Here is a 52,321-nt window from a genome sequence, read left to right on the forward strand (position 1 = left end):
TGGGCCAGCTCGGCCTGCAGGCGCTGCACACGCGCTGCCGGGCTCTCGGCCTCGGGGGCGTGATGGTGATGGTGCTCGGCCCCGCGTGCGTGGTCCAGCCAGTGCAGCCAATCCTCCATGCCCTGCCCCGTGGTGGCCGAGAGCTGCAGGATTTCGATGCGCGGGTTGACGCGCCGCGCCAGCTCGATGCAGCGCGCCACATCGAACTGCACATGGGGCAGCAAGTCGATTTTGTTGAGGATCATGAGGCGCGAGGCCTCGAACATATCGGGGTACTTCAGCGGCTTGTCTTCGCCCTCGGTGACGGAGAGGATGGCCACCTTGGCCAGCTCGCCCAAGTCCCACATGGCCGGGCAGACGAGGTTGCCCACGTTCTCGATGAAGAGCAGGCCCGGCGCGTGGTCGTGGTCGTGTTCGTGAGAGTGTTCGTGAGGCCCCGCGTGGGCATGCAGCCGCGCAAAGGCCTCGGCCACCATGGGGGCATCCAGATGGCAGCCCTTGCCGGTGTTGACCTGGATGGCCGGGGCCCCGGTGGCGCGTATGCGCTGGGCGTCGAAGCTGGTTTGCTGGTCGCCCTCAATCACGGCCAGCTGCAGCGAGGGGTGGCGCGCTTGCAGGGCTTTGATGGTGGCGCACAGCAAGGTGGTTTTGCCCGAGCCGGGGCTGGAGACCAGGTTCAGCGCCGTCACGCCATGGGCGGCAAAGTGGGCGCGGTTTTGCGCCGCCACGGCGTTGTTGGCACCCAGGATGTCGGCCTCGATCTTGATGGCGCGCTGCGCGCTCATGCCCGGCACCGACACCCGCGCCGCGCCCGCACCGAAGTGCAGCTCTGCGCCCTGGGCCGCATCAGCGCCCCCCTGAACCTGGGCGGCACCGCCGCCGCTGCAACCACACACCACACACATAGCCTGCCTCTTTCTCAATGTTGTTGGGCTTCAGTCGTCGCTCACGCGCATGTCCAGCACGCGCAATTCCATGCCACCACAGGGCTGCAGCTGGTAGCCGCCGCAGCCTGGGCAGGGCTGGCCGCGCTGCGCCAGCTCCATGGTTTTGGCGCAGTGCATGCACCAGGCCTGGCCGACGGGCTGCTCGATGTGCAGCTGCGCGTCTTGCAGCAGCGTGCCTGGCGCCAGGCCCTCCAGCGCGTAGCGCAGCGCGCGCGCGTCCACGCCGCTGAGCTGGCCCACCTCCAGGCGCAGCGCCAGCAGGCGCGCAAAGCCCTCGCGCCGCGCCGCGTCTTCCACCAGCTGCAAAACACCACCGGCCAGGCTGGCTTCATGCATCAAAGCGCTCCTTGCTGCTGGATCGCGCGCCCTGCGCCTCGAGCAGGTGGTAGGGCACGCAGGGGTCCAGAGCGGCCATGAGCAGTGCCACGCGCGGGCGCAGTTCGGGGCCGCTGGCGGGCATCTCGGCCAGGGCCTGCGCGGCCACGCCTGCGGGGTGGAAGTTCCATTCGGTGGGAGCCAGCACCTGGCACTCCAACACATAGGGATCGCGGCCACGCGACGCGCTTTCGGGCTCCAGCCGCACTTGGTGGATGAGCAGGCCGCGCGCCATCTCCACCCAGCCCAAGCCGCATTGCGGCGCTGTCTGCACAGCCCCCCAGCGCAGCACGCCCGCACCGTTTTGGCCGGGCCAATCGGGCAGGCACAGGGCCACCAGCTCTGCCAGGCGGCTGCCCAGCAAGCCCCAGGCGCTCAGGGGTGGTGGCGTGAGCGCACCCAGGCGCGCCCAGGGCCCGGTGCAGGCAGTTTGGCCCTGCCACAGCGGGTACAGGGCCAAGCCCGGGTCTTGCGCCAGCGCCTGGCCCAGGGCCTGCAGGCTGCTGGGCTGGGCATGCACGCGCAGCACCTTCGCACCGAGCTGGGGCAAGGCGCAGTCCCAGGCGCGGGCAGCTTGCAGGGTTTGGGGCAACCAGCCTGGCTGGCTGCGGCTCCATTGCTGCAGCCAATCGGCGCCGCCTTGCTGCCAGGCCTGCCACCAGTCTTGTGCGGGCATGTGCAGCCACTGTGTGTGCAGCCACTGGCGCATGGCACCCCAGGTTGCCGCGCCCTGCCCCGGCGTTGTGGTGGTGAGGGGGCAGCTGAGCAAGCTTCGCAGGGCCTGTTCAGCAAAGGCTTCGCGCTGGGCCGGTGGGGCCAGTTCCCGTGGCCAGTCCAGCACCATGCGGCGCAAGTGCTCCAGCGCGGTTTCACGCTGCAGGCTTTGCGCCAGCCCCGGTTCCACGGCAAAACGGCTAGGCTGCGCGGCGGCGAGGGCCAGTTGGCTGGCTGCGCGGTGGGCCTGCGCACACAGGCTGAACACCCCGGCCAGCAGCCCCGGCAAAGCGGTGGCGCTGTGCCCCGGTGCCAGGCGCTGGGCCCAGGCCTGGCGCGTGCTGCGCAGGGTGCGCGTCAGGGGCTGGCCCGGCTTCAGATAGAGGGCGCCAGAAAACTCACTCATGCCTGCTCCCCGGCCGCGCGGCCCAGCAAGGCTGGCAGGCACACATGCCGCAGCGCGGCATGTTGGGTGGTGGGAGTGGGCTCGGCAGGCATGGGCAGGACGGGGCTCACTCGAGCATGAGGAACTGCTGCGCGTCGCCATCGCAGTTGGGGCAGCGCCAGTGCGCGGGCAGCTCGGCAAAGGGCGTGCCCGGTGGGATTTGCCACTGCGCATCGCCCAGGGCGGGGTCGTACACCCACCAGCAAATCTTGCACTCCAGGCGCGAGTGCGGCTGCAGGGCCTCGCGCTTGCCCAGGTAGGAGCCCTCAAAGCCAGGGCGGGCGGTGGCATCCGCGCCGCTCATGCCAGCTCCAAGTAGCGGGCCACGTCCAGCAGGCGCTGGTGCGCGTCGTACAAGTCTTCCGGCGCGGCCAAGGCCACTTCGGGCATGTCCACCACTTCCACGCTGTTGAGCAGCACCGTGTCGGCGGAGTTGTAGTAGACGACGCGCCAGCAATGCGGCAGCGTGGTGTTGCTGATGCGGCAGCTGCCATAGCCGCGCGAGAGCAGCAGCACGCGGCCGGTGCCGAGCTGGTGGTCCAGGTAGGCGATGTCTTCGGGGCTGACGGGCAGCAGCGTGAGGTTGACCACATGCGCGGGCTCGCCCGGCCGCCAGTGCGCGGCGCGGTCGCGAATTTCCTCCACCAGCGCCGGGGCGTTTTGCACCTGGGGCGGCAGCGGCCCCTCCCAGGCGCGGTAGGGGCGCTGCGCGTCTTCACGCGCCACGGCGTAGAGCTGTGCGGGCACGGCGCCGACTTCAATGGCATCGTCCACCGACACGCCCTGCTCCCAGCGCATGAGCCGCCACACCCCGGCAAACACCGACTCCTGCACGCGCAGCTCAGCCGCAGCCTCGGGGCTGCGCACCAGCGCGCTGGTTTCACCCTCACCCAGCAGCTGGTTGATGAGCTGCAAGTCTGCCGCCTGCAGCCCGCGCAGGCAGACCTGCCCGCCGCCCTGCCCGCGCGCCGCTTGCGCCAGCAGGGCCAGCACCTGGCGCAGCACCCCGCGCACGGCCACGCGCGATGCCACCTCTTCGGGCAGGGGCAAGGCGGGCGGGCGGTAGGTGTCCATGTCTTTGGGCATGGGCAGGTAGTCCAGGGACTCTTCCTGGCTGTGCGCACCGGGCCCCAGGGCCAGGACGGGAATGGGAAAGGGTTTCATGGCGGCTCCGCGGCGGTGGCTGGCTGCGCTCACTGGCAGCCTTTGTCGCCCGCGCTGTGCTGGCTGACAAGAGGGATTCCGATGGTGGGCGCCCGGGTGGGGGGGAGGGTCAAGGCTTGGGCCACGCGGCGCAGATAGACCTCCCAGTCCTGCATGCCCGCAATGGCCGTGATGTACTGGCCTTGGCGCAGAAACAGCAGCGTGGGCCAGCGCTGCGAGCCGTAGCGCTGCGCCACGGCCTCTTCGCTGCGGCGTGGCACCACGGCCACATGCAAGCGAGCTGGGAAGGCGCGCATCAGCTCGGGCAGCACGGCGGCCACGTCCAGGCCTTCGGGAAAGCGCAGCGGGTCGCCCGCCAGCAGCAGCACGCGCTCGCCCGCACCGCGGCTCCAGTCCTGCACGGTGTGTTCATCCACCCAGGTGGCGCCAAAGTCGCGCACCAGGCGCTCCACCAGAGGGGCATGCTGCGGGAGGGTCTCAATCATGGGGAGGGTTCCTTGCGGCTCAAGTGCCGGTGAGTGCGCGCAGTTGCTCGGGCGTCAGGTGCGAGGGCAGCGCAAAGTCCACCGCTGCTGCGGCCGCAGCGCCCTGGCCCTGCAGGGCGCCCAGCACCAGGTCCAGCGCCGCGTTGACTTCGGCCGCGCGCTGCGGGCTGATGGCTTCGCGCGCGTCGTTCAAAAACACCAGCAGCCAGTCGCCCGGCTGCACGCGGCCCACCAAGGCGGTGTTGACGCGGCGCTGCTCGCCCCGCCCTTCACACAGCGCGTGCAGGCCTTCGGGGTGCAGCACCCGCATGGGCAGGGCCATGCACATGCTCAGCCCTCCTGCGGGAAGAAGCGCGCATCGCCCATGCGGCAGGCCTGCTCGGGCGCGGGGCGCTGGGCCTCGTAGGCGCCCAGCGCCAGGGCGTCCAGCGTGACGGCCTCGCGCGTGCTCAAGGGGCTGCGGCGCGGCTGGGGGGCGCCGCCCCAGCGCTGCAGCTGCGCCACGCCCAGGGCCAGGGCCTCTTGCATGGCGGCCTTGACGATGGGGCGCAGGCTGCCGCCGTAGTCCTCCAGCTCCTGGGGCTGGCAGCCGATGAGCAGCACCTGCGCCGGGTATTTGCCCGTGAGCAAGGCCAGCGACAGCACCTCCTGAAAGCCGGTCTGGTGCAGGCTCATCTTTTTGGCGCCCATGAAGCGCGGCACCTCTTCGTCGCGCACTTCTTTGAGCGTGCCCGGCGCCAGGCCGTAGTCGATGGCGTCAAAGATGAGCAGCGCATCGGCCTCTTGCACGTGCTGGATGAGGTAGAGCCCCTGGGTGCCGCCATCGATCAGGCTGACATGCGGCGCAAACTCGTAGCGCTGCTGCAAGGCCTCGATGCAGCGCACGCCAAAGCCCTCGTCGGCCCAGAGCAGATTGCCAATGCCCAGCACCACAATGCGCTGCGGTCTGGCTCGGGAGCTGGCGGGGTTGGCTTCACTCATGGCTAAAACCTCGGGTCGGCACGGTCTGGTGTGCGCTCAGTCTTTGAAGGTGCGGCGGCCGGAAATCATGGTCGAGACAATGCTTTGGCGACCCATGATGTCCTCGCGGATGGCGGCGTAGACGTGCAAGGTGATGAACATCACCAAGCCCCACATGCCCATGCGGTGCCAGGTGTGCACGTCCTGGCTTTGGCCCATGAGCGGAATGACCCAGCCGAACAGGCGTGACTGCCAGGACGCGGGCCCGGCCCCTTCGCCATACAAGGCCATGCCCGTGACCACCATGAACACGGTCAGCATCAAAAAGCCCGAGAACATGGCCAGGCGTGCCAGCGGGTTGTGGCCCACATAGCGCCCGGGCCGGGGGATCAAAAAGCCATACCAGCGCAGCATGGTGCGCACCTCGGCCCAGTAGGCTTTTTGCAGCACGGGCAGCCAGAAGAGTTCGCGCGCGTGGTGGTTGCCCACCACCGCCCAATAGGCCCGGCCCAGCAAACCCACGGCCAGGATGTAGCCCGCCGTGAAGTGGGCAAAGCGGATATAGCCCATGAGGAAGTGCGCGCTGGCCTCGCCCGGCAGGGTGGGCAGGGGCTTGCCGATGAAGTAGCCCGTCAGGCACAGCACGGTGATGGCCGCGGCATTCACCCAGTGCCAGATGCGCACGGGGGCCTCGTAGACATAGACCGACTTGGTGCTGCGGCCGTGCGCGACGGCGCGATCGTCAATGCCGGTGACATCGGCCAGCGCTTGGGCCTGGGGTTCGGGTGCAGGCAAGGTGGACATGGTGTGCTCCTGAAGGCCTGAGCGGCCTCGAACTCAGGCGGCCAGCTGGCCGACCAGATACAAGCCGGCGGCGCCCATGGCCGCGCCCAACACGCGCAGCACGCTGCGGCTGTGGGCCGCAAAGCCGCGCTGCAGGACCAAGCCCAGGCCCAGGCCGCCCAGGTGCAAAACCGCCGTGCTGCACACAAAGCCCAGGGCATACGCGCCCCAGGCCGTGGCCGGCGCCTCGGCCCCGTGGGCCATGCCGTGCAGCAGCGCAGCGCTGGCCACCAGGCCCAGGCCCAGCGCCGGTGGCAGGGCGCGGTCGGGCTGCATGAGCATGGCGCCCAGCATCAGCACCGTCAGCGCCAGCAACGCTTCGAGCTGCGGCAGCATCAGGCCCTGCAGCCCCAGCGCCGCACCCAGCACCAGGCTCAGCAGAAATACGGCAGGCCCTTGCCAGGCGCGCTGCGCACCCAGGCCGCGCAGCGACCACAGGCCCACGGCGAGCATGACCAGCAGGTGGTCCAGGCCCAAGGGGTGCAGCAGGCCCTGCGCCAGGCTGTGCGTGCCATGCCCGGTGTGGGCCTCAGCAGCCGCAGCCAGAGTCAGCAGGGCCACAGCGCAGCTCATGCGGCGGGAGTTGTTGGGGGTCATCGGCGTCTCCTCAGCGTCGTGCCAGTGGGTGGGTGTTTTTCAGCGCACTTTCACGCGGGCCATTTCCTGCCCGTCGGGGCTCATGACGTGCGTGGAGCAGGCCAGGCAGGGGTCAAAGCTGTGCAGCGTGCGCAGGATTTCGAGCGGCTGCTCGGGGTTGACCATGGGCGTGTTCATGAGCGAGGCCTCGAAGGCGCCGATCTGCCCCTTGGCATCGCGCGGGCTGCCGTTCCAGGTGGTGGGCACCACGCACTGGTAGTTCTCGATCTTGCCGTCCTTGATCTTGATCCAGTGCCCCAACATGCCGCGCGGCGCGGCCACCGTGCCCACGCCCTTGGCCTCCTTGGGCCAGGTGGCGGGGTCCCACTTCTCGGTGTTGGCGGTGTGGGTGTCTCCGGCCTTGATATTGGCCACGAGCTGCTTGAAGTCGTCCATCATCATCTCGCCCGCGTACTGGCCTTCGAGGGCGCGCGCCAGGGTGCGCCCGATGGTGGTGGGCAGCAGCTGCTTGACGCTGTACTGCGTCTCGGGCAAGCCCAGGGCTTTGGGGATGGCGCTGTTGATGGCCTGCGCGGCGCCATCGACTTGCTGCTTGACGCGCTGGCACCACTTGTTGCCCTTGGTGGCATGGGCGTAGCCCAGGATGTAGCGCGACAGCGGGCCCACCTCCACCGCGTGGCCGCGCCAGCGCGGGGCCTTGATCCAGCTGTACTTGGCCGATTCGTCGAGCTGCTCGATGCGCGTGCGCGTGCCCTTGAAAGCCGGGCCTTCGGGCTTGTAGTTGGGCTCGGTCACGCCGTCCCAGGGGTGCAGGCCGCGGGTTTCGTCGCCGTACTTGTACCAGCTGTGAGTCACGAACTCCTGCACCTGCTCGGGGTCGCGCGGGTCTATGGCTTCGATCCGGTCCCAGTTGCCGTTGAGGATGACGCCACCGGGCAGCTGGTGGGTGCTGTGGTCGTAAGGCACTTTCTCGTAGGTGCCGTAGTCGGCCACATTGCTGGCCGACAGCCCACCGCCATAGAGCCAGCCCGCTTGCTTGTAGAGCGTGCCGATGGCCAGCACATCGGGGATGTAGACGTTGTTGTTGAACTCGATCATCTCCTTGATGCGCGCCTCAACAAAGTTCAGCCGCTCCATATTGATGGGCGCCCCGGCGGCCATGTCGCCGTCCAGATTGATGGCGCAAGGCACGCCGCCCACCATGTAGTTGGGGTGCGGGTTCTTGCCGCCGAAGATGGTGTGCACCTTCACCCATTCCTTTTGCAAGTCCAGCGCTTCCAGGTAGTGGGTGACGGCCATGAGGTTGGCCTCGGGCGGCAGCACATAGGCTTTGGAACCCCAGTAGCCATTGGAGAAGGGCCCGAGCTGGCCGCTTTCGACAAACTTCTTGAGACGGTTTTGCACGTCGCGGAAATAGCCCGGCGAGGACATGGGGTGCGAGGGCGAGACCAGCTGCTGCAGCTCCGAGGTCTTCTTCGGGTCGGCCTTCAGGGCCGAGACCACATCCACCCAGTCCAGCGCGTGCAGGTGGTAGAAGTGAACGGCGTGGTCGTGCACCTGCAGGGTCTTGGCCATCATCTCGCGGATGAGGTGGGCGTTGAGCGGGATCTTGATGCCCAGCGCGTCCTCCACCGCCCGCACGCTGGTCAGCGCATGGCAGCCCGTGCACACGCCGCAGATGCGCTCCACAAAAGCCCAGGCGTCGCGCGGGTCGCGGCCCTTCAAGATCACCTCCAGCCCGCGCCACATGGTGCCGGTGGAGACGGCGTTGCGGATCACGTTATTGCTGTCGAGGTTGACCTCGCAGCGCATATGGCCCTCGATGCGCGTGACCGGGTCGACCACCACGCGGCGGCCCGTGTTGTCCATCAAAAAGCCCTGCGTTTCGTATGCACCCATGGTTCAGTCCTCTTGGCTTCAGGCGTTGTTGCTCGGTGCTTGATCAGCGGTGTCGCGGGTGCGCTTGGCCACCGAGACGGCGGCATGCGCCGCAGCGGCTGCCCCCACCACAGCCGCGGCCGTGCCGCCAATCTGGTCGGCCGTGCCCTCCACGCCGAACTGGTGGATGGTGGTGAGGCGCTCGTAGAACGAGCCCTTGTCCCAGAAGCCGTCTTCCGAGCAGCCAATGCAGCCATGGCCGGCCTTGATGGGGAAGCTGGTGCCCTCGTTCCACTGCACGGTGGAGCAGGCGTTGTAGGTGGTGGGGCCTTTGCAGCCCATCTTGTAGAGGCAGTAGCCCTTGCGCGCGGAGTCGTCGTCCCAGGCCTCGACAAACTGGCCCGCATCAAAGTGCGGGCGGCGGTAGCACTTGTCGTGAATGCGCTGGCTGTAGAACATCTTGGGGCGGCCTTGGCGGTCGAGCTCGGGCACGCGGTCAAAAGTCAGCATGTAGGTGATCACGCCCGTCATGACCTCGGCAATGGGCGGGCAGCCGGGCACTTTGATGATGGGCTTGTCGTGGATGACCTTGTGAATGGGCGTGGCCTGCGTGGGGTTGGGCTTGGCGGCCTGCACGCAGCCCCAGCTGGCGCATGAACCCCAGGCAATCACGGCCTTGCAGTCCTTGGCCACGCGCTGGAGTTTTTCAATAAAGGGCTTGCCCGACTGGATGCAGAACATGCCGTCTTCGTTCAGCGGCGGGTTGCCCTCCACGGCCAGGATGTACTGACCCTTGTACTTGGTCATGATCTCTTCGAGGATGGCCTCGGCCTGGTGACCGGCAGCGGCCATCAGCGTGTCGTCATAGTCCAGCGAGATCATGGACAGCACCACATCCTTGGCCAGCGGGTGGGCCGAGCGGATGAAGGATTCGGTGCAGCAGGTGCACTCCAGCCCATGCAGCCACAGCACCGGCGTGCGCGGCTTGCTCTCCATGGCGTGAGCGATCTGTGGAATGAAAGACGGCGCCAAGCCCAGCGAGGTGGCAGTGAGCGAGCAGTACGTCATGAAACTGCGACGCGAAATGCCCTTGCGGCGCATGACCTCGTAGAAGGTGTCCATCGTGGCGGTCTCCATGCTGTGTTGTCGTGACGGTGTCAGGTCACCGCACACACGCAAGCTGCAGGCCACTTTTTGCCGCGCCCGGGCAAACACCGATCCACCCTTGCATCTGTTTGATTTGCAAAGGTTTTTTTGGCGTCTCTCGCCCGCCTGCGGCGCCGCCCCAAAAGCACTGACAAGATGGTGTTCGCCGCCACGACCACACTGGAAGCGCAGCTTCCAGTCCCCCCTCTAGGGTGCCTCGCCGTGCAAGGCGGGGCTGCGCTAGAGTGCAGGCGCGGACTGTCTCCCGCGTGACGCAACCTAGGAAGCCCATTCCCATGCCACAGCCTCCCACGCCGCCCGCACTGGGCAACCGTAGTTTTGTGCTGTTGTTGGTTTTGGTAACGGTGGCTTTTGGCTGGATTCTCTGGCCGCTGGCGGGCTCGGTACTGTGGGCCATGGCCCTGGCCATTGTGTTTCGGCCGCTGTATCTGCTGGCCCTGCGCCGCAGCGGGAGGCGCCCCAACACGGCGGCTTTGCTGACGGTATTGGCCATTGTGCTGCTGGTCATCCTGCCCCTGAGCCTGGTGCTGGGCACGCTGCTGCGCGAGGGTTCCGTTTTGGTGCAAAAAGTGCAGAGCGGCCAAATCAGCTTCAGCGTCTATTTGGTGCAAATCTACGATGCCCTACCGAGCTCGGTGCGTGAGATGCTCACCCGGCTGGACGCCGACAGCATCGCCACGCTCAAACTCAAGCTCGGTGCCGCGCTCAACCAGGGCAGCCAGGTGGTGGCAGGCAAGCTGCTGGGCATAGGCCAGGATGCTTTTGACTTTCTCGTCAGCTTTGGCGTGATGCTGTATTTGCTCTACTTCCTGCTGCGCGATGGCGAGCGGCTGAGCACCCGCATCCGGCTGGCCATTCCCCTGCCCGACCGCGACAAGCGCCAGCTGGCGCAGAAGTTCCGCACCGTCATTCGCGCCACCGTCAAGGGCAATATCGCCGTGGCCATGCTGCAAGGCGCGCTGGGCGGGCTGGCGTTTTGGGTGCTGGGCATCAACGCCCCCGTGCTGTGGGCGGTGCTGATGGCGTTCTTGTCCCTGCTGCCTGCCGTGGGGGCGGGTCTGGTGTGGCTGCCCGTGGCGCTGTATTTGCTGGCCACCGGCCACACGGGTGCGGGCGTGGGCCTCATCGCCTACGGTGCCCTGGTCATTGGCATGGTGGATAACGTGCTGCGCCCTTTGCTGGTGGGTAAAGACACCAAGATGCCCGACTACGTGGTACTGCTGTCCACCCTGGGCGGCATGGCCGTGTTCGGCCTCAATGGTTTTGTGATTGGCCCGCTCATTGCCGCCATGTTCCTGGCGGTGTGGGACATCGTGGCCCAGCAGCAAAAGCACAGCCCCGCAGAAGCCCCGCCTACCGAGTCCCAGCAACAGCCCTAAATTGCCAGGCCGTATTTTGCAAACGCCCCTGATCACCCTAGACCTGTTGACCGTGGCGCATGCGCCCGCACTCTTCCCGGTACTGGGCGATCCGGCCATGTACCGCCACATCGACCGCCCCATCCCCGCAGACCTCTCGGCCCTGCGCCAAACCTTGCAGCGTTGGTGCACCGGCGGCACGGCCGATGGGCGCGAGCGCTGGTTCAACTGGGTGGTGCAGCTGCACCAGGAAGGTGAGACACCGCGCAGCGTGGGTCTGATGCAGGCCACCTTGGACACCCAGGGCGTGTGCTGGATTGGCTACATGATTGGCGTGCCCGATCAGGGCCGCGGCCTGGGCCGCCAGGCCGTGCTGGCCATGCTGCAGGAGCTGGACCAGCACTGCGCGCCGCGCCAGGTGCTGGCTTGTGTAGAAGAGGAAAACCGCCGCTCCATCGCCCTGATCGAGCACCTGGGCTTTGAGCGCGCCGACGCCGCCTGGCACGCCCAGCACGGCCTCTCGGCCACCGAGCGGCTCTACCACCGCCCCACAAAAAAATAAGCCCCGGCCGGGGCACCCACGGCCCTTGCGGGCGGGGGTGTCGGCGCGGGGCTGGCCTCAGCCGCTGGCTGCGGCTTAGCTGCGCTGCATATTGGCCTTGAGCATGGCCGTCAGCAGGTCCAGGCTCTCGGCCAGGTGGGCACGCGTTTCCACCGAGTGGCCGCCCTTGCCCAGGGCCGCGCGCAAGTCGCTCTGCAGCTGGGTGGCGTGCAGGCGCAGCAGCGCGTAGGCGTCAGCAAACTGCGCGGGGCCGGTGCTGCCCTTGGTCAGATTGCCTTGCACACGGCGCAGGTATTCGCGCTGCAGATTGCGGCGCAGGCGGTCAATCTCCGCACCCGTCTTGAGCTCGCTCCAGATGCTGCCTTGCAGCGTGCCATAGACCTCGTTGAGCGAAATCAGGCCCTTGCGCTGCGCCGCAGGCACGAAGGACGGCAGGTCCATCAGGCGCTGTGCGGTGGCGGCGTTGAGCAGGCGGTCCAGCGCCGCGTTTTGCACCCGCGCCACGGCCGCGGGCACATCCACCGGGCCGCTGCGGCCCCACTCGTTGTAGTCAGTCTGCAGCGTGGTCAGGAATTCCGGCTTGAAGCGGAAGCTGTCGGCGCTGAAGAGACCACGAGCCAGGAACTGCAGAGCATCGCGCTGCTTGGCTGGGTCCACCGGGCGGTAGGCCGCATGGCCAGGCTTGCCCGGGTTTTCACGGCTGAGGTGCATGCCGCCCACGTACTTGCCCACCAGATCTGCCGAACGGCCCAGCTGGTTGAAGCTGCCCAGCAGCACACGGCGCTGGCGCTGGGGGTCGTCGGTGGTCGAGGGCGTGCGGTCTTGCAGGCGGGTCCAGAGCTCTTGCGAGAGCTTGAGGCGGCGCTTGTAGTAGGCCAGCGGGTCGTCACCCAGGTCGAAGCGGTTGGCCAGCGGGTCGATGCCGCCGTGCGCGTCAGCGTCGGCGTCGTCGGCGTAGGCCAGCGCGGGCTCAGTGCTGCGTGCAGCAATCTTGGCCAGCTCAGCGGCTTCACGCTCCTTCGGGAATTGGCTGTAGGCGTACTCGATGGCCCAGTAGTCGTAAGCGCCCAGCGTGGTGTTGGTCAGGGCACCGCGCGCCTCACCTTGCAGCGGCAGGTTGTAGGCGTTGTAGTCCATCACCGAGCCAGAAATGCCATGGGCATTGGTGTAGGCCAGGTCTTGCAGCTGCTTTTGCGTGACGGTGGTGGAAGCCTTGAAGTTGTGCTTCAGGCCCAGGGTGTGACCCACCTCGTGCATGATCACGTCGCGAATCACGGCGTTGGCAAAGGCCTCGGCTTCGGGGCTGTCAGGGGCGATGTCGCCGCGCGCTTCGAGCACGTCCAGCGCAAAGTCCATCTCGGCTGCAGCTTCGTGGGCGTAGTTGCAGTGCGCGTGCTCGTCGTGGCTGTGGGCCGCAGCGGTGGCCGTACGGGCGGGCGCCACGTCGTCCACCAGCAGGCGCCGTGCGCCGCGGGCAAACACATCGCTCATGCCGATGTCGGCGTCCATGATTTCGCCCGTGCGGGGGTCTGCGTGGCTGGGGCCAATGGCAAAGCCCACGTCCGCGCCCACAAACCAGCGCACCGAGGCGTGGCCTGCGTCCATATTGTCCCAATTGGCGTCGTCAGGCTGCTGCTGCACCACCAGGGCATTTTTGAAGCCAATCTTCTCGAAGGCTTTGTTCCACTCCAGCACGCCTTCGGCCACGGCCTTGCGGTACTTGGGCGGAATGTTCTTGTCCAGCCAGAAGGTGATGGGCTGCACAGGCTCGCTCAGCGCCGCGTTGGGGTCTTTCTTCTCCAGGCGCCAGCGCTTGACCAAATGCACGCGGGCATTGGGCTTGGAGTCATCCGACATGTCGGTGTAGGACTCCATGAAGTGGCCCAAGCGGGGGTCCAGCGTGCGTGTGGCCATGGGCACTTCAGGCAGTGCCTTGAAGCTGTAGACATGGCTCACAAAGAGGCTGCGCGGATCGGGCGTGGCCTGCGGCGGCGTGGGCATGGGCACGGGCGCGGGCATGAGCGGCGGCGCAGGAATGCGCGCCGTGGCGTAGTGCATGCGCGTGGTCAGCGTGGTGAGCTGGGCCTCGGCACGAGCGCTCTCCACGAAGGAGTTGGCACGGTCCGGTGAGAACGGCAGGCGATACATGAACTCCAGGCGTGTGGACAGGCCCGGCAGGTCGGTCAGGAACAGGGCCGAGGCGTCCACCAGCACGGACTTGCGCTCAGGATGCTCGGCACTGGCCACAGGCGCTGAAGCCAGCAGGGAGGGCGAGAAGGCCTGATCCACCGCGAACTTGTTGCCGCCTTGCGCGCGGAACAGGGTGTTGAGCGCGACGAGCTGGATCTGGTTGCCCACGCGGCGCCATTCGGCCATGTGGTCCGTGCCCATCTGGCTGGCGTAGAGACCGCGCTCGCCCACGGCGTTGGCGGTGTTGAGCGTGAACAGGAAAGGCTTGTTGAGGCTGGACTTGGGAATCTCGATCCAGACCTTTTCGTCCTTGCGCCAGATGGGGAAGAGGCCGTCCTGGCTCTTGGCGTCGCGCGCCACTTCCACAAAAGGCTTGGGCGCGCTGGGGTCAGCCGGGGGGCGCGGCGCGGTGGCCGCTGCAGCCGGTGCGCCACCGCTGGGTGCTGCCGATGCGGCAGCACCCGCAGCCGCGGGCTTGGCGGCGGTGCCATTGCCCGCAGCATTGGGAGGCGTGGTGGAGGCGCAAGCGCTCAGCAGCACAGCGGCAGCCAGCGCGACGGCAGACAGATGCAAGGTATTGCTCATCAGATCTCTCATGGGTCGCAGGTAACGACCGCGTTGCCAAGACAAGGGCCGCACTGTCTCGCGCGGCGCCTTGCGCGTCAACGCCCCCAACTGCGCTTGGCACCACAGCAAACGCCGCCTGTCGCAAACAAGCCCCAGGACTCAAGCCAAACGCTCACCTATCGCCCAAGCAAGGGGGCGTCACAGGGTCACACCCCCTGCACCACACCACTAGACTGACTCTCATGACGCGCTGTACCCATCTTCTATACCTGCACGGATTTCGCTCCTCCCCCCTGTCGGCCAAGGCTCAGCAAATGGCGAGCTGGGTGCGCACGCATCGCCCCGATCTGGTGTGGTGCTGCCCGCAGCTGCCGCCCTCGCCGCGCGACGCCATGGCGTTGGTGCAGCGGCTCACCCAAGACTGGCCCGAGCACGGCGTGGCCGTGATGGGCAGTTCGCTGGGCGGCTACTACGCCACCCATGTGGCCCAGCAGCGGCCCTGCCGCGCGGTGCTCATCAACCCCGCCGTGAACCCCGCGCGTGACCTGGCGGCCTACATCGGTGAGCAGCGCTGCTGGCAAGACCCTGAGCAGCGCCTCTACTTCCGCGCCGAATACATCGACGAGCTGCTGGCTCTGCACGCAGGCGCGCTGCAGCGGCCCCAGCAGCTGCTGGCCCTTATTGCCCAAGGCGACGAGCTGCTGGACTGGCGCGAAATGCGCGCACGCTACCAAGACTGCGTGCTGCATGTGCTGCCCGGCGGCGACCACGCCCTGAGCGACTTTGCCCACCACCTTCCCCTCGTGACGGAGTTTTTACAGCTATGACTTTGAGACTCAAAGGCAAGACCGCCATCATCACCGGCGCAGCCCAGGGCATTGGCCTGGCCACGGCACTGAAGTTCGCTGACGAAGGCGCGCAACTGGTGTTGTGCGATGTGCGCCAAGAAGGCGTGGACGCCGCCGTGCAGGCCTGCCAGGCACGCGGCGCGCGCGCACTGGGCGTGGTGCTGTCGGTGACGGAGCGCGCGCAGCTCGACGCCATGGTGCAGGCCACGCTGGCCGAGTTCGGGCGCATCGATGTGCTGGTGAACAACGCGGGCATCACCCGCGATGCGCGGCTGCAAAAAATGAGCCTGGAGCAGTTCGACGCCGTCATCGACGTCAATCTGCGCGGCATCTTCCACGCCACGCAGGCGGTGCTGGCCACCATGAGCGAGCAAGGCAGTGGCGTCGTCCTCAACGCCAGCTCCGTGGTGGCGCAGCGCGGCAATTTCGGCCAGACCAACTACGTGGCCACCAAGGCCGCGGTGGAAGGCATCACCAAAACCTGGGCCCGCGAACTGGGTCCGCAAGGCATTCGCGTCAACGCCGTGAGCCCCGGCTTTGTGGCCACCTCCATCATCGACACCGTGCCCGAGAAAGTCCTCAACGGGCTGCGCGAGCAAGTGCCGCTCAAGCGCATCGGCAAGCCCGAAGAAGTGGCCAATGCCTACGCCTTTTTGGCCAGCGACGAGGCCAGCTACATCAACGGCGCGGTGCTGGAAGTCTCGGGCGGACTGAGCTTTTAAGCCGCCGACTTGCCCCTGTGGACTGTGGATAAGTCACGGGACAAGCCGTGCCCTCCCGAGCTAAGTGCTTGTCCCGTAAGGCGCCCGCTCAAACTGCCGCAAATTGAGGCAGTTTGAGTACTTGTGCGCCATGCGCCCGTTTTCAGGGCTTAGGCTGGAAGGCCGGGTCGCCAAACTGGCGCAGGAAGAAGCTCCAGACATCGGCGGTTTCATCCAGGCGCTGCGACACGCCCGAGCCCATGCCATGGCCAGCCTCGTAGTCCACGCGCAGCAGCACGGGGCGCTCGCGGTAGCTCTCGGGGTTGGCGGCCTGCAAGCGCGCGGCCATCTTGCCCGGCATCCAGGCTTCCACGCGCGGGTCGTTGGCGCCGGTGGTGGCAATCACCGCCGGGTAGCGCGTGCCGTCCTTGACGCGGTGGTAGGGGCTGATGGCATACATGGATTTGAAGTGCTCGGGGTTGGTCACCGTGCCGAACTCCGCAATATTGGGCGGGCCGTTGGGCGTGAACTCCATGCGCAGCATGTCCGACACGCTCACCGCGGTTTGTGCCGCCGCAAAGAGTTCCGGCCGCTGGGTGATGGCCCCACCGATGGTGATGCCCCCGGCGCTGCCGCCCGTGCCCGCCAGCTGCGCGCTGTTGGTGTAGCCCTGTGCAATCAGGTACTGCGCGCAGGCGATGAAGTCCGACACCGTGTTTTGCTTGGTGGCGATATAGCCGCCGCGGTGCCAGTCCGCGCCGAGCTCGCCGCCGCCGCGCACATGGCAGATGGCCTGCACGCCGCCGCGCTCCAGCCAGGCCAGGCGCGTGGGCGTGAAGTTGGGCTCTTGTGAAATGCCGTAGGCGCCGTAGCCGCTCACGATGGTGGGGCGACGGCCGTCACGCGGCGTGTTCTTGGCCGAGAGGATGGACAGCGGCACGCGCACACCGTCGTGGCTGGGCACCATCACGCGCTCGGCCTGGAAGCCCGAGGTGTCGAGCTGGGTGGGCTTTTGCACATCCACCACGCGCGACTGCTGGGTTTTGGGGTTGATCACCAGGCTTTGCGGCGCCTGCGTCCAGCCCACCATCTGCACCAAGAGCTCGCCCTTGGGCAGCGCGGCAAAGGCCCGCAGCGTGCCCTCAAAAGGCAGGGCCACGCTGGCGGGCGCGGCGTGGCCGCGCCGCGGCACGCGCCAGAGCTTGGTCACGCCTGCGTCCAGCGCCTTCACGTAGACAGCGTCGCTGGCGCCGTGGATGTCTTGCAGCACGCTCTGGCCCGCAGGCAGCGCGGTCTTCCACGGTGCACGGGCGGTGCCCAGCTTGCGCACCAGCAGCTCGCGGCGCGAGGCCTTGGCCTGGCTGATGGCGTAGAGCTCGTCGCCCACCAGCGCGGCTTCGATGATCTTGTCCTGCGGCGACACCAGACGCTGCCACTGCAGCTTGCGGCCTTTTTGCAAAGCAGCCAGCGGCGCGGCCCAGTAGCTGCGCTCGGCAGCGTCGCCATGCAGCACCTCCGCCAAGGCCCAGCGCCCGTCTTTGCTCAGGCGCATATGGGGCAGGTCGGCAATCTCAAAAGGCATCTTGGCGTCCACCTGCCAGCCGAACACGGCGCGGTCTTGCGCCACGTCTTGGCCCAGGCGGTGCAGGAACACGGCGCTCTTGTTGTAGCGCTCGTCGGCCGGGTGGCGGTTGTAGGCAAAGCCGCTGGAGTCCGGCAGCCAGGCCACGCCGCCCTCGTTCAAGCCGGTGCGGTCAATGGCCAAGGGGCGCAGCTTGCCCGTGGCCACATCCAGCACGCGCAGCACGCTGTTTTCAGAGCCGCCCGCGGACAGACCCACGGCCACCAGACGCCCGTCGGGCGAAGGCGCATACCAGTCGATGGCATGCTTGCCCGGCTGGCCCGGCACATTCATGGGGTCCAGCAAGGTGCGCTCAGCCCCGGCCAAGCCCTGGCGCAACACCAGGCGCGACTGGTTTTGCCCAGGCTCGCGCTTCATGTAGAAGAGCTGCCCCGCCACCATGCGGTAGGCGCCGGTGCTCTCGCCCGCATCGGCCAGTTCGCCCAGGCGCTGGCGCAGCGCCGCACGGCCCGGGATGGTGGCCAAATCGGCCGCCGCGTAGTGGGCCTGGGCGCGCAGCCATTGCTGGAATTGCGCCGAAGACATGTCCTCCATCCAGCGGTAGGGGTCTACCACCTCGGTGCCATGGTAGTTGTCGCGCACGGGCTGAACCGGCGTTGGTGGGTAGGGGGCGCGGGTTTGCGCCTGAGCCAGTGGAGCCAGCGCTGCGGCGGCCAAGGCCAGCGCACCCAAGGGAAATCGAAATCGATTGATGAACATGGAATTGCTGCGTACCGCCGAGCGGGCGGTCGACGTTGTCTCTAAAGACCACCATCCTCAAGGTGAGTGCCGTTTGGGTCAATCCCTGCGCCTGCGCTTGGGGGCACGCAGGCAGTCGTTGGTCGCACCAGTTGGCGTTGTGGCAGCGCGCATGACCCCCGCGAAATTTACCCCCGCGGACTGTGGACAAGTCACGGGACAAGCCGTGGGGCGCGTGCGCAAGTGCTTGTAGCTGCAGGGCAAAAACTAGACTGCCGCAAAAGCGTGCACACCCCTTGTTTCAGGGGGAGCTACGCATGGAGTCACGCCATTGCCGGGCCGAGCCGGGCAGCATGCACGCTGGAGCAAGCACAAGATCACCCACACCATGCACAAGCTTTCTGACCGCACCGACCGCCGCACAGCCTGTGTGGCGGCGCTGGCATTTGCGCTGCTGGCCCTCACGGGCTGCCAAAGCTCCGCGCCGCCGCCCGCTGCACCTGTACTGCCCGCCGTGAAGCCCTCGCAAATCATCCCCATCGCCCAAATCGACCGCGGTGTGATGATCGTCATGCCCACCGAGAAAGTGGGCTTTGACTTTGACAAAGCCACCATCAGCGACCCCGCGGCCATGGAGTTTCTGGACCGTGTGGCCGCCCTCTTGCGCGACAAAACCACGGCTTCCATCGCTCTGGAAGGTCACACCGATTCGCAGGGCACACAGGCCTACAACCTCAAGCTTTCGCAAGCGCGCGCGGCCTCTGTCAAGAACGAGCTGGTGAGTCGGGGGGTTGCGACTGAGCGCATCACCACGGCTGGCTTTTCCTATGACCGCCCCGTGGCCCCCAACGACACCGAGCAAGGCCGCCGCTTCAACCGCCGTGTGGAACTCATCATCCTGGGTGAGCAGCTGGGAAACATCACCCGGGGCGAGCCCGCCAACAGCTTTGAGCAGGCCTACGCCACGCTCAAAGCACGCGTCGACGCCGACGCCGAGAAGCTCCCATGACGCGACGCCGCGATGTGCTGCTGAGCGCTGGCGCGCTGTGGTCGGCCGCGGCCGCGAGGGCTGAAACACCGGCCACCGCCTCCTTGCCGCTGGCCGGCAGCCAAGCCGGCCAGCGCAGCCAGCGCTGGGCCCTGGTGCTGGGCGGCGGCACAGCGCGTGGGTTTGCCCACATCGGCGTGCTCAAGGCCTTGCACCAGTACGGCCTGACGCCCGATCTGGTGGTGGGTTGCAGCGCTGGTGCGTTGGTGGGTGCGCTCTATGCCTCAGGTCAGTCGCCAGCTCAGCTCGAAGAGCTGGCCTTGCGCGTGCGCGACAGCGAAATTGCCGATGTGGTGGCTGGGCACAAGCGCGGCTTGCTGGCGGGCGACGCCCTGCAGGCCTTCGTCAACCGCGTTGTGCGCCAGCAACCTATCGAAAAATTCCGCATCCCTTTTGCGGCCGTGGCCACCAACATCAGCCTGGGCGAGCAAGCCGTCTTCACCAAGGGCAATGCGGGGCTGGCGGTGCGCGCGTCCAGCAGCATTCCGGGCATCTTCATCCCGGTGCGCATTCAAGAGCATGAGTTCGTTGACGGCGGCATCGTCAGCCCGCTGCCAGTGCGTGTGGCGCGCGACCTGGGCGCCCAGCGCGTGGTGGCGGTAAGCCTCAACAGCGGCCCCATGCCCTCCGAGCCACAAGGCATGTTCGAGCTCATGATGCAGTCCTTTGACATCATGGCCAACTCGCTCACACGGATGGAATTGCGCGACGCCGATGTCGCCGTGCGCCCCAATGTGGCCCACATCTCCACCACCGACTTCAACGCCCGCAATCAGCTCATTGTGTTGGGCGAGCAAGCCGCACGCCACGCCATAGGCCGCATACGCACTGCCCTGCTGCAAGCCGAGCGCGTCCGCTGACCCGCGGCCAACCCTGAGCCCGGGGGCGCAGGCAGATCAGCGACAATCCCCCCGCTATGTTTGCTCTCTATGAAGAAGGCGGGAAATTCCTCGCCGGCCGCGTGATGTCCGAAGCCGAAGCCTCGATGCAAGTCGAGCTCGACAGCGGCAAGCGCGTCAAAGTCAAAGCGGCGCAGGTACTGCTGCGCTTCACCCAACCCAGCCCCGCGGAACTCGTGGGCGAAGGCCAGCGACTGGCGCAGGACATTGACCTGGATTTGGCGTGGGAATTCGCGCCCGACACCGAGTTCAGCTTTGCCGACTTTGCACGCGACTACTTCGACGCCCGTGCCAGCCAGGCACAGCAAGCCGCGGCATTGTTTCGGCTCTTTGACGCCCCCCACTACTTCCGCCGCATGGGCAAGGGCATGTTCAAAAAGGCGCCGGCCGATGTGGTCAAGGCCGCCTTGCTGGGCATAGAGCGCAAAAAGCAGGTGCTCGCACAAATCGAGCAATGGGCCACCGAGCTGGCCGCAGGCCAGTGCCCCACGCCGATTGCCGACCAGATCTACAAAATCCTCTTCAAACCCGACAAAAACGGGCCGGAATACAAGGCCCTGGTGGAGGCCGCCAAGCGCAGCCAAACCGCGCCGCTGGATTTGCTCAAAGGCGCGGGCGCCATCACCAGCCCCTACCTCTTCCACTGGAAGCGCTTTTTGTTCGAGCACTTCCCCAAGGGCGTGGGTTTCCCCGCGCTGCAAGCGCCGCCGGTCAAAGACAGCCTGGCACTGGCGCCCGTGCAGGCCTTCTCCATCGACGACAGCAGCACCACGGAAATCGACGATGCGCTGTCCGTGCGTGGGCTGGGCAGCGGCACGGTGCTGTTCGGCGTGCACATTGCTGCACCGGGCCTGGCCATCGAGCCCGACTCGGCCATCGACAAAGTGGCGCGCGACCGCTTCTCCACCGTCTACATGCCGGGCTGGAAGCTCACCATGCTGCCCGACGAGGTGGTGCAGGCCTACACCCTGGTGGAAGGCCGCGACTGCCCGGCCGTGTCCATCTACTTCGAGATTGACGAGGCCACGCTGGAGATTCGCCGCTACGAAACCCAGCTGGAGTGCGTGCCCGTGGTGGCCAATCTGCGCCACGACCTGCTCGAAGGCATCGTCACCGACGCCACGCTGCAAGGCCAAGCGCCTGCCGACTACGCCTTTGCCCCCGAGCTGGCCTTTGCCTACCGCCTGGCACAAAGCCTCAAGGCCAAGCGCGAAGTGGTGCGCGGCAAGCCCGAAACCTTCAACCGCCCGGACTTCAACTTCCGGCTGCTGGGCGAACGCAGCAGCGAGCCCGACGGCAGCGAGACGGTGGACATCAGCCAGCGCGCACGCGGCACGGCGCTGGACCTGATCGTGGCCGAGGCCATGATTCTGGCCAACAGCCACTGGGGTGCGCAGCTGGCCGACTGCGGCGTGCCGGGCATCTACCGCAGCCAAGCCAGCTTGGCCCCAGGCATCAAGGTGCGCATGGGCATCAAACCCCAGCCCCATGCAGGCATGGGCGTGGCGCAGTACACCTGGGCCACCTCGCCGCTGCGCCGCTATGTGGACTTGGTCAACCAGTGGCAAATCATTGCCTGCGCGCGCCATGGCCGCACCGCAGCATTGGTCGCCCCCTTCAAGCCTAAGGACGCGCAGCTCTTCTCCATCATCTCCGGCTTTGACACCGCCTACAGCGCTTACAACGACTTCCAACGCGGCATCGAACGCTACTGGACGCTGCGCTGGCTGCAGCAGCAGGGCGTGACCGAGCTCGATGCCGTGGTCTTGAAAGACGGGCTGGTGCGGGCCGACACCCTGCCGCTGGTGTTCCGTGCGCTGGGCTGCGACAGCCTGCCGCGCGGCGCGCATGTGCGCGTGCGCATCACCGGCATGGACGAGCTGACGCTGGACCTGCACGCCAACTTCGTGGAGCGCCTGGACGAAGCCGCCGCCGCTGCGAGCGAGCCCCCCGAGGACGACGAAGATGCGGGCGTGCTGACCCTGGTCATCGACGTGGGCAGCGACGACGCCCCCGATGCCAACGCCGCGCCCTCGGCCAGCTGAGCGCAGCATGGCCAAGCTCAGCACCCTGCACATTGCGCTGCTGGCTTCGGCCAGCGTGCACCTGGGCTTGGCCGCCATGCGCATTGCCGCACCCGAGCAGTTCAACCGCATCTTCAGCGAGACACCGCTGGAGGTGGTGCTGGTCAACGCCCGCACCGACCAAGCGCCTGAAAAGGCACAGGTGCTGGCGCAAGCCAACCTCACGGGCGGGGGCGACAGCGCCGAACACCTGCGCGCCTCCTCCATGATGGCGCCCGCGCCGGTGAACGAAACCGGCACCGACATCGACACCCAAGCGGCCCACATCGCCCAGCTCAAGGCCATTCAGCAAGACATACTCACGCAGCTGCGCAACGACATCGCCAAGCTGCCCCTGCCCGACCCTGACCGCGACAGGGGCGACGCCAATGCCCGCGCGCTGGAAGAGCGCCGCCGCCAGATGGTGGACCTGCTGGCCGTGATTGAAAAGCGCATCAACGGCGAGAACGCGCGCCCGCGCAAACGCTATGTCAGCCCGGCCACGCGCGAAGTGGCCTACGCCCAGTATTACGACACCCTGCGCCGCCGTGTCGAGGCGCGCGGCACGCGCGACTTCCCCACCCAAAACGGCCGCAAGCTCTACGGCGAGCTGACCATGAACATCTCGGTCGACCACCTCGGGCGCATTGCCGAGGCCAAGGTGGTGCGCGGCTCGGGCAACGCCTTGTTGGACAAGCGCGCCGTCTCCATCGTGCAGGCCTGCGCGCCCTTTGAGGTCTTCACCCCCGAGATGCGCAAACAGGCTGAAATCTTGGTCATCACCTCGCGGTTTCGCTTCACGCGTGAGGACGGGCTGGAAACCTCCATGTCCAGCAGCCGCTAACGCCCGACGCCCGCCACGCGCCGCTTTCCAGACATGAACACCACCCCCGCCAACACTCCAGCGCTCTACGCCGTGGTCGGCAACCCGGTTGCGCACAGCCGCTCACCCGCCATCCATCAGGCCTTCGCCGCACAGACCCAGCAAACGCTGAGCTACGAGCGCGTGCTCAGTCCGCTAGAGGGTCTGCGCGAAACCCTGCAGGCCCTGGCCGCACGCGGCGCGCACGGCTGCAACATCACGGTGCCCTTCAAGTTTGAAGCCCAAGCCCTGGCCGCGCGGCTCACGCCCCGCGCCGCGCAGGCCGCGGCCGTCAACACCCTGCGCTTTGACGCGCAGGGCTGGTTGGGCGACAACACCGACGGCGCCGGCCTGGTGGCCGACATCCAGGTCCACGCCCAGACCCCGCTGCGCGGGCGCCGCGTGCTGCTGCTGGGCGCAGGTGGTGCGGCCGCCGGCGTGCTCGGTGCGCTGCTGCAAGAAGGGCCGTCAGCACTGCGCGTGCTCAACCGCAACCCCGCCAAGGCCGAGGCCCTGGTGCACAGCCACCAGGCGCTGGCCGCGGAACACGGCGTGGCGCTGAGCGCCGGCGCGCTCGACCAAGCGCAAGGGCGCTATGAGGTCTTGATCAACGCCACCAGCGCCTCACTGGACCAGGGCACCGCGCCACTGCCAGCGCATCTGCCGCCCGTGCTGGAGCCCGGCGCGCTGGCCCTGGACATGATGTACGGCCCTGCCGCCCTGCCCTTTTTGCAATGGGCACGCGAGCAAGTCGGGCCCCAGGGCCAGGTGCGCGACGGCCTGGGCATGCTGGTGGAACAAGCCGCCGAAGCCTTTGCGCTGTGGCGTGGCGTGCGGCCCGACACGGCACCCGTGCTGGCTGCGCTGCGCCAGCAAGTGGACCAGGCAGCGGAGGCCTGAGCCATGCGCGCACTGCTACGGCTCGGTCTCCTGCTGATCTTGAGCTTTTTGAGCCTGCAGCTGTTTTTCGCCGGGCGCATTGCGCTCATGGCCGTGCTGGCCCCGGAGTCCACCACGTTTGAGCGCTCAGAAATGCTGCGCCTGGCACGCGAGGACGGCCGCGTGCTGTGGAGCCAGCAGTGGATGGACGAGTCGCGCATCTCCGCTCAGCTCAAGCGCGCCGTCATCGCCAGCGAGGACGCTGGCTTCAACGACCACGGCGGTGTGGAGTGGGACGCGATTGAAAAGGCCTGGGAGCGCAACCAGCGCGAGCAAGCGCGCGCCGAGCGCCGCGCCGAACGTCAAGGCAATGCGGCCAAGCCCGCCAAGGTGGTGGGTGGCTCCACCATCACCCAGCAGCTGGCCAAAAACCTCTTTCTCAGCGGCGAGCGCACCCTGGCCCGCAAAGGCCAGGAGCTGGTGCTGACCTTTATGCTGGAAGCCCTGCTGTCCAAACCTCGCATCCTGGAGATCTACCTCAACCACGTGGAATGGGGTGAGGGCGTGTTTGGCGCCCAAGCCGCCGCACGCCACTACTTCCGGGTGGATGCAGCACGCCTGAGCGCCCACCAGGCCGCCAGGCTGGCCGTCATGCTGCCCGCCCCCAAGCGCTTCGAAAAACGGCCCAACTCGCCCTATGTCCTGGGCCGCGCCGCCACCGTGGTGGCGCGCATGGGCGCGGTGGACTTGCCATGAACGCCAACACCACCCTGGAAATCGCCGCCACCGCGGCGCGTCTCATCGTCGAAGAGGGGCTGGAGTGGGGGCCGGCCAAAACCCGAGCCGTCAAGCTGCTGGGGTTGCCTGCGCGCACAGCGCTGCCCAACAACGAACAGATTGAAGCGCAGGTGCGCGAGTACATCGCCCTCTTTTGCGCCGACACCCAACCCGCCGAGTTGCTGGCCCTGCGCGAGCTGGCCGCACGCTGGATGGCGCGCCTGGCCGAATTCCGCCCCCATCTGTGCGGTGCCGTCTGGCGGGGCACGGCCACGCGGCTCTCCAGCGTGCACCTGCAGCTCTATTGCGACGACACCAAAAGCACCGAAATCACTCTCATCAACCAGGGTCTGGATTACGACGTGGGCCAAGTTCGCGGTCCGCGCGGTCAGAACGTGGACTGCCTGGTGCTGCACGTCCCCTGCCCGGCTCTGGGTGAAAGCATTCCGCTGGCCCTGACCATTCTGGACAAGGACGACTTGCGCGGCGCCCTCAAGCCCGATGCCCAAGGCCTGACCGAACGTGGCGACCTCCACGCACTGCAACGCCTGCTTCAGGAGAGCGCCCCATCATGAAACGCCGCCCCCTCTTGGCTTGGACCGCCCTGGGCCTGGGCGCCGTGGGCGCTGGTCTCTTGGCCTACCGCAGCCAGCAAAGCAAGAACGCCCCCGCGACCGACTTGCCCGCCACTGCGGCCTCCGCCACCACCGCGGTGGATACAGCCCAGGCCGCCGCTGACTGGTGGCAAACCCCTTTTGCCACCCTGGACGGCCCGCCGCTGGTGCCCATTCAACGCTTTGGGGGCCGCCCCCTGCTGCTGAACTTCTGGGCCACTTGGTGCCCGCCTTGCGTCAAAGAGCTGCCAGACATCGCCCAGTTTCTGCAAGAAGCCTCCGCCCAGCACTGGCAGGGCCTAGCGCTGGCCGTGGACGAAGCCCAGGCCGTGCGCGATTTTCTGACCCGCACCCCGGTGCATCTGCCCATTGCCCTGGCCGGGGCCCCTGGCATTGCCCTGTCGCGAGGCCTAGGAAATACCCGAGGAGGCCTGCCCTTTAGCGTGGCTTTTGACGCCCAGGGCCGCCTCTTCTGGCGCAAGCTGGGTGCAGCACACCGCGATGAACTGCACCAAATGGCCCGGCAATTGTCGTCAACATAACCATTTTGGGGGATTGACCCAGCCACCGCCTGCGAAAGAGGTCAAGGGATAAATTTTTGGCCACCTGCTGAGATCTCCTCCCAAATGCGCGTAAAGTTCGGCCTTTCTCGCAACTAGTGTCTTGGCTCCAATGGCTTGGACCGGTCGCCAATGCAAATTCTGGTACTCCACGGCCCCAATCTGAACCTCCTTGGCAACAGGGAGCCCGGGGTCTATGGCACCACCACTTTGGCTCAGATCAACGACGATCTGCGCCAAATGGCCGAGGATGCCGGAGCCACTCTGGAGAGCTTTCAGAGCAACCACGAAGGCGCGCTGATCGACCGCATCCAGGCGGCAGGGCAGGACGGCACGGGCTTCATCATCATCAACCCCGCCGCCTACACCCACACCAGCGTCGCGATTCGGGACGCTCTGAGCGCCGTCAAACTGCCATTCATCGAAGTGCACCTGTCCAACATCCACCAGCGAGAGCCCTTCCGCCACCACAGCATGGTTTCAGCCATCGCGGTGGGCGTGATCTGCGGACTTGGTCCCCAGGGCTACCGGCTGGCGTTGCAGTACGCCTTGAGCCAACGCGGCGCCTGAATCCGGCGCCCATCCACCTGTTTTTACCCTTTTCCCGTTGGAGACTTTTCTATGGACCTGCGCAAGCTCAAGACCCTGATCGACCTGGTGTCCGAGTCGAACATTTCTGAACTTGAAATCACCGAAGCCGATGGCAAGGTGCGCATCGTCAAGTCCGACGGCAGCCCCTTGGTCGCTGCCCTGCCGGTGGCCGCCCAGCCCGTGGCCGCCGCCCCGGTGGCTGCAGCCGCGCCTGCCGCACCCGTGGCCGCGCCTGTGAGCGAGCCCGTCGTCACCGGCCACGTGGTGAAGTCCCCCATGGTGGGCACCTTCTACCGCGCCTCCAGCCCCAGCGCCAAACCCTTTGGCGAACTGGGCCAGCAGGTCAAGGAAGGCCAGGCCATCTGCATCATCGAGGCCATGAAGATCATGAACGAGATCGAGGCTGACAAGGCCGGCACCATCACCAAGATCCTGGTGGAAAACGGCCAGCCGGTTGAATTCGGTCAGCCCTTGTTCATCATTGAGTAAGCCACCCCCGAGCCATGTTCAAAAAGATTCTCATTGCCAACCGCGGTGAAATCGCCCTCCGCATCCAGCGCGCCTGTCGCGAGCTGGGTGTGAAGTCGGTGGTTGTCTACTCGGAGGCAGATCGCGACGCCAAGTACGTCAAGCTGGCCGATGAGGCCGTGTGCATCGGGCCTGCGCCTTCCGCGCAGAGCTACCTGAGCATGCCCGCCATCATCGCCACGGCCGAAGTCACCGACGCCGAAGCCATCCACCCGGGCTACGGTTTTCTGTCGGAAAACGCGGACTTCGCCGAGCGCGTGGAGCGCAGCGGCTTCACCTTCATCGGCCCCACGCCCGACAACATCCGTACGATGGGCGACAAGGTCTCGGCCAAGCAGGCCATGATCAAAGCTGGCGTGCCCTGCGTGCCCGGCTCTGAAGGCGCGCTGCCCGACGACCCTAAGGAAATCGTCAAGATCGCCCGCGCCGTGGGCTACCCGGTCATCATCAAGGCCGCAGGCGGCGGCGGCGGTCGCGGCATGCGCGTGGTGCACACCGAAGCTGCGCTGGTGCACGCCGTGCAAACCACCAAGGCCGAGGCGGGGGCTGCGTTTGGCAACCCCGAGGTCTATATGGAGAAGTTCCTGGAGAACCCACGCCATGTGGAAATCCAGGTGCTGGCCGATGGCTTCAAGAACGCCGTCTGGCTGGGCGAGCGCGACTGCTCCATGCAGCGCCGCCACCAAAAAATCATCGAGGAAGCACCGGCACCGGGCATTCCTCGCCGCCTGATCGAGAAGATCGGCGATCGCTGCTCGGCGGCCTGCAAAAAGATGGGCTACCGCGGTGCGGGCACTTTCGAGTTCCTCTACGAAAACGGCGAGTTCTATTTCATCGAAATGAACACGCGCGTTCAGGTGGAGCACCCGGTCACGGAAATGGTCACCGGCATCGACATCGTGCAGATGCAAATCCGCATCGCCGCTGGCGAGCGCCTGCCCTTCGCGCAGCGCGACATCACCATGCGCGGCCATGCCATTGAGTGCCGCATCAACGCCGAAGACCCGGTCAAGTTCGTGCCCTCACCCGGCCGCATCACCACTTGGCATGCGCCTGGTGGCCCGGGGGTGCGCGTGGACTCGCACGCCTACACCAACTACTTTGTGCCGCCCAACTACGACTCCATGATCGGCAAGATCATCTGCCACGGCGACACCCGCGAGCAGGCCCTGGCCCGCATGCGCACTGCCCTGTCGGAGACCGTGGTGGAAGGCATTCAGACCAACATCCCGCTGCACCGCGAGCTGATGGTGGACGCCAAATTCGTTGAAGGCGGCACCACCATCCACTACCTGGAGAGCTGGATGAGCCAGCACAAGCGCTAAGCCTCCAACGCTTTGTGCCCGCATGCCCCCGCGCGTTGCCACGCCGGGGGCCTTGTCATTTTGGGAAGGACCACGCCATGAGCGCCGCCACCTTGCATGAGCTGATTCTGATCTGCGCCGAATCAGCCGTTGAACTCGTCAGCGACGCGCTGATGGAGCTCGACGCCCTGTCCGTCTCCGTTGAAGACGCCGACGCCGACACCGACGCCGAGAAAGCCCTCTTTGGCGAACCCAATATGCCCGCCCCCAAGCCGGGCTGGGAGCGCTCGGTGGTCAAGGCCCTGTTTGAAACCGAAGCCGCCGCCACCCAAGCCACCACCCTGCTGCTGTCTCAGGACTGGGCACAGGACGTGCATGTCCAAACCATCCAACCCGTGGACGAGCAGGACTGGGTGCGCCTGACGCAATCGCAATTCGCGCCGGTGGAGATCACCCCGACGTTCTGGATCGTGCCCTCCTGGCACCAGGCGCCAGCCCAGGCCAGCCACGTCATGCGCCTGGACCCAGGCCTGGCCTTTGGCACTGGCACCCACCCAACCACACGCATGTGCCTGCGCTGGATTGCTCAGCACGCGGCCGAAGCGGCGCACTGGCCCCGCGTGCTGGACTACGGCTGCGGCTCGGGCATCCTGGCCATTGCCTCAGGCCTGTTTGGCGCCCAAGGCATTGATGCCGTCGACATCGACCCCGCTGCCGTGCAGTCCACACAGGCCAATGCACGCGACAACCAAGTCACCGTCCACGCCGCCCTGCCGGACGCCGCGCAAGGCCAGTACCCCGTGGTGTTGGCCAACATCTTGGCCACACCACTCAAGCTGCTGGCCCCGCTGCTGACCCAACACCTCCAACCAGGGGGGCGCTTGGTGCTGGCCGGCATCTTGGAGCGGCAAGCCGAGGAGCTCCAGCAAGCCTATGCACCCTATGTACAGCTCGATGTCAGCGACCGCGAAGACGGCTGGATATTGATGACGGCACAGCGCCCCAACACGACACACCCGTGAAGACACGCTCAGGCATGCCGCAGGCACATGGCATCATCGCGGCATGAATCTCGCCACCCGATGCACAGCCTGCGGCACCATCTTCCGAGTGGTGCAAGACCAGCTGCGCGTCTCCGAAGGTTGGGTGCGCTGCGGCCGCTGCGCAGAAATCTTCGACGCGCAACAGCAGCTCTTTGACCTCTCGCGCGAAGCGCCTCCGCCGTGGCCCACTGTTGAGGATGTCGCCGAGCACAACACAGCCGCCGCCACTCAACCCGAGCCCGCACCCGACGCGGAGGCGGCGCACAGCCCTTCGCAGGTGGCACCTCCTGCATTGGCGACCAGCAGCCATGCGCACATCGACGAAGCCAACTTGCTTGAGTCGGTCTGGCCCCAATCTGCCCCAGCCCCACGCAGCGAGCCAGCACCACACAATGGCTCCCCGCCGCCGCAACCCGACTCCGTGATGCAGATCTCAGCTGAGCAGGCTCGAACCCAGACCTCGCCCAGCTCAGACTTCGACCGTATCGAGCCCATACTGGATGCAGCATCTGCTTTACCGCCGCCGCTGCACACCGCAGGTGACGTGCTCAGTGACCTGGCGCTCGAACAAGCCGCAGCCACCGACTCACGCCTTTGGGAAGAACTCGCCCCTTCTTACTTGAGCGCCACCGCAGATCCTACGCAGGCGCAGGTAGCAACTCCCAGCTTCATACGCCAAGCCGAGCGACGCGCACGCTGGCAACGCCCGGGCGTGCGTCTGGCCTTGGGCACGCTTGGCCTCATACTGACGCTTGTTCTGAGTCTGCAACTGGGATGGCATTTCCGCGATCGCCTCAGCGCCCAGCACCCCGGCTTGCGCCCCAGTCTTCAAGCCATGTGCGCAGCCTTCGGCTGCAGCATTGGGCCCTGGCAACATGTAGAAGGCATCGCCGTGCAAAGCAGCAGCCTAGTGCAAGAAGGCAGCTCCGGACGCAACTACCGCCTCAATCTGGTTTTGAAAAACAAAACCGAATGGGACCTGGCCCTACCCTCGGTAGACCTCAGCGTCAGCGACAGCAACGGCCGCCTCATTGCACGGCGCATGCTGGCCGCCTCTGAGCTCACACCTGCTCTAGCATCGCTTCCGGCGGGATCGGAGCAAGCGCTGCATTACGTTTTCAGCAGTGGCAGCCAAGCAGTTGTAGGCTACAACATCGAGGTGTTTGAGCCCTAAGCTTGCGCTGCACAGCAGTGCCGCATAAGGCTTTGCAGCAAGCATAAAAAAACCCGACCCAAAGGTCGGGCTCGCAGCACATCCGGCGCAGCAGCGCCGAACTTGCCAAAGCTTAGGGCTTGTTGCCAGTCGGGAAAGGCCACGCAGCCTGGGGGCTCAGCGCAGTCTTCGCAGCAGGCGCTGGAGCAGCAGAGGGTGCTGCAGCGGCGGCCTTCACCGACGGTTTGGCCGCTGCCTTGGCCGGGGCTTTGGCAGCAGCCTTGGCGGTCGGCTTGGCAGCGGCAGCCTTCACTGCAGGCTTGGCAGCGGCCTTAGGTGTGGCTGCCTTTGCTGCAGCTTTCACTGCGGGCTTGGCTGCAGCCTTAGCTGCCGGCTTGGCAGCAGCGGTCTTCGCCACAGGCTTGGCAGCAGCCTTAGGTGCAGCCTTCTTTGCAGCAGCCTTCACCGAGGGCTTGGCAGCAGGCTTGGGTGCAGCCTTCTTTGCAGCAGCTTTCACCGGGGGCTTAGCAGCAGCCTTGGGTGCAGCCTTCTTCGCAGCAGCCTTCACCGGGGGCTTAGCAGCAGCCTTGGGTGCAGCCTTCTTTGCAGCAGCCTTCACCGGGGGCTTGGCAGCAGCCTTGGGTGCAGCCTTCTTTGCAGCAGCCTTCACCGGGGGCTTAGCAGCAGCCTTGGGTGCAGCCTTCTTTGCAGCAGCCTTCACCGCAGGCTTAGCAGCAGCCTTGGGCGCAGCCTTCTTCGCAGCGGCCTTCACCGCAGGCTTAGCAGCAGCCTTAGGTGCAGCCTTCTTGGCTGCAGCTTTAGGTGCAGCGGCCTTCTTCGCAGTTGCCATTTCAGTTCTCCTTGATCAAGTGAAAACACCCTCCGTGCAGACTCAACCGGTCGGCCCACACGGAGATATCCACCACCCACGAGCTGCGCCGCAGTGCAGTGAATCACGATGCACCACCACACCCGTCGCTTCTGCGTCGAACGGTATGTGTGGTGCCAAGCTTGATCTCTTCAATTCTTGCTTTCCAGGCCGCCGTCTGCTGGACCTCAGTCCCAGGAGAGCGCTCCGCCCGTTTGGTATTCGATCACCCGCGTCTCGAAGAAGTTGCGCTCCTTCTTCAAGTCGATCATTTCGCTCATCCACGGGAAGGGGTTCTCCTCATTGGGGAACAAGGCTTCCAGACCGATTTGAACGGCGCGGCGGTTGGCGATGTAACGCAGGTAGCCCTTGAACATGCCCGCATTGAGACCCAGCACGCCGCGCGGCATGGTGTCTTCTGCGTAGCGGTACTCAAGCTCCACAGCAGTCTCGAAGAGCTGCTTGATCTCGGCCTTGAACTGAGGCGTCCACAGCTGTGGGTTCTCGAGCTTGATCTGGTTGATCAGGTCGATGCCGAAGTTGCAGTGCATGGACTCGTCGCGCAGGATGTACTGGTACTGCTCAGCAGCGCCGGTCATCTTGTTCTGACGACCCAAGGCCAGGATCTGTGTAAAGCCGACGTAGAAGAACAAGCCTTCCATGAGGCAAGCAAAAACGATCAGCGACTTCAACAAGGTCTGGTCGGCCTCCTGGGTTCCGGTGTGGAACTCAGGGTCCATGATGGCGTCGATGAAGGGAATCAGGAACTCGTCCTTGGCCCGAATCGAGTCCACCTCATGGTAGGCGTTGAAGATCTCGCTTTCATCCAGGCCCAGCGACTCAACGATGTATTGATACGCGTGGGTGTGGATGGCCTCTTCAAAGGCCTGGCGCAGCAGGAACTGACGGCACTCAGGCGCGGTGATGTGGCGATAGGTGCCCAACACAATGTTGTTGGCCGCCAGCGAATCAGCCGTCACAAAGAAACCGAGGTTGCGCTTGATGATGCGGCGCTCGTCTTCGGAAAGACCGTTGGGGTCTTTCCAAAGGGCGATGTCGCGAGACATATTGATCTCTTGCGGCATCCAGTGATTGGCGCATGTGGCGAGGTACTTTTCCCAAGCCCACTTGTACTTGAAAGGCACCAGCTGGTTGACATCGGTCTGGCCGTTGATGATGCGCTTGTCGGCCACATTCACGCGTCGGGTGCTTGCAGCCTGAATGCTGCTGTCAGCGGCGTGGGCCGGGCCTTGAGCCCCAGCCGACGCGGTAGCGAGGTCGTCGCGCACGGCTGCTTGAGCCGGCTCGCTGGTCGAGGCGCTTTTCACTGCGCTGCTTGATGGCTTCTGGTCTTCGTCCCAAACCAACATGGTTGCCTTCCTATCGTCGTGAATTATCTGAGTGTTGCGTTCAAACACCAAGGACTTCTTGACATCGGGCGCCCTTCTCCGTTGCTCGATCGCATCGAAAACACCAGCACCCTCTGCCGCATTTGTTGCTGGACATCGGGCCAACACACACGCCCAATGTCTTGCACTCAATCACCCACAACCCCGATGAACACGGGGTTCTGAGGCTTTGCCAACTACTTCAGCACTCCACGTGCAAGAACGAAGAGACCTCAAGAAACGATGCAGGCACAGTGTCGCAAGCATGCATCGTTCAGATGAGGCCCCGCCGCTCAACACAGGGTCACTGACAGGCCTCGCAACCCGGATCGTCGATGGCACAAAGCTGCACATCAGTGGCCGGCGTGACAGCAGCCATCTCGATCACCGCAGGCACTGCGGCTTCGGGCGCCGCGTGATAGCCGCCGGACTGATTGCTCACCGCATTGAGCTGACCGGCCGTGGACACCGTGCTCTTCTCGGCATGCGTCGCGCCCATGGTGCGCAGGTAATAGGTGGTCTTGAGACCGCGCTGCCATGCCAGCTTGTAGGTGTCGTCGAGCTTCTTGCCCGATGCACCTGCCATGTAGATGTTGAGGCTTTGTGCCTGGTCGATCCACTTCTGACGACGCGCGGCGGCTTCAACCAGCCACACGGGCTCGACTTCAAATGCTGTTGCGTACAGGGCCTTGAGCTCCTCGGGCACGCGGTCGATGCGACGCAGGCTGCCATCGAAGTGCTTGAGGTCCATGACCATCACGTCGTCCCACAGGCCGAGGTTCTTCAGGTCACGCACCAGGTGCTCGTTGACGACGGTGAACTCACCCGACAGATTGGACTTGACCGAGAGGTTGCCGAAGCAGGGCTCGATGGAGGCGTCAACGCCGATGATGTTGGAGATGGTCGCCGTGGGCGCAATCGCCACGCAGTTGCTGTTGCGCATGCCGTGCTCGCCGATGCGCGCACGCAGCGCGTCCCAATCCATGGTGGTGGAGCGATCGACTTCCACGTAGCCACCGCGCGCTTCGGCCAGCAGGTTCAGTGAGTCGATGGGCAAGATGCCACGGTCCCACAGCGAACCGCGATAGCTGCTGTAGCGGCCACGCTCTTGGGCCAGCTCGGTCGAGGCCCAGTAGGCGTAGTAGCAGATGGCTTCCATGGAGCGATCAGCGAACTCAACCGCAGCGTCCGATGCATAAGGCGTGCGCAGCTGGTAGAGCGCATCCTGGAAGCCCATCAGGCCCAAGCCCACCGGACGGTGGCGCAAGTTGGAGTCGCGAGCTTTCTTGACGGCGTAGTAGTTGATGTCGATCACGTTGTCCAACATGCGCATGGCCGTGGACACCGTCTTCTTCAACTTGGCGTGGTCGATCTGGCCGTCACGGATGTGCTGCGACAGATTGACCGAACCCAGATTGCACACCGCGATTTCGTTCTCGTTGGTGTTGAGCGTGATCTCGGTGCACAGGTTGGACGAGTGCACCACGCCGACATGCTGCTGGGGCGAACGCACATTGCAAGCGTCCTTGAAAGTGATCCAAGGATGGCCCGTTTCGAACAGCATGGTCAGCATCTTGCGCCAGAGGTCGCGAGCGGGCATGCGCTTGTAGAGCTTGATCTCGCCGCGATCGGCCTTGGCCTCGTACTCCACATAGGCCTTTTCAAAGGCTTGGCCGAAGAGGTCGTGCAGGTCGGGGCAGTTCGAGGGGCTGAACAGCGTCCACTCGCCACCTTCGATGACGCGCTTCATGAACAGGTCTGGAATCCAGTTGGCCGTGTTCATGTCGTGCGTGCGGCGGCGGTCGTCGCCGGTGTTCTTGCGCAGCTCCAGGAACTCTTCGATATCCAGGTGCCAGCTCTCCAAGTAGGCGCAGACCGCACCCTTGCGCTTGCCACCTTGGTTCACGGCCACGGCCGTGTCGTTGACCACCTTCAAGAAAGGCACAACGCCTTGCGACTTGCCGTTGGTGCCCTTGATGTGCGAACCCAGGGCACGCACGGGCGTCCAGTCGTTACCCAGACCGCCAGCGAACTTCGACAGCAGCGCGTTTTCCTTCAGCGCCTCGTAGATGCCGTCGAGGTCGTCCGACACCGTGGTCAGGTAGCAGCTCGAGAGCTGCGAGCGCCGCGTGCCGCTGTTGAACAGCGTGGGCGTGGAGCTCATGAAGTCAAAGGTGGAGAGCACTTCATAGAACTCGATGGCGCGGGCTTCGCGGTCGATTTCATTGAGCGCCAAGCCCATGGCCACGCGCATGAAGAAGGCTTGCGGCATTTCGATACGCGTGCCTTCCACGTGCAGGAAGTAGCGATCGAACAGCGTCTGCAGGCCGAGGTAGTCGAACTGCAAATCGCGCTGGGGCTGCAGAGCCGCGCCGAGCTTGGCCAAGTCAAACTGGCCAAGCTTCTCGTCCAGCAACTCCGCCTGAATGCCCTTTTTGATGAACTTGGGGAAGTACTCGGGGTACACCGCCGCCATGTCTTCTTGCACCACCTCGCGACCGAGGATTTCCTTGCGGATGGTGTGCATCAGCAAGCGAGCCGTGGCGCGCGTGTAGCCAGGGTCCTTCTCGATGAGCGTGCGCGCAGCCAGGATGGCGGCCTTGTAGACCTCGTCGATGGGCACGCCGTCGTAGAGGTTGCGCTTGGTCTCGTTCAGGATGGGTTCGGCTTTGACGTCGCTGCCCAGGCCATCACAGGCCGATTGAATCAGCGCGGTGAGTTTTTCCAAGTCCAGCGGCAAGCGCTGGCCTTTGTCCACGACCTGAATGCCGTGCTCCAGCATGGCCGCTTGTTGCGCCTGCACCTGGCGCTGGCGCTCTTGCGCACGGCGCTCGCGGTACAGCACATAGGCCCGCGCCACCTCGTGGTGACCACCACGCATCAGCCCCAGTTCCACGTGGTCTTGCACATCTTCAATGTGGAAGGTGCCGCCGCTGGGGCGCGAGCGCAGCAACGCGCGCACCACCGACTCGGTCAGCCCATCTACGGTTTCGCGCACGCTGGCCGATGCAGCACCAGTCGTGCCATGGACCGCCAGAAAAGCCTTCATCAGCGCCACAGCAATCTTGCTGGGCTCGAAAGACACGACAGCTCCGTTGCGGCGAATGATCTGGTAGCCCTCAAACGAGGTCCCAGCCATTGCAGGTGCGTCCTGACGGACGCTGCCTGCGGCAGTCGGGCTTGTGGTCGTGGTGGCTTGGATGTGCATGAAATCCCCTTCAAGCGGTCAAATCAACGTGCCATGCAGCAGCCAAAGGGCATTGACCCTGCACAGCACACAGAAAGTTTTGGTGGTTGGCGTCCGGACGCATGCTCAGATGCCGCCCGGCTGGTTCAAAACCCAGCGGCGGGCTACTGGAACGCGCCAATCCTGCAGGCCCTGTGGCGGCGCATGCGGCGCCAAGCTCCCGTCCAGACCCAGGCTTTTGCAGGGTCTCAAACGCTGGAGCAGCAAGTGCGGGCATGTGAGCGTTTCAGGTCCGAAGGATACCACGCGAGACACTATATCTGGGGTAACAAACCACCCACAAGCACTATCTATAGCGTGTTGACCTCGGCACATCCCTAGCTTGAATTCATACAAAAACAGCTTGCCAAAGCAGCATCAGGCGCTCACCCCGATGGATACGCGAAGTCCCCCCTGAGCCCCCGATTTGATGCACCTTTTGGCGCACGATGGCGGCAAAAGCGCGTATTCATGGGGCCGGCGCCAGCGCGGCCGGTGCGCACCAAGGCCGGGTCACGTCAGGTCTGGCGGCGCAACGTTGGGAAAACCCCCAAGGATTTTCCTTAAGCAAACTGAGAAAAAAACATCACACAGGCCACTGCCAATCCAGCGGACAGCCTTGTGCAGCACGCGCCCAATCGAAGCCCGGCCCGGGGTCGCGCTTGCGCCCCGGCGCGATGTGCTCATGCCCCTGCACTGCGGCGATCGGGTAGCGCTGCGCCAAGGCCTTGAGCAGCCGCGCCAAGCTGGCGTACTGGGCCGGGGTGAAGAGCGCGCCGTCGAGCCCTTCGAGCTCAATGCCAATGGAATAGTCGTTGCACCGCTCACGCCCTTGAAAGCTGGAAGCCCCGGCATGCCAGGCCCGCGCATCACAAGAGACAAACTGTGTGAGCGCCCCGCAGCGCTGAATCAAAAAGTGGGCCGACACCCGCACGCCTTGGAGACCCGCGGTGGCGGGGTGCGCCTGGGTGTCCAGCACGCCCATGAAGAGCTGTTCGATTTGCGGTCCACCGTATTGGCCTGGGGGCAGGCTGATGGCGTGCAGCACCACCAGATCCACGCTGACCCCGTCGGGACGGGCGTCCATGTGTGGCGACTCAAGGCGGCGTGCAGCGTGCCACCACCCCTCGCTCCAATGCGAGCCGCTACAGGGTTCGAACAGCGCTGCCTCAGTGGTCATCGTCCACCGTGATGCCCAGGCGCGCCATGCGGTAGCGCATCTGCCTGAGTGTCAAGCCCATGGCCGCGCCAGCAGCGGTGCGGTTGTAGCGGTAGGTTTCCAGGGCCTGCAGCAGGATTTGGCGCTCCACCATATCCAGGTGGGTCACCAAGTCCGAAGGAATGACCGCTGCCACGCGCGGCACGTCAGCCGCTGAGTCAGCTGCGGTTGCAGCGGAGGATTCCGCCTCAGCCAGCAGCGTCTCTGCATCTCCATCCGCCGCATCCATGCTCCCTGCGGCGGGCAGCCCCAGGTCTTCGGCCCCAATCACGTCCGACGCCACCAAGGCCAGCGCACGGTGCAGCAGGTTCTCCAGCTCACGCACATTGCCGGGAAAGGCATAGCTTTGCAGCTGCGCCTGCGCGGCCGGGCTCAGGCGCGGCACGGGGTGCACGCCCGCGTCCTGGGCAATGCGGCGCAGCACCCAGTCGCACAGCAGCGGCAAATCATCCATGCGCTCACGCAGCGGCGGCACGCGGATGCAAATGACGTTGAGCCGGTAGTACAAGTCCTGCCGGAAGCGCCCCGCGGCCACCTCGGCCGCCAAGTCTTTGTGCGAGGCGCTCACCAGGCGCACGTTCACCGGCGATTCAGTCACCGCACCCACCGGGCGTACCGAGCGCTCTTGCAGCGCACGCAGCAGTTTGGACTGCATGGCCAGCGGCAAATCGCCAATTTCGTCGAGGAACAAAGTGCCTTGATGTGCGGCCTGGAAAAAGCCTTCCCGGTCTTCTTGCGCGCCCGTGAAAGCGCCTTTGCGGTAACCGAAGAACTCGGCCTCCAGCAGCTGCTCCGGGATGGCGCCGCAGTTCACCGCCACAAAGGCCTGACCTGTTCTGGAACTGACTTCATGGATGGAGCGCGCCACCAATTCCTTGCCCGTGCCGGATTCGCCGTGCAGCAGCACCGGCGCCATGCTGCGCGCCACCTTTTGGATCAGCTCGCGCACCTGCTGCATGGGAGCGGAGTCACCAATCAAGCGCGTCAGCGCAGACTCAGGCCCGCGCTGCACAGGCTTGCGTGTGGCAGGTGCAGGCGCCGCAGCACCCGGGGCCGGAGCCGCTTGCGCCGGGAGCCCGCGCCCCAGCGCCGAGGCCACAACCATGCGGAACTGCTTGAGATCCACCGGCTTGGTCAGGTAGTCGTAGGCGCCGGCTTTGAGGGCCTCCACCGCGTTCTCCGCCGAGCCATGGGCGGTGATGACCAAAGCGCGCTCGGGGCGCCCTTGCTCGTCCAACCAGGTCAGCACATCCAGGCCGCTGCCGTCGGGCAGGCGCATATCGGTGATCACGGCCTCGTAGCGCTGCGACTCCAACAGGCTCAGGGCCTCGGCCACGTCCTCGGCGGTGTCCACCACATAGCCTTCGCGCAGCAGGGTCAGCTCATAGAGCGCACGCAGGTCCGGCTCGTCGTCGATCACCAGCACATGGGCTTCTGTTTTGTTGTTCATGGTTTGTTGTTGGCAATCCCAGGGGCCGGGGCGCGCGGCAGAAGCACACAGAACTCGTTGTAGTCACCGCTGTAGCGGTAGAAGATGCGTCCGCCGTAGCGTTCACACAGCTCGCGGCAAATGTAGAGGCCCAAACCCGTGCCTCGACTGCGCGTGGAGAAAAAGGGTTCAAACAAATGCGGCTCGACCTCTGCGGCAATGGGAGGCGCCATATTGCCCACCACCAGAACCAAGAAGCGTTCGTCACGCGGTTGCAGCTGAACGCGCACCGCGCCAGGTTCGTTGTTGGCGTGACGCAGCGCGTTGTCCAGCAGGTTCACCAGCACACGCCTGAGGTGCTCGGCATCAAAGCTGATCCACAGCGGCAGCCCAGTCAGCTCCAGATGCAAGCGGCTTTGCGCACCTGAGGCCAAACCCTGGGTTCTGAGCCAGTCCTCGCAAAAGTCCTCCACCAGGGGCTCCAGCAGCAGGCTTTGCGGCTGCGGCGCGTGCCCAGGCGCCACTTCCATGACATCGTCCACGATGCGCTTGAGCCGCGTCACATTGGTCTGCACCATGCCCAGCAGGCGCTGGTGGCGCGGGTCTTGCACCTCTTCGGCGAGCAAGTCACTGGCTTGGGCAATGGCAGCCAGAGGGTTGCGAATCTCGTGCGCAATGCCTGCGGACATGCGCCCCATCGCCACCAGCTTTTCTTGGCGCGAGCGCGCTTGCAGCTGGCGGCTGTCTTCCAGAAACATCACGCACAAATGCCCGCCGGACTGCGGGTTGCGCGCAAAACACCCCCGCACGCGCAGGGTTCGCACCACCTTGCCGGCTTCTCGAAGCTCAATGTCCATGCCCGATTCCGGCCACTGCAAGCTGCGGTAGCCTTGCAGCACAGCCTCACGCAAGCTGCTCCAGCCCGGACTTTGGTTGAGCACAAAAGGCAGCACCGGACGCTGGCCTTCCAGCGTCAGCAAGGCCAGTGCGGCGGGGTTGGCCACGCGCACTTTGCCGCGCTGGTCTGCCACCATGACGCCGTCTTGCATCTCGTCGATGACCAGGCGGTTGAGTTCCACCTGCTGGCGCGCCAAAGCCATGCTGCCGCGCGCGCTGCGCTCCTCGCGCGCCAAGCGCGCCGCGATCTCGCCGCTGAGCAGGCTGATGACATAGAGCCCGCAACCCAGCAAGCCGCTTTGCGGAATGCGGCTGCTGCTGTCGGCTCCGCTGGCCACACTCCACACCGCCAAACCCAGCAGCACCAGCGAGGCAAAGGCCGCTGTGGCCATGGCCCAAAGCCGAGGTGTGAGCATGCTAGCCATGAGCACGGGTAGCACAAACAGTGCGCCTTGCGTGGTGGCGGTGAGCTCCAGCGACAAGGCCGCGGAGAAGCAAATCAAATCTACACCCACGCTGCCCCACCAGCGCGCGCCAGCCAGGGTCACGATGGCGGGGCCGCGCTTGGCCTGCAGCCAGCCCGCCAGTGTCACCAGCACATAGGCCAGCGCCAAATAGAAGGGCAATGCGTAGTAACGCCCGCTGATGGACCACAACAGAATTTGCGAGCCCAGCAGGGCCACGGCCAGGGCAAAACGCGCCCCCATAAAGGCGCGGTAGATGCGTCCAAAAGAGCTGTTCTCAGCAGCAGTTGAGGTCGAAGCACCACCATCACTGGCCCAAATCGGGCGCACGAAACTGCTGTCCAAGCCATTGCTCACGGCGTTTGCCCTTCTTTGCGCACCCTGTGTGCGTCACTGCAAAACAAGCCCAGTCGCCCATGCACGGCCTCGCCCACCGGCACATGCACACCGCACCAGGCACAGGCCACCATGTCTGCGGCTTGCGTCTGGCTGGGTCTGGGGCTTGACTTGTTTTGGGTCGGCCGCGCCGAGCCGCGCCGCCACCCCAGCACAAAGCACAACAGCCCCAGCACGAGGATCAACAGCAAATACTTCATACCGAGCCCCCTCGCTGCAAGATCACCTCCAGCACAAAACGCGATCCCGCATACGACAGCAGCAGCAAAGCCGCGCCAAAGTACAGCCAGCGCGTGGCGCGTCGGCCGCGCCAGCCCAGCACCTGTCGCCCGGTCAGCAGCCCGGTGAGCACCAACCAGCCCAGCACAGCGAACAAAGTCTTGTGGTCCCAGCGCCAATGCGGCGCCAGCCACCACCCCAGCCACAAGGCCAGAGACAACACGCACACACCCGCCGCCACAAATTGAAAGGTCAAGCGCTCCAAGCGCAGCAAGGGCAAGCCCGGCAGGTTCTGGCCCGGAGAGCGCCGCAGCGCGCGCTCGGCACGGTTCAGCAAATAGCCATGCCACACCGCCACGGCAAACAGCCCGTACGACACCAAGCCCAGCACCCAATGCAAGGGCAACCACGGCGAGCTGGGGTGCGCCAAAGCCTCGCCGGGGAAGACAGCCGCCACAGCCACACCTGCGGCGGCCAGCGCACACAAAATGCGTTGGTTGGCCGGCAGCGGCACAAAGCGGCTTTCCAGCAAATACACACCCAGCACCAGCCAGGTGGTCATGGACAGGGCCGGTGCAAAGCCAAATCGCGCGCCGGGCAGGTCCAAACCCACGCCGGCGATGTCCACCAGCAGCGCCACACCATGCAGCCCCCACACGGCGGCCAAGGAGCGCGGATGCACGCGCCGCGCCGCAATCAAGAGTAAATAGCCCAGAAGAGCCGCACCGCTGCTCAACAACAGTGCCCCCGTCCCCGCAGTCAGAGTGCCGACAGATAAAATCATGCACAAAGTGTACTGACGCGGGAGCCAACCTCGCCGCGCCCTATTCATGGCATCTACCCTGACCGACCGCTTAAGCCAGCTTGTTAAGACAATGCGTGGCCAAGCCCGCATCACCGAAAGCAATGTGCAAGACATGCTCAGGGAGGTTCGCGTGGCATTGCTGGAGGCGGACGTAGCCCTGCCTGTGGTGCGCGACTTCATCGCCCGCGTCAAAGAACGCGCACTGGGTCAGGAGGTTGTGGGCTCGCTCAACCCCGGGCAAGTGCTGGTCTCGGTGGTTCACAAAGAACTCGCCGCCACCATGGGTGAAGGGGTTGCAGACCTCAACCTCGCCGCACAGCCCCCGGCCGTCATCCTGATGGCCGGCCTGCAAGGGGCGGGCAAGACCACCACCACGGCCAAGCTCACCAAGCACCTCATCGACAAGCGCAAGAAAAAGGTGCTGACGGTCTCGGCCGACGTCTACCGGCCCGCCGCCATCGAGCAGCTCAAAACCGTCACCGCGCAAGCGGGCGGTGAATGGTTTGCCTCCAGCCCCGAGCAAAAGCCGCGCGAGATCGCGCTGGCGGCGCTGGACCACGCCAAGCGCCACTACTTCGATGTGCTCATCGTCGACACCGCCGGGCGTCTGGCCATTGACGAGGCACTGATGGCGGAAATCCGCGATCTGCACGCCACGCTCAACCCCATCGAAACCCTCTTCGTGGTGGACGCCATGCAGGGCCAGGATGCCGTCAACACGGCGCGCGCCTTCAAAGAAGCCCTGCCCCTGTCGGGCATCATCCTGACCAAGCTCGATGGCGACTCACGCGGTGGCGCGGCACTGTCGGTGCGTCAGATCACCGGCGCGCCCATCAAGTTCGCAGGCGTGTCTGAAAAGATCGACGGCCTGGAAGTCTTTGACGCCGAGCGCCACGCCGGTCGCGTGCTGGGCATGGGCGACATCGTGGCCCTGGTCGAAGAGGTGACCAAAGGCGTCGACATCGAAGCCGCGCAAAAGCTCGCCGACAAGCTCAAGAGCGGCGATGGCTTTGACCTCAACGACTTCCTCGCGCAAATCTCGCAGATGAAGAAGATGGGCGGGCTCTCCAGCCTCATGGACAAGCTGCCCACACAGATGACGGCCAAGGCCGGCGCGGCCGACATGGACAAAGCCGAGCGCGACATGAAGCGCATGGAGGGCATCCTCAACGCCATGTCCGCCAAAGAGCGCGCCCACCCGGCCCTGCTGATGGACGGCAAGAGCAAAGCCAGCCGCAAACGCCGCATCGCCGCGGGTGCGGGCGTACAGATCCAGGAGGTGAACCGCCTGCTGAATCAGTTCGACCAGATGCAGGGCATGATGAAGAAGATGAAGGGCGGCGGCCTGATGAAGATGATGAAGAAGATGGGCGGCATGAAGGGCCTCAAAGGCATGATGGGCGGCTGACCGCCCTGCGGCCCTTCACCGTTTCAGATCACTCCAGCAGCGCCTGCGCGAATTCGCGGGCGCTGAAGGTCTGCAAGTCTTCCAGCTTCTCGCCCACGCCGATGAAGTAAACCGGGATGGGCCGCTCGCGCGCAATGGCTGCCAGCACACCGCCCTTGGCTGTGCCGTCCAGCTTGGTCACCACCAACCCGGTCAAACCCAGGGCTTCATCAAACGCCTTGACCTGGGTCAGCGCGTTTTGGCCCGTGTTGCCGTCCACCACCAGCAGCACCTCGTGCGGCGCACCGTCTTGCGCCTTGCCAATCACGCGCTTGATCTTCTTGAGCTCCTCCATGAGGTGAAGCTGGGTGGGCAAGCGCCCTGCCGTGTCGGCAAGCACCACGTCGCAACCGCGCGCACGCCCTGCCACCACGGCATCAAACGTCACCGCGGAAGGGTCGCCCCCTTCTTGACTCACGATCTCCACCTGGGTGCGGTCCGCCCACACCGAGAGTTGCTCGCGTGCCGCTGCACGGAAAGTATCGGCCGCAGCCAGCAGCACCTTCTGCTGCGCGCCCGCCAAATGCCGTGTGAGCTTGCCAATGCTGGTGGTCTTGCCCGCGCCGTTCACCCCGACCACCATCATCACCGTGGGCGCGTAAGCCCCCACCTCCAGCGGACGCTGCAGCGGCGTGAGCAGCTCGGTCAGCGCATCTACCAGCAAAGCACGCACCGCTTGCGGGTCTGTGGCCTTGTGCTCCTTCACGCGCCGCTTGAGGTCTTCCAGCAACCAGGTGGTCGCCTTCACACCCGCATCGGCCATGAGCAGCGCCGCCTCCAGCTCCTCATAGAGCTGGTCGTCGATCTGCGTGCCCGTGAAGACCTGGGCAATGCTGGAGCTGGTCTTGCGCAAACCCTGCTTGAGCCGATCCAGCCACGAGGCGCGGGGCTGGGCAGCAGGCTCGGGACTGGCTGGCAGCTGCGCCATCGCAGGCGCCACCGCTGGCACCTCAAGCGCCTGGGGGGCGGCTGCAGCGCTATTGAGTGCTGAGGGCTCAGGGGCTGCCACACGCGGCTCCACCGCCGGCACTGCCGCCTCCTGGCTGGCTGCAACGGGCGCTGGAGCCGGAGCTTCCGCACTGTCAGACCCACCAAACAGGCGCTTCACAAACTTGAACATGCCGACCGCCAAAAAAATTTATCGCAACGCTTGCATTGTCTCCGAAACCTTGTATAGAATGGCGGTCTTCGCAGCAAACAGCGAAACAAAACAAAGGCGCTTTAGCTCAGCCGGTTAGAGCGACGGAATCATAATCCGCAGGTCCGGGGTTCGAATCCCTGAAGCGCCACCAAAAAAGTCCTGGTGCGTCAAGCACTTAGACAGCAAAGCCACCCTAGCGGTGGCTTTTTGCTTTGGGGCCTCAGTGCTGAATTTCTGCCCCTAAGCACTTGATGTGCACCCGGACTGGATCAGCACATCATCGCGGCCCCAGCACGATGATGGCCATGCCCAGCAAAGCCACGGCTGCACCCAGCAAATCCCAGCGGCTCAAAGCCACGCCGTCGACCACGCGCAGCCAGAGCAGCGCCACGGTGACGTAGACCCCGCCGTAGGCCGCATAGACACGACCACTGGCGCTGGGGTGCAGGGTAAGCAGCCACACAAAAAGCGCCAGTGCGGCGGCGGCAGGCGGCAACAGCCAGGCACTGCGCCCTTGCTTGAGCCACAGCCAAGGCAGGTAGCAGCCCACGATTTCGGCCAAGGCGGTCAGGGTGAACAGGCACAGCGGGCGCCACAGTTCCAGGGCCCAGGTGCGCAGGGTGTCGAGCATGGCGGGCTTCCCTTCAGCAGGCGCAGCTGGCGCGCCACTGCGGCGGCTGCAACCACTGCGCGCGCAGGCCCCGCGCCTGCAGCTGCAGCGTGTCGCCTTGCGCAAGTTCCAGCTGCAGGGCGGTGTCTTTCCACGAAGGGGGCAGGGGCAAGGCCAGCACATGGTGGCGCTGCCCACCCTGTACCCAATGCCCCTGGCGCACGCGACCCAAGGCCGCGGACCACGCTGCGTGTTGCTCGGCCAACAGCGGCTGTGCGGCATCAAGCGCCAAGCACAGTTGCAAGCCGCTGCTAAAGCCCCAGCTCATCTGGCCCGGCGCCGCCTCGTCCGAGCGGCCCAGGTGCGCAGCAGCCAGGCGCAAGCGCAGCTCGGCCTGGCCATCGGGCGCAGTGTGCAGGGCCACCGCAGCCAGCTCAGACTCCGCCCAATCCAGCAGCACCGGGCCCAGCTGCTCCCAGCCCCCATCGTCACCCCACCAGGCTTGGCAGGGTGTGGCGCGCTGTGGGCCGCTGTGCAGCGAGCACTCCAGGCCTTGCAGCAAGGCCAGCAATTCAGCATCCGTCACCGGGTCGTCCTGTTGAGTATTCGTGGCAAAGGGCCGCCAGTATGCCGTTCGGTCAGCCCGGCGTGACACTGTGTTTTTGTACAGTTATCATGCCTCTCCGAGCTGCCCAGGCCGAGCCGTTGCGCCATGCTGTCCCCTCACCTTCCCACGCCCTCACCGCGCCTGCGCGCGCTCAACACCCAAGCCCTGCTGGCGCAGCACAGCGGCTTGTGGCGCGCCGCGCATTTGGGGCACAGCACCCAGCCCTGCTGGCCCAGCGGCTTTGCTGCACTGGATGCCGAGCTGCCCGGCGGCGGTTGGCCCACGCAGGCCTTGAGCGAGCTGCTGCAGGCCCAGCCCGGCGAGGCGGAGCTGCGCTTGCTGGCCCCGGCGCTGGCGGCCTCCTCGGGCGGGTCTGGCAGCAAGCCGCTGCTGTTGATCAACCCACCGCATGAGCCCCACGCCTTGCCGGGTTTGGGCGAGCGCGAACTGCTGTGGCTGCAGCCCAGCAGCGTGGCGCAAGCGCTGTGGAGCGCCGAGCAGGCCCTGGCCTCCAACGCCGTGGTGGTGGTGGCCTGGCTGGAGCGGGCCGATGCCGCGCAGCTGCGCCGCCTGCAAGCGGCCGCGCAGCACTGCAGCAGCCCAGCCTTTGTGCTGCGCCCGCTCGGCTGCGCGGCGCAGTCCTCGCCCGCACCGCTGCGCCTGAGCCTGGCCTGTGCCGGCCCGGGCATGCTGCAGCTGCAGCTGCTCAAACGCCGTGGGCCGCCCTGCGCCCAGCCCCTCTGGCTGCAAGCCTGGCCTGGTGCGCTGCAGCAGCAGCTCAGCCCGCGTCAGCAAGGCGCAGCCACTGCGCCTCCGCCCACGCCAGCACCCCTGGCCCAGCCCCGTGTTGACGCCCGCCGCGCCCACGCCAGTGCCGCGCGCTGAAGTCTGGCTGGCCGTGCTGCCCACGCCAGAGCCGCAGACTGCGCAGCCCACCCACGCCCGAGAGGCCTGGAGCTGGTGGGCGCTGCAGTACACGCCGCGCGTGGCCTGGCTGGAGGAAGGCTTGCTGCTGGAGCTGCGCAGCAGCCTGCGCCTGTTTGGCGGCCTGCGGCGGGTGCACCAGCGCCTGCAGGCCGAGGCACGCTTGCTGCACGGCGCCCGACTGGCCTGGGCGCCGCACGCACTGGCGGCGCTGGCGCTGGCGCGCTGCCAGGTGGCGCAAGGCCTGCGTGGCCCGCTGGAGCCGGTGCTCGACGCGCTGCCGCTGCACGCGCTCAGTGCGGCGCGCCCCCACCTGCCCATGCTCGCCCGGCTGGGGCTGCGACGGCTCGGGCAGCTGCGCGCCCTGCCCCGTGCCGGCGTGGCACGGCGCTTTGGCCCGGACTTGCTGCAGGCCCTGGCACAGCTCTACGGCGAACACCCCTTGCCCCTGCGCTGGGAGCAAGCGGCCGAGCATTTCGAGCACTGGCTGGAGCTGCCCTGGCGCGTGGACAACGCCCTGGCCCTGCTGCCCCACGCCCAGGCGCTACTGCAGCAGCTGTGCCTGTGGCTGGGTGCGCGCCAAGGCGGTCTGCGCGAGTTTGAGCTGTGCTGGCGCCACGACGCCATGCGTGCGCGCGACATCGGCCCAGGCGGGCAGCTGCGTCTGGCCACGGCCGAGCCCAGCCGCGATGCCCTGCACTGGGGCCGCCTCCTCAAAGAGCAGCTGCAGCGCCTGCAGCTGAATGCGCCGGTGGCCGAGCTGGGCCTGCGCAGCGCCGCCCCCGAGCCGCTCAGCAGCGCGCCGCTGGCTCTGCTGCTGGGCACGCCCGATCAGCGCGAGGCCCCGCGCGAAGCTCTGCACCAGCTGCTCGAACGCCTGAGCCTGCGCGTGGGCCCCGAACGGCTGCGCCGCGCCCAGTCCTGCGACGACCACCGCCTGGAATGCGCCGTGCGCTGGGAGCCCTGCACCCACCTGCCCGCACGCCGCACAGCCAGCACCCCACCGCCATGGTTGCCGCGCCCAAGCTGGCTGCTGCGCCCACCCCTACCGCTGGCCAGCCGGGCCGACCAACCCCTGCACCACGGGCCGCTGCAGCAGCTGGCGGGCCCACAGCGCATGGAAACGGGCTGGTGGGACCAAGCCCCCAGCGTGCAGCGCGACTACTACCTCTTTGCCAGCGCCAGTGGCGCGCTGCTGTGGCTCTACCGCGAACGCCCGCGCCGCAGCAGCGCCCCCGAGGCCAGCGCGCGCTGGTATTTGCACGGCATTTTTGGGTGAACCGCCATGAACCCGCTGCCCGACTACGCCGAGCTGCTGTGCCGCTCCAGCTTCAGTTTTTTGCAAGCCGCCTCCAGCCCCGAAGAGCTGGTGCTGCGCGCCCACGCCCTGGGCTACCGCGCCCTGGCGCTGGCCGACGAATGCAGCGTGGCCGGCGTGGTGCGCGCCCACAGCGCGCTGCAGCGCCTGCAGCAAGAGCTGGGCCTCAGCGCCGCACCGCTGCAGCTGCTGCTGGGCACGCGCCTGGCGGTGTGGGACGACACCGCCACGCCCACAGCCCCCACACCGGCCTTCGAGCTGGTGGTGCTGGCGCGCAATATGCAGGGCTGGGGCCATCTGTGCCAGTGCATCACGCGGCTGCGCCGCGCCTCGGCCACCAAGGGCCAGTACCGACTCTCCTGGCAAGAGCTCGATGGGCTGCTGGGCGTGGGGGCGCTGGACGACTGCGTGCTCTTGCTGCTGCCCCAGCGCCGCAGCAGCGACGAGGCCCTGCACGCCCAAGCACAGTGGCTGCTGAGCCATGCCCGCGGCCGCGCCTGGCTGTTGGCGTGCCGGCTGCTGCAGCTGGACGACGAGCTCTGGCTGCAGCGCCTGCAAGCCCTCAGCACCGCCACCGCCCTGCCCCTGGCCGCAGCGGGCGATGTGCTCATGCACCGCCGCGCCCGCAAGCCGCTGCAAGACGTGCTCACAGCCATCCGCCTGGGCCGGCCCGTGGCGCAATGCGGCCTGGCCCTGGCCGCACACGCCGAGCAACACCTGCGCAGCCGCCTGCGCCTGGCCCAGCTCTACCCGCGCGAGCTGCTGGATCAAACCCTGGCCGTGGCGCAGCAATGCCACTTCACGCTGGACGAGCTGCGCTACCACTACCCCGAGGAGCTGGTGCCCGCGCACTGCAGCGCCATCGCGCACCTGCGCACGCTGTGCCAGAGCGGCGCGCGCCAGCGCTGGCCCTCAGGCGTGCCCCCGCGCTGGCAAGCGCAAATCGACCACGAACTGGCCCTCATCGAAGAGCTGCGCTACGAGCACTACTTCCTCACCGTGGCCGACATCGTGCGCTTCGCGCGCTCGCGCGACATCCTCTGCCAAGGCCGTGGCTCGGCGGCCAACAGCGTGGTTTGCTACTGCCTGCACATCACCGAGGTGGACCCCGCGCGCAGCCACCTGCTGTTTGAGCGCTTCATCAGTCGCGAGCGCCAGGAGCCGCCCGACATCGACGTGGACTTCGAGCACGAGCGCCGCGAAGAAGTCATCCAGTACCTCTACAACAAATACGGGCGGGAACGCGCCGCGCTGGCGGCCACCGTCATCAGCTACCGCCCGCGCAGCGCGCTCAACGAGGTGGGCAAGGCCTTGGGGCTGGACGAAACCCTGGTGCAGCGCCTGGCGCGCGAGCACAGCCACTGGTCCAGCGAAGTGCTGCCCGAGGCGCGCTGGGCACAGCTGCAGCAGGAACTCGGCCTGAGCCCGGAAGACCCGCGCCTGCGCCAGCTCGTGGCCCTGGCGCGCCAGCTGCTGGGGCAGCCGCGCCACCTCAGCCAGCATGTGGGCGGCTTTGTGCTCACACGCGGACCGCTCTCGCGCCTGGTGCCAATTCAAAACGCCGCCATGCCCGAGCGCACCGTCATCGAGTGGGACAAAGACGATCTCGACAGCGTGGGCCTGATGAAGGTCGACGTGCTGGCCCTGGGCATGCTGAGCTGCCTGCGCCGCTCGCTGGCCTTTTACCGCCAGTGGCGCGCTCAGGCCCTGCGCCTTTCAGACATTCCCGAGGGCGATGCGGCCACCTACGACATGATCTGCGCCGCCGACACCATCGGCGTGTTCCAGATCGAAAGCCGCGCGCAGATGAGCATGCTGCCGCGCCTGCGCCCGCGCCACTTCTACGACCTGGTGGTGGAGGTGGCCATCGTGCGCCCCGGCCCCATCGAAGGCGGCATGGTCCACCCCTATTTGCAAGCACGCGCCCAGCCCGAACTCATCCGCTACCCCAAGGGGCTGGAGGCTGCGCTCTCGCGCACCTATGGCGTGCCGATTTTTCAAGAGCAGGTGATGCAAGTGGCCATGATTGCCGCAGGCTTCAGCGCGGGTGAGGCCGACCAGCTGCGCCGCGCCATGGCAGCCTGGAAGCGCCCTGGCGACCTGGAGCGCTTTTACGCACGCATCGTGCAAGGCATGCGCGAGCGCGGCTACGAAGACAGCTTTGCCGAGGCCATCTTTCGCCAGATCAAAGGCTTTGCCTCCTACGGCTTTCCCGAATCGCACGCCGCGAGCTTTGCGCTGCTGACCTATGTGTCGAGCTGGATGAAGTGCCACGAGCCCGCCATCTTCACCGCCGCGCTGCTCAACGCCCAGCCCCTGGGCTTCTACACCCCGGCGCAGCTGGTGCAAGACGCCAGGCGCCACGGCGTGTGCGTGCGCGCCGTGGATGTGAACCACAGCGACATCGACTGCACGCTGGAGCCGCGCAGCGCCGACGATGGGCTGCACGCCCAAGCCCTGCCCGGCTGGCCTGCGGGCGACCCGGGCCAGCCCGCGCTGCGCCTGGGCCTGCGCCTGGTGCAAGGCCTGTCGCGCCAGGCCATGGCCGCCATCGTGAACGCGCGCGAGCACGGCCCCTTCACCGATGTGCAAGATCTGGCGCGCCGCGGTGGCCTGGGCCAGCAGGAGCTGCAACAGCTCGCCGCCGCCGATGCCCTCAGCAGCGTGGCCGGCCACCGCCGCCAGCAAGTCTGGCAAGCCAGCGCTGTGCGCCGCCAGCGCGACCTGCTCGAAGGCAACGCCCCGGCCGAAGCCCAGCTCGTCCTGCCCCTGGCTAGCGAAGGCGAAGCCGTGGTGTGGGACTACGCCGCCACCGGCTTGACGCTGCGCCGCCATCCGCTGGCCCTGCTGCGCGGCGAGCTGCAAAGCCGTGGCCTGCGCAGCAGCGCGCAACTCATGCGTGCACGCGACGGCGCACGCGTGGGTGCGTGTGGGCTGGTCACCGTGCGCCAGCGCCCGCAAACCGCCAAAGGCACACTCTTCATCTCGCTCGAAGACGAGCACGGCAGCGTGCAAGTCATCGTCTGGGCCGCCATCTACGAGCAACACCGCAGCCTGCTGCGCCAAGCCCGGCTGCTGGCCGCACGCGGATGCTGGCAGTTGGGCGACGGCGGCGTACGCCACCTGCTGGCCCAGCGTTTCGAAGACCTCTCCCCACTGCTGGGCCAATTGCGCACCGACAGCCGCGACTTCCGCTGAAAAAATTTGCACCACCCGTGAAGCACATGCAGTGCGGTTGACACACTCATTCATTCACGACGCCAAGTCAGAGGCAAACTGTGCGGCTTGCGCACAAGCACCCACCGCGTGCGCACCGCAATATCGCCTGACCGTGGGAGTTTCTCTTCTGTATGCAGCAGCAAACCCACCTGACTTCACTGCGTCTTGGCACCCCACTGCTTGCGCTGGCATTGAGCGCCTGTGGTGGTGGCGGAGGCAGCAGCAGCGAACCCGCTCCCCCGGCAGAGCCGGTCAACATGCAACTGAGCCTGCAACTGCCCGCAGCAGGGCTCAAAAGCCAAGATCTGGCGCTGATCGTCGCCGAGGGCGACCCGCTGTCCGAGGCTGTGGCCGCTGAATATCAGGCCCAACGCGGCGTGCCAGACAGCAACATCATCCGCGTCAAGATCGCCACCAACAAACACGAGATCGGCGCCGACGCGTTCGCGGCCATCAAAGCCCGCATCGACGCGCAAATGCCGGCCAACGTGCAAGCCAGCCTCATCACCTGGAGCGCACCGTCGCGCGTCAAGGGCGCTCGCTGCGCCATGGGCATCACCAGCGCCATGGCCTGGGGCTATGACGCCAATGCCTGCATGGAAAACGATTGGTGCATCGATACCCGACGTTCGGACTATTTCGCCACCGAAGTCCGCCGCCCCTTTGACGAACTGGGCTGGCGCCCGGCCATGCTGCTCGGCGCCCGCACCATTGAAGAGGCCAAAACCCTCATCGCCCGCGGCGTTGCTGCCGACGGCAGCCTGCCCACAGGCACGGCCTATCTCGTGGCCACTGACGACACCGAACGCAACACCCGATACCCCGATTACGCCGGACTGCCCTCGGCGTGGGCCGGGCGCCTGAATGTGGTGCAAGTCAACAATATGAACGGCAAAGCCAGCAACCAGCTCAGCGGACGCCAAGACGTGCTGGTTCACATCACCGGCATTCCCTTCGTCACCGCACTGAAAGAAAACCGCTATCTCCCCGGCGCCATCGGCGACAACCTCACCTCCTACGGCGGCTTATTGCCTAGTGCCAATGGACAAACCAGCGTTTGGGAGTGGCTGGACGCAGGTCTGACCGCCACCTACGGCACCGTGGAAGAGCCTTGCAATTTCCCTGGGAAGTTCGCTCACGCACCGACCCTGCTGGACCAGTACTACCGCGGAGCCAGCTTGATCGAGGCCTATTGGAAGTCCGTCAAAAACCCCGGCCAAGGCCTGTTCGTCGGCGAACCCCTGGCCCGCCCCTGGCCGGATCAACCCAAGCTCGAGGTCGTCGGCTATCAATACCGACTCAGCGCCCGCAGCCTGATCCCAGGCCGCAAATATGCGCTCGAATACGCCATCACTGACAGCTGGATTGAACTGGGCGCCGTACAACCGAGCCGTTCGGGTCAACAAAGCTGGACACTGCCGCTGGCCCCTGCCGCTGCCACCAAACTCCGCTGGCGCGGCCCATGCACGCAAGACCCCACGCAAACCTGCACGCTGGCGTCCTCGCAATAAGCTTGCGGAATATCCGCCCAAAGTTCCACAAATATTTAGCTGGGCGGATACGAATATTCCTTCGCCCAAAAGCAAAACGCCCGATCGTATTAGACCGGGCGTTTGGGGATATTAGCCTGACGATGACCTACTTTCACACGGGAATCCGCACTATCATCGGCGCTGAGTCGTTTCACGGTCCTGTTCGGGAT

47 protein-coding genes and 1 tRNA gene (1 of these 48 only partly in view) are annotated in these 52,321 nt (G+C 66.0%); 23 read left to right on the forward strand and 25 right to left on the reverse strand.

Features of this window, described 5'->3' with window-relative positions; genetic code table 11:
- From hypB to ACG0Z6_RS09985, 12 genes are all read right to left on the reverse strand, one after another.
- A protein-coding gene (hypB, locus tag ACG0Z6_RS09930; protein ID WP_394460892.1) for a hydrogenase nickel incorporation protein HypB crosses the window boundary here: on the reverse strand, positions 1-905 show its 5' portion. 37 nt of this gene lie to the left of the window's left edge; only the first 905 of its 942 coding nucleotides appear in the window; it begins with the start codon at positions 903-905; the stop codon falls past the left edge of the window.
- 30 nt (positions 906-935) lie between these two features.
- Positions 936-1,283 (reverse strand): hydrogenase maturation nickel metallochaperone HypA/HybF, encoded by a 348-nt coding sequence (locus ACG0Z6_RS09935; protein WP_394460893.1) that lies wholly within the window; start codon positions 1,281-1,283, stop codon positions 936-938.
- Complete coding sequence (locus ACG0Z6_RS09940) at positions 1,276-2,442, reverse strand: hypothetical protein (protein ID WP_394460895.1); 1,167 nt, start codon at positions 2,440-2,442, stop codon at positions 1,276-1,278. The genes ACG0Z6_RS09935 and ACG0Z6_RS09940 overlap by 8 nt, the downstream gene beginning before the upstream one ends.
- A gap of 106 nt (positions 2,443-2,548) precedes the next feature.
- Positions 2,549-2,785, reverse strand: coding sequence for a rubredoxin (locus tag ACG0Z6_RS09945; RefSeq protein WP_394460897.1), 237 nt, complete (start codon positions 2,783-2,785; stop codon positions 2,549-2,551).
- Positions 2,782-3,645 (reverse strand): hydrogenase expression/formation protein, encoded by an 864-nt coding sequence (locus tag ACG0Z6_RS09950; RefSeq protein ID WP_394460899.1) that lies wholly within the window; start codon positions 3,643-3,645, stop codon positions 2,782-2,784. The genes ACG0Z6_RS09945 and ACG0Z6_RS09950 overlap by 4 nt, the downstream gene beginning before the upstream one ends.
- A gap of 29 nt (positions 3,646-3,674) precedes the next feature.
- The gene (locus ACG0Z6_RS09955) at positions 3,675-4,130 is read right to left on the reverse strand and encodes a thioredoxin domain-containing protein (protein ID WP_394460901.1); all 456 of its coding nucleotides are present in this window, start codon (positions 4,128-4,130) and stop codon (positions 3,675-3,677) included.
- 19 nt (positions 4,131-4,149) lie between these two features.
- A complete protein-coding gene (locus tag ACG0Z6_RS09960; protein WP_394460903.1) occupies positions 4,150-4,458 on the reverse strand; it encodes a HypC/HybG/HupF family hydrogenase formation chaperone in 309 nt (102 codons plus the stop codon).
- Between the two features lie 2 nt (positions 4,459-4,460).
- A complete protein-coding gene (locus ACG0Z6_RS09965) occupies positions 4,461-5,111 on the reverse strand; it encodes a HyaD/HybD family hydrogenase maturation endopeptidase (RefSeq protein ID WP_394460905.1) in 651 nt (216 codons plus the stop codon).
- Between the two features lie 36 nt (positions 5,112-5,147).
- Positions 5,148-5,894 carry a Ni/Fe-hydrogenase, b-type cytochrome subunit gene (gene cybH, locus ACG0Z6_RS09970; protein WP_394460907.1) on the reverse strand — a complete coding sequence of 249 codons (747 nt, stop codon included), beginning with the start codon at positions 5,892-5,894 and terminating at the stop codon, positions 5,148-5,150.
- A 33-nt stretch (positions 5,895-5,927) separates the two neighbouring features.
- Positions 5,928-6,530, reverse strand: a complete 603-nt coding sequence (locus ACG0Z6_RS09975) for a HupE/UreJ family protein (protein WP_394460909.1) — start codon at positions 6,528-6,530, stop codon at positions 5,928-5,930.
- A gap of 39 nt (positions 6,531-6,569) precedes the next feature.
- On the reverse strand, positions 6,570-8,429 hold the full coding sequence (locus ACG0Z6_RS09980; protein ID WP_394460911.1) for a nickel-dependent hydrogenase large subunit: 1,860 nt from the start codon (positions 8,427-8,429) through the stop codon (positions 6,570-6,572).
- Positions 8,430-8,447: 18 nt separating this feature from the next.
- On the reverse strand, positions 8,448-9,530 hold the full coding sequence (locus ACG0Z6_RS09985; protein WP_394461008.1) for a hydrogenase small subunit: 1,083 nt from the start codon (positions 9,528-9,530) through the stop codon (positions 8,448-8,450).
- A gap of 320 nt (positions 9,531-9,850) precedes the next feature.
- Between ACG0Z6_RS09985 and ACG0Z6_RS09990 the strand changes: the two genes are divergently transcribed.
- The gene (locus ACG0Z6_RS09990; RefSeq protein ID WP_394460913.1) at positions 9,851-10,954 is read left to right on the forward strand and encodes an AI-2E family transporter; all 1,104 of its coding nucleotides are present in this window, start codon (positions 9,851-9,853) and stop codon (positions 10,952-10,954) included.
- A gap of 16 nt (positions 10,955-10,970) precedes the next feature.
- Positions 10,971-11,495, forward strand: coding sequence for a GNAT family N-acetyltransferase (locus ACG0Z6_RS09995; protein ID WP_394460915.1), 525 nt, complete (start codon positions 10,971-10,973; stop codon positions 11,493-11,495).
- Positions 11,496-11,570: 75 nt separating this feature from the next.
- Here the strand turns inward: ACG0Z6_RS09995 and ACG0Z6_RS10000 are convergent, their stop codons facing one another.
- Positions 11,571-14,270, reverse strand: a complete 2,700-nt coding sequence (locus ACG0Z6_RS10000) for a zinc-dependent metalloprotease (protein WP_394460917.1) — start codon at positions 14,268-14,270, stop codon at positions 11,571-11,573.
- A 224-nt stretch (positions 14,271-14,494) separates the two neighbouring features.
- On the opposite strand from ACG0Z6_RS10000, the gene ACG0Z6_RS10005 reads away from it, so the two are divergent.
- Both ACG0Z6_RS10005 and fabG read left to right on the forward strand, forming a co-directional pair.
- A complete protein-coding gene (locus tag ACG0Z6_RS10005) occupies positions 14,495-15,079 on the forward strand; it encodes a YqiA/YcfP family alpha/beta fold hydrolase (RefSeq protein WP_394460919.1) in 585 nt (194 codons plus the stop codon).
- A gap of 2 nt (positions 15,080-15,081) precedes the next feature.
- A complete protein-coding gene (fabG, locus tag ACG0Z6_RS10010) occupies positions 15,082-15,822 on the forward strand; it encodes a 3-oxoacyl-ACP reductase FabG (RefSeq protein WP_394461010.1) in 741 nt (246 codons plus the stop codon).
- Positions 15,823-15,964: 142 nt separating this feature from the next.
- On the opposite strand, the gene ACG0Z6_RS10015 is transcribed toward fabG, so the two are convergent.
- A complete protein-coding gene (locus tag ACG0Z6_RS10015) occupies positions 15,965-18,142 on the reverse strand; it encodes a prolyl oligopeptidase family serine peptidase (RefSeq protein WP_394460922.1) in 2,178 nt (725 codons plus the stop codon).
- A 367-nt stretch (positions 18,143-18,509) separates the two neighbouring features.
- On the opposite strand from ACG0Z6_RS10015, the gene ACG0Z6_RS10020 reads away from it, so the two are divergent.
- From ACG0Z6_RS10020 to ACG0Z6_RS10080, 13 genes are all read left to right on the forward strand, one after another.
- Positions 18,510-19,130, forward strand: a complete 621-nt coding sequence (locus tag ACG0Z6_RS10020) for an OmpA family protein (protein ID WP_394460924.1) — start codon at positions 18,510-18,512, stop codon at positions 19,128-19,130.
- Positions 19,127-20,029 (forward strand): patatin-like phospholipase family protein, encoded by a 903-nt coding sequence (locus ACG0Z6_RS10025; RefSeq protein WP_394460926.1) that lies wholly within the window; start codon positions 19,127-19,129, stop codon positions 20,027-20,029. The genes ACG0Z6_RS10020 and ACG0Z6_RS10025 overlap by 4 nt, the downstream gene beginning before the upstream one ends.
- A 56-nt stretch (positions 20,030-20,085) precedes the next feature.
- On the forward strand, positions 20,086-22,113 hold the full coding sequence (locus ACG0Z6_RS10030) for a ribonuclease catalytic domain-containing protein (RefSeq protein ID WP_394460928.1): 2,028 nt from the start codon (positions 20,086-20,088) through the stop codon (positions 22,111-22,113).
- Between the two features lie 7 nt (positions 22,114-22,120).
- Complete coding sequence (locus ACG0Z6_RS10035) at positions 22,121-22,975, forward strand: energy transducer TonB (RefSeq protein ID WP_394460930.1); 855 nt, start codon at positions 22,121-22,123, stop codon at positions 22,973-22,975.
- Positions 22,976-23,008: 33 nt separating this feature from the next.
- Positions 23,009-23,893 (forward strand): shikimate dehydrogenase, encoded by an 885-nt coding sequence (gene aroE / locus ACG0Z6_RS10040; RefSeq protein ID WP_394460932.1) that lies wholly within the window; start codon positions 23,009-23,011, stop codon positions 23,891-23,893.
- A gap of 3 nt (positions 23,894-23,896) precedes the next feature.
- On the forward strand, positions 23,897-24,628 hold the full coding sequence (gene mtgA / locus ACG0Z6_RS10045) for a monofunctional biosynthetic peptidoglycan transglycosylase (protein ID WP_394460933.1): 732 nt from the start codon (positions 23,897-23,899) through the stop codon (positions 24,626-24,628).
- Positions 24,625-25,224, forward strand: coding sequence for a hypothetical protein (locus ACG0Z6_RS10050; protein WP_394460935.1), 600 nt, complete (start codon positions 24,625-24,627; stop codon positions 25,222-25,224). Before mtgA ends, ACG0Z6_RS10050 begins: the two co-directional genes overlap by 4 nt.
- Positions 25,221-25,805, forward strand: a complete 585-nt coding sequence (locus tag ACG0Z6_RS10055) for a TlpA disulfide reductase family protein (protein WP_394460937.1) — start codon at positions 25,221-25,223, stop codon at positions 25,803-25,805. The genes ACG0Z6_RS10050 and ACG0Z6_RS10055 overlap by 4 nt, the downstream gene beginning before the upstream one ends.
- 150 nt (positions 25,806-25,955) lie before the next feature.
- The gene (aroQ, locus tag ACG0Z6_RS10060) at positions 25,956-26,393 is read left to right on the forward strand and encodes a type II 3-dehydroquinate dehydratase (RefSeq protein WP_394460939.1); all 438 of its coding nucleotides are present in this window, start codon (positions 25,956-25,958) and stop codon (positions 26,391-26,393) included.
- 51 nt (positions 26,394-26,444) lie between these two features.
- Complete coding sequence (gene accB, locus ACG0Z6_RS10065) at positions 26,445-26,903, forward strand: acetyl-CoA carboxylase biotin carboxyl carrier protein (protein WP_394460941.1); 459 nt, start codon at positions 26,445-26,447, stop codon at positions 26,901-26,903.
- Between the two features lie 14 nt (positions 26,904-26,917).
- Positions 26,918-28,267: an acetyl-CoA carboxylase biotin carboxylase subunit gene (gene accC / locus ACG0Z6_RS10070; protein ID WP_394460943.1), complete on the forward strand. Its 1,350-nt coding sequence runs from the start codon at positions 26,918-26,920 to the stop codon at positions 28,265-28,267.
- 77 nt (positions 28,268-28,344) lie between these two features.
- Positions 28,345-29,268: a 50S ribosomal protein L11 methyltransferase gene (gene prmA / locus ACG0Z6_RS10075; protein WP_394460945.1), complete on the forward strand. Its 924-nt coding sequence runs from the start codon at positions 28,345-28,347 to the stop codon at positions 29,266-29,268.
- A 43-nt stretch (positions 29,269-29,311) separates the two neighbouring features.
- A complete protein-coding gene (locus tag ACG0Z6_RS10080; protein ID WP_394460946.1) occupies positions 29,312-30,463 on the forward strand; it encodes a DUF3426 domain-containing protein in 1,152 nt (383 codons plus the stop codon).
- 112 nt (positions 30,464-30,575) lie between these two features.
- Here the strand turns inward: ACG0Z6_RS10080 and ACG0Z6_RS10085 are convergent, their stop codons facing one another.
- The 8 genes from ACG0Z6_RS10085 to ACG0Z6_RS10120 all read right to left on the reverse strand — a co-directional run bounded on the left by ACG0Z6_RS10085 (position 30,576) and on the right by ACG0Z6_RS10120 (position 41,332).
- Entirely contained in the window at positions 30,576-31,292 is a 717-nt protein-coding gene (locus tag ACG0Z6_RS10085; protein WP_394460947.1) for a histone, read from the reverse strand.
- Positions 31,293-31,498: 206 nt separating this feature from the next.
- Complete coding sequence (locus tag ACG0Z6_RS10090) at positions 31,499-32,680, reverse strand: ribonucleotide-diphosphate reductase subunit beta (protein WP_394460949.1); 1,182 nt, start codon at positions 32,678-32,680, stop codon at positions 31,499-31,501.
- Positions 32,681-33,002: 322 nt separating this feature from the next.
- Positions 33,003-35,906: a ribonucleoside-diphosphate reductase subunit alpha gene (locus ACG0Z6_RS10095; protein WP_394460951.1), complete on the reverse strand. Its 2,904-nt coding sequence runs from the start codon at positions 35,904-35,906 to the stop codon at positions 33,003-33,005.
- 604 nt (positions 35,907-36,510) lie between these two features.
- Positions 36,511-37,104, reverse strand: a complete 594-nt coding sequence (gene ampD / locus ACG0Z6_RS10100; RefSeq protein ID WP_394460953.1) for a 1,6-anhydro-N-acetylmuramyl-L-alanine amidase AmpD — start codon at positions 37,102-37,104, stop codon at positions 36,511-36,513.
- On the reverse strand, positions 37,094-38,593 hold the full coding sequence (locus tag ACG0Z6_RS10105) for a sigma-54-dependent transcriptional regulator (protein ID WP_394460955.1): 1,500 nt from the start codon (positions 38,591-38,593) through the stop codon (positions 37,094-37,096). The genes ampD and ACG0Z6_RS10105 overlap by 11 nt, the downstream gene beginning before the upstream one ends.
- Entirely contained in the window at positions 38,590-40,278 is a 1,689-nt protein-coding gene (locus tag ACG0Z6_RS10110) for a sensor histidine kinase (protein WP_394460957.1), read from the reverse strand. The genes ACG0Z6_RS10105 and ACG0Z6_RS10110 overlap by 4 nt, the downstream gene beginning before the upstream one ends.
- Positions 40,279-40,286: 8 nt before the next feature.
- Positions 40,287-40,529: a PP0621 family protein gene (locus tag ACG0Z6_RS10115; protein WP_394460959.1), complete on the reverse strand. Its 243-nt coding sequence runs from the start codon at positions 40,527-40,529 to the stop codon at positions 40,287-40,289.
- A complete protein-coding gene (locus ACG0Z6_RS10120) occupies positions 40,526-41,332 on the reverse strand; it encodes a cytochrome C assembly family protein (protein ID WP_394460961.1) in 807 nt (268 codons plus the stop codon). The genes ACG0Z6_RS10115 and ACG0Z6_RS10120 overlap by 4 nt, the downstream gene beginning before the upstream one ends.
- 46 nt (positions 41,333-41,378) lie before the next feature.
- Between ACG0Z6_RS10120 and ffh the strand changes: the two genes are divergently transcribed.
- A complete protein-coding gene (gene ffh, locus ACG0Z6_RS10125; RefSeq protein ID WP_394460963.1) occupies positions 41,379-42,761 on the forward strand; it encodes a signal recognition particle protein in 1,383 nt (460 codons plus the stop codon).
- A 28-nt stretch (positions 42,762-42,789) separates the two neighbouring features.
- Here the strand turns inward: ffh and ftsY are convergent, their stop codons facing one another.
- A complete protein-coding gene (ftsY, locus tag ACG0Z6_RS10130) occupies positions 42,790-43,920 on the reverse strand; it encodes a signal recognition particle-docking protein FtsY (protein WP_394460965.1) in 1,131 nt (376 codons plus the stop codon).
- Positions 43,921-44,015: 95 nt separating this feature from the next.
- Between ftsY and ACG0Z6_RS10135 the strand changes: the two genes are divergently transcribed.
- Positions 44,016-44,092, forward strand: a tRNA-Met gene (locus ACG0Z6_RS10135).
- Between the two features lie 126 nt (positions 44,093-44,218).
- Here ACG0Z6_RS10135 and ACG0Z6_RS10140 read toward each other — a convergent pair.
- Complete coding sequence (locus ACG0Z6_RS10140; protein ID WP_394460967.1) at positions 44,219-44,572, reverse strand: YnfA family protein; 354 nt, start codon at positions 44,570-44,572, stop codon at positions 44,219-44,221.
- Between the two features lie 13 nt (positions 44,573-44,585).
- Positions 44,586-45,137, reverse strand: coding sequence for a hypothetical protein (locus ACG0Z6_RS10145; protein WP_394460969.1), 552 nt, complete (start codon positions 45,135-45,137; stop codon positions 44,586-44,588).
- A gap of 126 nt (positions 45,138-45,263) precedes the next feature.
- Here ACG0Z6_RS10145 and imuA point away from each other — a divergent pair, with 126 nt between their 5' ends.
- The 4 genes from imuA to ACG0Z6_RS10165 all read left to right on the forward strand — a co-directional run bounded on the left by imuA (position 45,264) and on the right by ACG0Z6_RS10165 (position 52,130).
- A complete protein-coding gene (gene imuA, locus ACG0Z6_RS10150; protein WP_394460971.1) occupies positions 45,264-46,043 on the forward strand; it encodes a translesion DNA synthesis-associated protein ImuA in 780 nt (259 codons plus the stop codon).
- Complete coding sequence (locus tag ACG0Z6_RS10155; RefSeq protein WP_394460973.1) at positions 46,003-47,361, forward strand: DNA polymerase Y subunit UmuC family protein; 1,359 nt, start codon at positions 46,003-46,005, stop codon at positions 47,359-47,361. The genes imuA and ACG0Z6_RS10155 overlap by 41 nt, the downstream gene beginning before the upstream one ends.
- Positions 47,362-47,367: 6 nt before the next feature.
- Positions 47,368-50,598, forward strand: a complete 3,231-nt coding sequence (locus ACG0Z6_RS10160) for an error-prone DNA polymerase (protein ID WP_394460975.1) — start codon at positions 47,368-47,370, stop codon at positions 50,596-50,598.
- A gap of 278 nt (positions 50,599-50,876) precedes the next feature.
- Positions 50,877-52,130 (forward strand): TIGR03790 family protein, encoded by a 1,254-nt coding sequence (locus ACG0Z6_RS10165; protein WP_394460977.1) that lies wholly within the window; start codon positions 50,877-50,879, stop codon positions 52,128-52,130.
- The last annotated feature ends 191 nt before the right edge of the window (positions 52,131-52,321 follow it).

The sequence above is a fragment of the Roseateles rivi genome (assembly GCF_043555845.1).
Classification (GTDB): Bacteria; Pseudomonadota; Gammaproteobacteria; order Burkholderiales; family Burkholderiaceae_C; genus Roseateles; species Roseateles rivi.

What these genes read in the sequence shown, in the direction of transcription:
- ACG0Z6_RS10115 (WP_394460959.1), bottom strand. Translation starts at nt 40,529, where the DNA reads ATGAAGTATTTGCTGTTGATCCTCGTGCTGGGGCTGTTGTGCTTTGTG.
- ACG0Z6_RS09965 (WP_394460905.1), bottom strand. Translation starts at nt 5,111, where the DNA reads ATGAGTGAAGCCAACCCCGCCAGCTCCCGAGCCAGACCGCAGCGCATT.
- ACG0Z6_RS10055 (WP_394460937.1), top strand. Translation starts at nt 25,221, where the DNA reads ATGAAACGCCGCCCCCTCTTGGCTTGGACCGCCCTGGGCCTGGGCGCC.
- ACG0Z6_RS10000 (WP_394460917.1), bottom strand. Translation starts at nt 14,270, where the DNA reads ATGAGCAATACCTTGCATCTGTCTGCCGTCGCGCTGGCTGCCGCTGTG.
- accC (WP_394460943.1), top strand. Translation starts at nt 26,918, where the DNA reads ATGTTCAAAAAGATTCTCATTGCCAACCGCGGTGAAATCGCCCTCCGC.
- ACG0Z6_RS10030 (WP_394460928.1), top strand. Translation starts at nt 20,086, where the DNA reads ATGTTTGCTCTCTATGAAGAAGGCGGGAAATTCCTCGCCGGCCGCGTG.
- imuA (WP_394460971.1), top strand. Translation starts at nt 45,264, where the DNA reads ATGCTGTCCCCTCACCTTCCCACGCCCTCACCGCGCCTGCGCGCGCTC.
- ACG0Z6_RS10165 (WP_394460977.1), top strand. Translation starts at nt 50,877, where the DNA reads ATGCAACTGAGCCTGCAACTGCCCGCAGCAGGGCTCAAAAGCCAAGAT.
- ACG0Z6_RS09955 (WP_394460901.1), bottom strand. Translation starts at nt 4,130, where the DNA reads ATGATTGAGACCCTCCCGCAGCATGCCCCTCTGGTGGAGCGCCTGGTG.
- ACG0Z6_RS09940 (WP_394460895.1), bottom strand. Translation starts at nt 2,442, where the DNA reads ATGAGTGAGTTTTCTGGCGCCCTCTATCTGAAGCCGGGCCAGCCCCTG.
- ACG0Z6_RS09945 (WP_394460897.1), bottom strand. Translation starts at nt 2,785, where the DNA reads ATGAGCGGCGCGGATGCCACCGCCCGCCCTGGCTTTGAGGGCTCCTAC.
- ACG0Z6_RS09935 (WP_394460893.1), bottom strand. Translation starts at nt 1,283, where the DNA reads ATGCATGAAGCCAGCCTGGCCGGTGGTGTTTTGCAGCTGGTGGAAGAC.
- ACG0Z6_RS10025 (WP_394460926.1), top strand. Translation starts at nt 19,127, where the DNA reads ATGACGCGACGCCGCGATGTGCTGCTGAGCGCTGGCGCGCTGTGGTCG.
- ACG0Z6_RS09980 (WP_394460911.1), bottom strand. Translation starts at nt 8,429, where the DNA reads ATGGGTGCATACGAAACGCAGGGCTTTTTGATGGACAACACGGGCCGC.
- ACG0Z6_RS09950 (WP_394460899.1), bottom strand. Translation starts at nt 3,645, where the DNA reads ATGAAACCCTTTCCCATTCCCGTCCTGGCCCTGGGGCCCGGTGCGCAC.
- ACG0Z6_RS10085 (WP_394460947.1), bottom strand. Translation starts at nt 31,292, where the DNA reads ATGGCAACTGCGAAGAAGGCCGCTGCACCTAAAGCTGCAGCCAAGAAG.
- ACG0Z6_RS10160 (WP_394460975.1), top strand. Translation starts at nt 47,368, where the DNA reads ATGAACCCGCTGCCCGACTACGCCGAGCTGCTGTGCCGCTCCAGCTTC.
- mtgA (WP_394460933.1), top strand. Translation starts at nt 23,897, where the DNA reads ATGCGCGCACTGCTACGGCTCGGTCTCCTGCTGATCTTGAGCTTTTTG.
- ACG0Z6_RS10120 (WP_394460961.1), bottom strand. Translation starts at nt 41,332, where the DNA reads ATGATTTTATCTGTCGGCACTCTGACTGCGGGGACGGGGGCACTGTTG.
- ACG0Z6_RS10050 (WP_394460935.1), top strand. Translation starts at nt 24,625, where the DNA reads ATGAACGCCAACACCACCCTGGAAATCGCCGCCACCGCGGCGCGTCTC.
- ACG0Z6_RS10080 (WP_394460946.1), top strand. Translation starts at nt 29,312, where the DNA reads ATGAATCTCGCCACCCGATGCACAGCCTGCGGCACCATCTTCCGAGTG.
- ffh (WP_394460963.1), top strand. Translation starts at nt 41,379, where the DNA reads ATGGCATCTACCCTGACCGACCGCTTAAGCCAGCTTGTTAAGACAATG.
- prmA (WP_394460945.1), top strand. Translation starts at nt 28,345, where the DNA reads ATGAGCGCCGCCACCTTGCATGAGCTGATTCTGATCTGCGCCGAATCA.
- aroQ (WP_394460939.1), top strand. Translation starts at nt 25,956, where the DNA reads ATGCAAATTCTGGTACTCCACGGCCCCAATCTGAACCTCCTTGGCAAC.
- ACG0Z6_RS10035 (WP_394460930.1), top strand. Translation starts at nt 22,121, where the DNA reads ATGGCCAAGCTCAGCACCCTGCACATTGCGCTGCTGGCTTCGGCCAGC.
- ampD (WP_394460953.1), bottom strand. Translation starts at nt 37,104, where the DNA reads ATGACCACTGAGGCAGCGCTGTTCGAACCCTGTAGCGGCTCGCATTGG.
- ACG0Z6_RS10090 (WP_394460949.1), bottom strand. Translation starts at nt 32,680, where the DNA reads ATGTTGGTTTGGGACGAAGACCAGAAGCCATCAAGCAGCGCAGTGAAA.
- ACG0Z6_RS09960 (WP_394460903.1), bottom strand. Translation starts at nt 4,458, where the DNA reads ATGTGCATGGCCCTGCCCATGCGGGTGCTGCACCCCGAAGGCCTGCAC.
- ftsY (WP_394460965.1), bottom strand. Translation starts at nt 43,920, where the DNA reads ATGTTCAAGTTTGTGAAGCGCCTGTTTGGTGGGTCTGACAGTGCGGAA.
- ACG0Z6_RS10140 (WP_394460967.1), bottom strand. Translation starts at nt 44,572, where the DNA reads ATGCTCGACACCCTGCGCACCTGGGCCCTGGAACTGTGGCGCCCGCTG.
- cybH (WP_394460907.1), bottom strand. Translation starts at nt 5,894, where the DNA reads ATGTCCACCTTGCCTGCACCCGAACCCCAGGCCCAAGCGCTGGCCGAT.
- ACG0Z6_RS10020 (WP_394460924.1), top strand. Translation starts at nt 18,510, where the DNA reads ATGCACAAGCTTTCTGACCGCACCGACCGCCGCACAGCCTGTGTGGCG.
- ACG0Z6_RS09975 (WP_394460909.1), bottom strand. Translation starts at nt 6,530, where the DNA reads ATGACCCCCAACAACTCCCGCCGCATGAGCTGCGCTGTGGCCCTGCTG.
- ACG0Z6_RS09990 (WP_394460913.1), top strand. Translation starts at nt 9,851, where the DNA reads ATGCCACAGCCTCCCACGCCGCCCGCACTGGGCAACCGTAGTTTTGTG.
- ACG0Z6_RS09985 (WP_394461008.1), bottom strand. Translation starts at nt 9,530, where the DNA reads ATGGACACCTTCTACGAGGTCATGCGCCGCAAGGGCATTTCGCGTCGC.
- ACG0Z6_RS10105 (WP_394460955.1), bottom strand. Translation starts at nt 38,593, where the DNA reads ATGAACAACAAAACAGAAGCCCATGTGCTGGTGATCGACGACGAGCCG.
- ACG0Z6_RS10005 (WP_394460919.1), top strand. Translation starts at nt 14,495, where the DNA reads ATGACGCGCTGTACCCATCTTCTATACCTGCACGGATTTCGCTCCTCC.
- ACG0Z6_RS10095 (WP_394460951.1), bottom strand. Translation starts at nt 35,906, where the DNA reads ATGCACATCCAAGCCACCACGACCACAAGCCCGACTGCCGCAGGCAGC.
- accB (WP_394460941.1), top strand. Translation starts at nt 26,445, where the DNA reads ATGGACCTGCGCAAGCTCAAGACCCTGATCGACCTGGTGTCCGAGTCG.
- aroE (WP_394460932.1), top strand. Translation starts at nt 23,009, where the DNA reads ATGAACACCACCCCCGCCAACACTCCAGCGCTCTACGCCGTGGTCGGC.
- ACG0Z6_RS10015 (WP_394460922.1), bottom strand. Translation starts at nt 18,142, where the DNA reads ATGTTCATCAATCGATTTCGATTTCCCTTGGGTGCGCTGGCCTTGGCC.